The organism is Streptomyces sp. NPDC055749 (assembly GCF_053617235.1).
On sequence record NZ_JBSHFH010000018.1, the window covers coordinates 57,509 to 114,559 of the forward strand.

Annotated in this window: 50 protein-coding genes (2 of these 50 only partly in view); 21 read left to right on the forward strand and 29 right to left on the reverse strand. The window is 70.4% G+C overall.

All coding sequences use genetic code 11. The features are described 5' to 3' along the window. From rapZ to uvrA, 5 genes are all read right to left on the reverse strand, one after another. Positions 1 to 218 carry the start of an RNase adapter RapZ gene (rapZ, locus tag ACWGO0_RS16175; protein WP_453534245.1) on the reverse strand. The gene continues 769 nt to the left of window position 1, outside the view, so 218 of the gene's 987 nt are visible here — the first part of the coding sequence; it begins with the start codon at positions 216 to 218; the stop codon falls past the left edge of the window. Further along, positions 215 to 2,251 (reverse strand): excinuclease ABC subunit UvrC, encoded by a 2,037-nt coding sequence (gene uvrC, locus ACWGO0_RS16180; protein ID WP_453534248.1) that lies wholly within the window; start codon positions 2,249 to 2,251, stop codon positions 215 to 217. Before uvrC ends, rapZ begins: the two co-directional genes overlap by 4 nt. A 105-nt stretch (positions 2,252 to 2,356) precedes the next feature. Further along, complete coding sequence (locus ACWGO0_RS16185) at positions 2,357 to 2,614, reverse strand: hypothetical protein (protein WP_453534251.1); 258 nt, start codon at positions 2,612 to 2,614, stop codon at positions 2,357 to 2,359. Between the two features lie 129 nt (positions 2,615 to 2,743). Next, positions 2,744 to 3,172, reverse strand: a complete 429-nt coding sequence (locus ACWGO0_RS16190; RefSeq protein WP_453534254.1) for a Rieske (2Fe-2S) protein — start codon at positions 3,170 to 3,172, stop codon at positions 2,744 to 2,746. Between the two features lie 224 nt (positions 3,173 to 3,396). Beyond that, positions 3,397 to 6,450, reverse strand: a complete 3,054-nt coding sequence (gene uvrA / locus ACWGO0_RS16195) for an excinuclease ABC subunit UvrA (protein WP_453534257.1) — start codon at positions 6,448 to 6,450, stop codon at positions 3,397 to 3,399. Between the two features lie 176 nt (positions 6,451 to 6,626). Here uvrA and ACWGO0_RS16200 point away from each other — a divergent pair, with 176 nt between their 5' ends. Further along, entirely contained in the window at positions 6,627 to 7,313 is a 687-nt protein-coding gene (locus ACWGO0_RS16200) for a maleylpyruvate isomerase family mycothiol-dependent enzyme (protein WP_453534260.1), read from the forward strand. A gap of 10 nt (positions 7,314 to 7,323) precedes the next feature. After that, on the forward strand, positions 7,324 to 7,980 hold the full coding sequence (locus ACWGO0_RS16205) for an MBL fold metallo-hydrolase (RefSeq protein ID WP_453534262.1): 657 nt from the start codon (positions 7,324 to 7,326) through the stop codon (positions 7,978 to 7,980). Positions 7,981 to 8,094: 114 nt separating this feature from the next. Here the strand turns inward: ACWGO0_RS16205 and ACWGO0_RS16210 are convergent, their stop codons facing one another. The 5 genes from ACWGO0_RS16210 to ACWGO0_RS16230 all read right to left on the reverse strand — a co-directional run bounded on the left by ACWGO0_RS16210 (position 8,095) and on the right by ACWGO0_RS16230 (position 15,194). Continuing rightward, on the reverse strand, positions 8,095 to 9,114 hold the full coding sequence (locus ACWGO0_RS16210; protein WP_453534265.1) for a TerC family protein: 1,020 nt from the start codon (positions 9,112 to 9,114) through the stop codon (positions 8,095 to 8,097). Between the two features lie 225 nt (positions 9,115 to 9,339). Then, on the reverse strand, positions 9,340 to 11,298 hold the full coding sequence (locus tag ACWGO0_RS16215) for a TerD family protein (RefSeq protein ID WP_453534268.1): 1,959 nt from the start codon (positions 11,296 to 11,298) through the stop codon (positions 9,340 to 9,342). Positions 11,299 to 11,399: 101 nt separating this feature from the next. Further along, positions 11,400 to 12,014 (reverse strand): TerD family protein, encoded by a 615-nt coding sequence (locus ACWGO0_RS16220; protein WP_453534271.1) that lies wholly within the window; start codon positions 12,012 to 12,014, stop codon positions 11,400 to 11,402. 135 nt (positions 12,015 to 12,149) lie between these two features. Then, complete coding sequence (uvrB, locus tag ACWGO0_RS16225) at positions 12,150 to 14,279, reverse strand: excinuclease ABC subunit UvrB (RefSeq protein ID WP_453534274.1); 2,130 nt, start codon at positions 14,277 to 14,279, stop codon at positions 12,150 to 12,152. Positions 14,280 to 14,318: 39 nt separating this feature from the next. Beyond that, positions 14,319 to 15,194: an MHYT domain-containing protein gene (locus ACWGO0_RS16230; RefSeq protein ID WP_453534277.1), complete on the reverse strand. Its 876-nt coding sequence runs from the start codon at positions 15,192 to 15,194 to the stop codon at positions 14,319 to 14,321. Between the two features lie 216 nt (positions 15,195 to 15,410). Here ACWGO0_RS16230 and ACWGO0_RS16235 point away from each other — a divergent pair, with 216 nt between their 5' ends. The 3 genes from ACWGO0_RS16235 to ACWGO0_RS16245 all read left to right on the forward strand — a co-directional run bounded on the left by ACWGO0_RS16235 (position 15,411) and on the right by ACWGO0_RS16245 (position 18,306). After that, a complete protein-coding gene (locus tag ACWGO0_RS16235; protein ID WP_453534280.1) occupies positions 15,411 to 16,283 on the forward strand; it encodes a glycerophosphodiester phosphodiesterase in 873 nt (290 codons plus the stop codon). Between the two features lie 73 nt (positions 16,284 to 16,356). After that, positions 16,357 to 16,905, forward strand: coding sequence for a methylated-DNA--[protein]-cysteine S-methyltransferase (locus ACWGO0_RS16240; RefSeq protein WP_453534283.1), 549 nt, complete (start codon positions 16,357 to 16,359; stop codon positions 16,903 to 16,905). A 69-nt stretch (positions 16,906 to 16,974) separates the two neighbouring features. Continuing rightward, positions 16,975 to 18,306, forward strand: a complete 1,332-nt coding sequence (locus tag ACWGO0_RS16245; protein ID WP_453534286.1) for an MFS transporter — start codon at positions 16,975 to 16,977, stop codon at positions 18,304 to 18,306. A 4-nt stretch (positions 18,307 to 18,310) separates the two neighbouring features. On the opposite strand, the gene ACWGO0_RS16250 is transcribed toward ACWGO0_RS16245, so the two are convergent. After that, positions 18,311 to 18,673, reverse strand: a complete 363-nt coding sequence (locus ACWGO0_RS16250; protein ID WP_453534289.1) for a cupin domain-containing protein — start codon at positions 18,671 to 18,673, stop codon at positions 18,311 to 18,313. A 91-nt stretch (positions 18,674 to 18,764) separates the two neighbouring features. Between ACWGO0_RS16250 and ACWGO0_RS16255 the strand changes: the two genes are divergently transcribed. After that, a complete protein-coding gene (locus ACWGO0_RS16255; protein WP_453534291.1) occupies positions 18,765 to 19,721 on the forward strand; it encodes a pseudouridine-5'-phosphate glycosidase in 957 nt (318 codons plus the stop codon). Then, positions 19,718 to 20,611: a carbohydrate kinase family protein gene (locus ACWGO0_RS16260; RefSeq protein ID WP_453534294.1), complete on the forward strand. Its 894-nt coding sequence runs from the start codon at positions 19,718 to 19,720 to the stop codon at positions 20,609 to 20,611. The genes ACWGO0_RS16255 and ACWGO0_RS16260 overlap by 4 nt, the downstream gene beginning before the upstream one ends. Positions 20,612 to 20,614: 3 nt before the next feature. Here the strand turns inward: ACWGO0_RS16260 and ACWGO0_RS16265 are convergent, their stop codons facing one another. From ACWGO0_RS16265 to ACWGO0_RS16275, 3 genes are all read right to left on the reverse strand, one after another. Next, entirely contained in the window at positions 20,615 to 21,256 is a 642-nt protein-coding gene (locus ACWGO0_RS16265; protein WP_453534297.1) for a uridine kinase, read from the reverse strand. Positions 21,257 to 21,295: 39 nt separating this feature from the next. Beyond that, a complete protein-coding gene (locus tag ACWGO0_RS16270; protein WP_453534300.1) occupies positions 21,296 to 21,757 on the reverse strand; it encodes a cupin domain-containing protein in 462 nt (153 codons plus the stop codon). A 95-nt stretch (positions 21,758 to 21,852) separates the two neighbouring features. Then, a complete protein-coding gene (locus ACWGO0_RS16275) occupies positions 21,853 to 22,518 on the reverse strand; it encodes a winged helix-turn-helix transcriptional regulator (RefSeq protein ID WP_453534303.1) in 666 nt (221 codons plus the stop codon). A gap of 85 nt (positions 22,519 to 22,603) precedes the next feature. Between ACWGO0_RS16275 and ACWGO0_RS16280 the strand changes: the two genes are divergently transcribed. The 3 genes from ACWGO0_RS16280 to ACWGO0_RS16290 all read left to right on the forward strand — a co-directional run bounded on the left by ACWGO0_RS16280 (position 22,604) and on the right by ACWGO0_RS16290 (position 25,042). Beyond that, positions 22,604 to 23,815 carry a pyridoxal phosphate-dependent aminotransferase gene (locus ACWGO0_RS16280; RefSeq protein WP_453534306.1) on the forward strand — a complete coding sequence of 404 codons (1,212 nt, stop codon included), beginning with the start codon at positions 22,604 to 22,606 and terminating at the stop codon, positions 23,813 to 23,815. Next, the gene (locus tag ACWGO0_RS16285; protein WP_453534309.1) at positions 23,812 to 24,450 is read left to right on the forward strand and encodes a peptidase; all 639 of its coding nucleotides are present in this window, start codon (positions 23,812 to 23,814) and stop codon (positions 24,448 to 24,450) included. Before ACWGO0_RS16280 ends, ACWGO0_RS16285 begins: the two co-directional genes overlap by 4 nt. 112 nt (positions 24,451 to 24,562) lie before the next feature. Then, positions 24,563 to 25,042: a DUF3574 domain-containing protein gene (locus ACWGO0_RS16290; protein ID WP_453534312.1), complete on the forward strand. Its 480-nt coding sequence runs from the start codon at positions 24,563 to 24,565 to the stop codon at positions 25,040 to 25,042. A 23-nt stretch (positions 25,043 to 25,065) separates the two neighbouring features. Here ACWGO0_RS16290 and ACWGO0_RS16295 read toward each other — a convergent pair whose 3' ends face one another. From ACWGO0_RS16295 to ACWGO0_RS16305, 3 genes are all read right to left on the reverse strand, one after another. After that, on the reverse strand, positions 25,066 to 26,364 hold the full coding sequence (locus tag ACWGO0_RS16295) for an SWIM zinc finger family protein (protein ID WP_453534315.1): 1,299 nt from the start codon (positions 26,362 to 26,364) through the stop codon (positions 25,066 to 25,068). Further along, the gene (locus ACWGO0_RS16300) at positions 26,361 to 29,273 is read right to left on the reverse strand and encodes a DEAD/DEAH box helicase (protein ID WP_453534318.1); all 2,913 of its coding nucleotides are present in this window, start codon (positions 29,271 to 29,273) and stop codon (positions 26,361 to 26,363) included. The genes ACWGO0_RS16295 and ACWGO0_RS16300 overlap by 4 nt, the downstream gene beginning before the upstream one ends. Positions 29,274 to 29,443: 170 nt before the next feature. Next, positions 29,444 to 30,328, reverse strand: a complete 885-nt coding sequence (locus tag ACWGO0_RS16305; protein ID WP_453534321.1) for a slipin family protein — start codon at positions 30,326 to 30,328, stop codon at positions 29,444 to 29,446. A gap of 208 nt (positions 30,329 to 30,536) precedes the next feature. Between ACWGO0_RS16305 and ACWGO0_RS16310 the strand changes: the two genes are divergently transcribed. Next, entirely contained in the window at positions 30,537 to 30,890 is a 354-nt protein-coding gene (locus ACWGO0_RS16310) for a hypothetical protein (protein WP_453534324.1), read from the forward strand. A gap of 9 nt (positions 30,891 to 30,899) precedes the next feature. Here ACWGO0_RS16310 and ACWGO0_RS16315 read toward each other — a convergent pair whose 3' ends face one another. The 3 genes from ACWGO0_RS16315 to ACWGO0_RS16325 all read right to left on the reverse strand — a co-directional run bounded on the left by ACWGO0_RS16315 (position 30,900) and on the right by ACWGO0_RS16325 (position 33,657). Further along, positions 30,900 to 32,294 (reverse strand): alpha/beta fold hydrolase, encoded by a 1,395-nt coding sequence (locus ACWGO0_RS16315; RefSeq protein ID WP_453534327.1) that lies wholly within the window; start codon positions 32,292 to 32,294, stop codon positions 30,900 to 30,902. A 62-nt stretch (positions 32,295 to 32,356) separates the two neighbouring features. Next, positions 32,357 to 32,815: a DoxX family protein gene (locus ACWGO0_RS16320; RefSeq protein WP_453534330.1), complete on the reverse strand. Its 459-nt coding sequence runs from the start codon at positions 32,813 to 32,815 to the stop codon at positions 32,357 to 32,359. 143 nt (positions 32,816 to 32,958) lie between these two features. Continuing rightward, complete coding sequence (locus tag ACWGO0_RS16325) at positions 32,959 to 33,657, reverse strand: class I SAM-dependent methyltransferase (protein ID WP_453534333.1); 699 nt, start codon at positions 33,655 to 33,657, stop codon at positions 32,959 to 32,961. A 142-nt stretch (positions 33,658 to 33,799) separates the two neighbouring features. Here ACWGO0_RS16325 and ACWGO0_RS16330 point away from each other — a divergent pair, with 142 nt between their 5' ends. Further along, positions 33,800 to 34,078, forward strand: a complete 279-nt coding sequence (locus tag ACWGO0_RS16330) for a DUF6343 family protein (protein WP_453534336.1) — start codon at positions 33,800 to 33,802, stop codon at positions 34,076 to 34,078. Positions 34,079 to 34,099: 21 nt separating this feature from the next. On the opposite strand, the gene ACWGO0_RS16335 is transcribed toward ACWGO0_RS16330, so the two are convergent. The 3 genes from ACWGO0_RS16335 to ACWGO0_RS16345 form a co-directional block, all read right to left on the reverse strand. Further along, the gene (locus tag ACWGO0_RS16335) at positions 34,100 to 34,471 is read right to left on the reverse strand and encodes a tetratricopeptide repeat protein (RefSeq protein WP_453534339.1); all 372 of its coding nucleotides are present in this window, start codon (positions 34,469 to 34,471) and stop codon (positions 34,100 to 34,102) included. Between the two features lie 95 nt (positions 34,472 to 34,566). Then, positions 34,567 to 35,169 carry a dephospho-CoA kinase gene (coaE, locus tag ACWGO0_RS16340; protein ID WP_453534342.1) on the reverse strand — a complete coding sequence of 201 codons (603 nt, stop codon included), beginning with the start codon at positions 35,167 to 35,169 and terminating at the stop codon, positions 34,567 to 34,569. A 43-nt stretch (positions 35,170 to 35,212) separates the two neighbouring features. Beyond that, the gene (locus tag ACWGO0_RS16345; protein ID WP_453534345.1) at positions 35,213 to 36,151 is read right to left on the reverse strand and encodes a PAC2 family protein; all 939 of its coding nucleotides are present in this window, start codon (positions 36,149 to 36,151) and stop codon (positions 35,213 to 35,215) included. 275 nt (positions 36,152 to 36,426) lie between these two features. Between ACWGO0_RS16345 and ACWGO0_RS16350 the strand changes: the two genes are divergently transcribed. Continuing rightward, complete coding sequence (locus tag ACWGO0_RS16350; RefSeq protein WP_453534348.1) at positions 36,427 to 37,386, forward strand: right-handed parallel beta-helix repeat-containing protein; 960 nt, start codon at positions 36,427 to 36,429, stop codon at positions 37,384 to 37,386. A 96-nt stretch (positions 37,387 to 37,482) separates the two neighbouring features. On the opposite strand, the gene rpsA is transcribed toward ACWGO0_RS16350, so the two are convergent. Further along, positions 37,483 to 38,997, reverse strand: coding sequence for a 30S ribosomal protein S1 (rpsA, locus tag ACWGO0_RS16355; RefSeq protein ID WP_328909576.1), 1,515 nt, complete (start codon positions 38,995 to 38,997; stop codon positions 37,483 to 37,485). A gap of 398 nt (positions 38,998 to 39,395) precedes the next feature. Between rpsA and ACWGO0_RS16360 the strand changes: the two genes are divergently transcribed. Further along, entirely contained in the window at positions 39,396 to 40,211 is an 816-nt protein-coding gene (locus ACWGO0_RS16360) for a class I SAM-dependent methyltransferase (RefSeq protein WP_453534351.1), read from the forward strand. A 57-nt stretch (positions 40,212 to 40,268) separates the two neighbouring features. Next, complete coding sequence (hrpB, locus tag ACWGO0_RS16365; RefSeq protein WP_453534354.1) at positions 40,269 to 42,770, forward strand: ATP-dependent helicase HrpB; 2,502 nt, start codon at positions 40,269 to 40,271, stop codon at positions 42,768 to 42,770. Here hrpB and ACWGO0_RS16370 read toward each other — a convergent pair. The 3 genes from ACWGO0_RS16370 to ACWGO0_RS16380 form a co-directional block, all read right to left on the reverse strand. Next, positions 42,757 to 43,722, reverse strand: a complete 966-nt coding sequence (locus tag ACWGO0_RS16370; protein ID WP_453534357.1) for a DUF3068 domain-containing protein — start codon at positions 43,720 to 43,722, stop codon at positions 42,757 to 42,759. The genes hrpB and ACWGO0_RS16370 overlap by 14 nt on opposite strands. Before the next feature lie 43 nt (positions 43,723 to 43,765). Next, positions 43,766 to 43,903 (reverse strand): SPW_0924 family protein, encoded by a 138-nt coding sequence (locus ACWGO0_RS16375; RefSeq protein WP_453534360.1) that lies wholly within the window; start codon positions 43,901 to 43,903, stop codon positions 43,766 to 43,768. Positions 43,904 to 44,045: 142 nt separating this feature from the next. Next, complete coding sequence (locus ACWGO0_RS16380) at positions 44,046 to 45,755, reverse strand: lytic transglycosylase domain-containing protein (RefSeq protein ID WP_453534363.1); 1,710 nt, start codon at positions 45,753 to 45,755, stop codon at positions 44,046 to 44,048. Between the two features lie 197 nt (positions 45,756 to 45,952). Between ACWGO0_RS16380 and ACWGO0_RS16385 the strand changes: the two genes are divergently transcribed. Beyond that, the gene (locus ACWGO0_RS16385; protein ID WP_453534366.1) at positions 45,953 to 46,810 is read left to right on the forward strand and encodes a DUF4184 family protein; all 858 of its coding nucleotides are present in this window, start codon (positions 45,953 to 45,955) and stop codon (positions 46,808 to 46,810) included. On the opposite strand, the gene ACWGO0_RS16390 is transcribed toward ACWGO0_RS16385, so the two are convergent. Further along, positions 46,779 to 47,699 (reverse strand): serine hydrolase, encoded by a 921-nt coding sequence (locus ACWGO0_RS16390; RefSeq protein WP_453534369.1) that lies wholly within the window; start codon positions 47,697 to 47,699, stop codon positions 46,779 to 46,781. The genes ACWGO0_RS16385 and ACWGO0_RS16390 overlap by 32 nt on opposite strands. A 108-nt stretch (positions 47,700 to 47,807) precedes the next feature. Further along, positions 47,808 to 50,519, reverse strand: coding sequence for a DNA polymerase I (gene polA / locus ACWGO0_RS16395; RefSeq protein WP_453534372.1), 2,712 nt, complete (start codon positions 50,517 to 50,519; stop codon positions 47,808 to 47,810). A 147-nt stretch (positions 50,520 to 50,666) separates the two neighbouring features. On the opposite strand from polA, the gene ACWGO0_RS16400 reads away from it, so the two are divergent. The 5 genes from ACWGO0_RS16400 to ACWGO0_RS16420 form a co-directional block, all read left to right on the forward strand. Beyond that, a complete protein-coding gene (locus tag ACWGO0_RS16400; RefSeq protein ID WP_453534375.1) occupies positions 50,667 to 52,940 on the forward strand; it encodes an FdhF/YdeP family oxidoreductase in 2,274 nt (757 codons plus the stop codon). Between the two features lie 99 nt (positions 52,941 to 53,039). Further along, positions 53,040 to 53,510, forward strand: coding sequence for a PaaI family thioesterase (locus tag ACWGO0_RS16405; RefSeq protein WP_453534378.1), 471 nt, complete (start codon positions 53,040 to 53,042; stop codon positions 53,508 to 53,510). A 635-nt stretch (positions 53,511 to 54,145) separates the two neighbouring features. Beyond that, a complete protein-coding gene (locus ACWGO0_RS16410) occupies positions 54,146 to 55,354 on the forward strand; it encodes a branched-chain amino acid ABC transporter substrate-binding protein (protein ID WP_453534429.1) in 1,209 nt (402 codons plus the stop codon). A gap of 104 nt (positions 55,355 to 55,458) precedes the next feature. Beyond that, the gene (locus ACWGO0_RS16415; protein WP_453534381.1) at positions 55,459 to 56,388 is read left to right on the forward strand and encodes a branched-chain amino acid ABC transporter permease; all 930 of its coding nucleotides are present in this window, start codon (positions 55,459 to 55,461) and stop codon (positions 56,386 to 56,388) included. A gap of 5 nt (positions 56,389 to 56,393) precedes the next feature. Continuing rightward, positions 56,394 to 57,051 carry the start of a branched-chain amino acid ABC transporter permease gene (locus ACWGO0_RS16420; protein ID WP_453534384.1) on the forward strand. The gene runs 1,124 nt beyond the window's last position, so 658 of the gene's 1,782 nt are visible here — the first part of the coding sequence; the start codon lies at positions 56,394 to 56,396; its stop codon lies beyond the right edge, outside the window.

Here is a 57,051-nt window from a genome sequence, read left to right on the forward strand (position 1 = left end):
ACGACGAACCAGCCGAGGTCCTCCAGACACTTGGCGGCGGTGCTGCGCCCGGCGCCGGACATTCCGGAGATGATCACCAGTTCGGGAATGACCGGCGCGGTGGCCTCGCCCGTCTCGTCGGTGGTGCCCGTACTCACGTCTGCTGCTCCGTCTGCTCGGTCGGTGCTGTGGGGCTCGGGTTCGGTTTCGTGCGCGCGTTCGTTCTTGTGCTCAGTCATGACGTGCCCCCGTCGTCCTCTTCAATGATCTCTCCTGTGGCCGTGTTCACGGCGGGCGCGGCCGGGGCGGTCGAGGCGAGGGCGGCGGCCACTGATTCCGCCGTCCTGCGTCCTATCCCCGGGACCTCGCAGATCTCGTCGATTGTCGCCTGCCGCAGCTTCTTCACGGAGCCGAAATGCTTGATCAGAGCCTGTTTCCGGGTCTCGCCGAGGCCCGCGACGTCATCCAGTGGGCTGCTGCGGATGCGCTTGGCGCGCTTGGCGCGCTGGTAGGTGATGGCGAAGCGGTGGGCCTCGTCACGGATCCGCTGGAGAAGATAGAGACCCTCGCTGGAGCGGGGCATGACCACGGGGTCGTCGTCATCGGGCAGCCACACCTCTTCGAGGCGCTTGGCGAGGCCGCAGACGGCGATGTCGTCGATACCCAGCTCGTCCAGGGCCCGCTTGGCGGCGGCGACCTGGGGCTGCCCGCCGTCCACGACGACGAGCTGCGGCGGATAGGCGAACCGCTTGGGCCGGCCGTCGTCCTCCCGGGGCTCGCTCGCGGTGTCGTCGTCCAGGGCGGGTACGGATCCGGCCGGGGCCGGTACAGCCCCCGTGGCGGCGGGGGTCTCCTCCCACTCGCCCGTCCGCTCCTTGTCCTGGAGGTAGCGCTTGAAGCGGCGGCCGATCACCTCGTGCATCGACCGCACGTCGTCCTGGCCCTCGAAGCCCTTGATCTGGAAGCGGCGGTACTCGCTCTTGCGGGCGAGACCGTCCTCGAAGACCACCATGGACGCCACCACGTCGTCGCCCTGGAGATGCGAGATGTCGTAGCACTCGATGCGCAGCGGGGCCGTGTCCAGGCCGAGCGCCTCGGAGATCTCCTCCAGGGCGCGGGAACGGGTCGTCAGGTCGGACGCGCGCTTGGTCTTGTGCAGACCGAGGGCCTGCAGGGCGTTGCGCTGAACCGTGGCCATCAGGTCCTTCTTGTCGCCCCGCTGCGGGATGCGCAGGCTGACCTGCGAGCCCCGGCGGCCGGCGAGCCACTGGGCGACGGCCTCGGAGTCCTCGGGGAGTGCGGGGACCAGGACCTCCTTGGGCACCGAGTCGCCGGTCTCCTCCCCGTACAGCTGCTGGAGCGCGTGCTCGACGAGGCCCGCGGTGTCGACCGCCTCGACCTTGTCGGTGACCCAGCCGCGCTGGCCGCGAACCCGGCCGCCGCGGACGTGGAAGATCTGTACAGCCGCTTCGAGCTCGTCCTCGGCGACGGCGATCAGGTCGGCGTCGGTGGCGTCGGCGAGGACGACGGCGCTCTTCTCCATGGCCCGCCTGAGTGCCTCCACGTCGTCGCGGAGCCTGGCCGCCCGCTCGTACTCCATGTCCTCGGCCGCCAGCATCATGTCCTTCTCCAGGCGGCGGATGTACGTACCGGTCCGGCCTGCCATGAAGTCGCAGAAGTCCTCGGCGAGCTCGCGGTGCTCCTCGGGCGTGACCCGGCCGACGCAGGGCGCCGAGCACTTGCCGATGTAGCCGAGGAGGCAGGGGCGCCCTGTCCTCGCGGCGTTCTTGAAGACGCCCGCGGAGCACGTACGCACCGGGAAGACGCGGAGCATCAGGTCGACGGTCTCGCGGATGGCCCACGCGTGCCCGTACGGCCCGAAGTAGCGCACGCCCTTCTTCTTGGCTCCTCGCATCACCTGGACGCGGGGGAAGTCCTCGTTGAGGGTGACGGCGAGATACGGATAGCTCTTGTCGTCCCGGTACTTGACGTTGAACCGGGGGTCGAACTCCTTGATCCAGGAGTATTCGAGCTGGAGCGCCTCGACCTCCGTGGAGACGACCGTCCATTCGACGGAGGCGGCCGTGGTCACCATCGTGCGGGTGCGCGGGTGGAGATTGGCCAGGTCCTGGAAGTAGTTGGCCACGCGCTGGCGCAGGTTCTTGGCCTTCCCGACGTAGATCACCCGGCGGTGCTCGTCGCGGAATTTGTAGACCCCCGGGGAGTCGGGGATCTGTCCCGGCTTGGGGCGGTAGCTGGAGGGGTCTGCCATGTCTCACACCCTACTTGCGGGCAGTGACAACGCGGCCTCGCCGGCGGACGGACCGGCCAGCGCTCCGGGGGTGGGGTGTTCCCCGGAACGCGGACCGGTGGCGGGTCAGGCGCCGGTGGCGGGGGTCCCCCGGCGCCGGCGGTCGCGGCGGACCGCGGTGAAGGCCCAGGAGACCAGGACGAGCAGGGCCCCGGCTCCGGCGACGGACGAGGTGACCGTGAGCGCGGTGTCGTGGGTGCTCGCGACGGCGGCTGCCGCTGCCGGCCGGCCGGAGGCCACGTCAGTGCCGGGTGCGTAGCCGCCCGCCTTGCCGGAGCGGGCGTAGCCGGAGCCGGGGAGCTTGTCCCCGTACGCCTTCCGCACCCGGCTGCCGTAGGCGCTCAGCGTGGTGCCGCCGTCGCCGACCGCGCGGACCGCGTCCGCGTCCAGCGGCAGTACCCGGGCGCCTTTGTGGACGTACCAGGCGTCGACTGGGACTGGGAGTGAGCCGCGTCAGGCCTCGGGGCCCGCGACGAGGTTCCCGCCCTCGACCTTGACCGGGACGGCGGACAGCGGCACGGTCGCCGGGCCGTGCAGCGCCTTGCCTGTCGTGGTGTCGAAGCGGCTGCCGTGGCAGGGGCAGTGGCCCTCGGTGCCCTCGACCTTGTCCAGGACGCAGCCCCCGTGCGTGCACTGGGCGCTGAACGCCTTGTACTGGCCCTTCGCGGGGCAGCTCACGACGAGCCGCTGTTCCCGGTAGAGCTTGGCTCCGCCTACCGGGACCTCGTCCGCGGCGCCGAGGGCGACGGGGGCGGTGGGCGTGGGCGCCTCCGCGTGGCCGAGCTTCGATTCGGTCGAGCAGGCGGCCACTCCCAGCCCTGCGGCACCGGCGAGAGCGGCGCCCTTCAGCACGGTACGGCGGGCGGCGGGCAGGCCGGGCATGCGGTCTCCACGGGGTGAGGGGGCCAGAGAGCCGCCCCCAGGAGCACCCGAGGGGCCGGGGACCGGAGGCAGCAGCGACAGAACCGACGATACCGGCGGAGATCGGCGGCCCTGCGACCGGGCCGGTCCCGGCAGCGAGGACGGCCTGACGCGGAGGTGGCGGCCCCCGGGGTCGGGGGCCGCCACCTCATCACCTCTGCGGGACTGTCCCGGTCAGCCGGTGTTCACGCCTTCCGGGCGCCGGCCGCCTTCTTCGCGGCGGGCTTCTTCGCGGCGGCCTTCTTGGTCACGGCCTTCTTCGCGGCGGGCTGTGCCGCCGAGGTCTTGGCCGTGGCCGTCTTGCGGGCCGGGGTGGCCTTGGCGGCCACCGCCTGCTTGGCAGCCGTCTTCCGGGCGGGCTTACGGGCCGCCGGCACGGTGGCTTCGCTGATCCGGTCCGCTCCCAGGATGGTCTGGAGGAACTTCCCGGTGTGGCTGGCGGGCACCGACGCGATCTGCTCCGGGGTGCCTTCGGCGACCACGAGACCGCCGCCGTTACCCCCTTCGGGACCCATGTCGATGACCCAGTCCGCGGTCTTGACGACATCGAGGTTGTGCTCGATGACGATCACCGAGTTGCCCTTGTCGACCAGTCCCGAGAGCACCGTGATCAGCTTGCTGATGTCCTCGAAGTGCAGACCCGTGGTCGGCTCGTCCAGGACGTAGACCGTGCGGCCCGTGGAGCGCTTCTGGAGCTCGCTCGCCAGCTTCACACGCTGTGCTTCACCGCCGGAGAGCGTCGGCGCGGACTGGCCGAGCCTGACGTATCCGAGGCCGACCTCGTTGAGCGTACGCAGGTGGCGGGCGATCGTCGGGACGGCCTCGAAGAAGTCGAGCCCCTCCTCGATCGGCATGTCCAGTACCTCGGCGATGGACTTGCCCTTGTAGTGGACTTCCAGCGTCTCCCGGTTGTAGCGCGCTCCGTGGCAGACCTCGCACGGGACGTACACGTCGGGCAGGAAGTTCATCTCGATCTTGATGGTGCCGTCACCGGAGCAGTTCTCGCAGCGGCCGCCCTTGACGTTGAAGGAGAAGCGGCCCGGCAGATAGCCGCGCACCTTCGCCTCCATCGTCTCGGCGAAGAGCCGGCGGACATGGTCGAAGACTCCGGTGTACGTGGCCGGGTTGGACCGCGGCGTACGGCCGATCGGCGACTGGTCGACGTGCACCACCTTGTCGACGAGGTCGTCGCCGTCGACGCGGGTGTGCCGGCCGGGCACCGACTTGGCGCCGTTCAGCTCGCGCGCCAGGTGTGTGTAGAGGATGTCGTTGACCAGGGTCGACTTGCCCGATCCGGAGACACCGGTGACCGCGGTGAGCACACCGAGGGGGAAGGAGACGTCGATGTCCTGGAGGTTGTTCTCCCGGGCGCCGTGCACCGTGAGCTGCCGCGTCGGGTCGACCGGGCGCCGGATGTCGGGCATCGCGATGGCGCGCTTGCCGGCCAGATACTGACCGGTGATCGACTCCTCGTTGGCCAGCAGGTCCTTGAGCGAGCCGGAGTGGACGACCTTGCCGCCGTGCTCACCGGCGCCGGGGCCGATGTCGACGACCCAGTCCGCGACCTTGATGGTGTCCTCGTCGTGCTCGACGACGATGAGCGTGTTGCCCATGTCGCGGAGCCTGACGAGGGTCTCGATCAGCCGGTGGTTGTCCCGCTGGTGGAGTCCGATGGACGGCTCGTCCAGTACGTACAGGACGCCCACCAGACCGGAGCCGATCTGGGTGGCCAGGCGGATGCGCTGGGCCTCGCCACCGGAGAGGGTGCCCGCGGCCCGGTTGAGCGAGAGGTAGTCCAGGCCGACGTCCACGAGGAACTTCAGCCGCTCGTTGACCTCCTTGAGCACCCGCTCGGCGATCTTCTTGTCGCGGGCGTTCAGCCTGAGCCTGCCGAGGAATTCGGCGCACTCGCTGATCGACATGGCGGCGACCTCGGCGATGGACTTCTCCATCACCGTCACCGCGAGGACGAGGGGCTTGAGCCGCGTGCCCTCACAGGTCGGGCAGGGCACCTCGCGCATATAGCCCTCGAAGCGCTCCCGGCTGGAGTCGCTCTCGGCCTCGGAGTGCCGGCGCTTCACGAACTGAACGGCGCCCTCGAAGGCGGGGGTCGTGTACGCGCGCTCGCGGCCGTACCGGTTGCGGTAGCGCACCTCGGTCTGGATCTTGTGGCCGAACAGCAGGGCCTTCTTGGCGCGCTGGGGCAGTCCGGCCCAGGGGATGTCCGTACGGAATCCGAGGGCCTCGGCGAGGGCGTTGATCTGCCGCCCGAAGTACTCCTTGGTGTGCCCGTGCGACCAGGGGTGGATCGCGCCCTCGTCGAGGGACTTGTCCTCGTCCGGGACGATCAGCTCCGGGTCGACCTCCATGCGCGTACCGATGCCCGTGCAGTCGGGGCAGGCGCCGAAGGGCGAGTTGAAGGAGAAGGAGCGGGGCTCCAGCTCCTCGAAGGAGAGGTCGTCGTACGGGCAGTAGAGGTGCTCGGAGTACATCCGCTCACGCTCGGGGTCGTCCTCGGGGAGGTCGACGAAGTCCAGGACGACCATGCCGCCGGAGAGGCCGAGCGCGGTCTCCACGGAGTCGGTCAGCCGGCGCTTGGCGCTGTCCTTGACCGTGAGGCGGTCGATGACCACCTCGATGGTGTGCTTCTCCTGCTTCTTCAGCGTGGGCGGCTCGGAGAGCTGGATGGTCTCCCCGTCGACCCTGGCCCGGCTGTAGCCCTTGGTCTGCAGATCGGAGAAGAGGTCGACGAACTCGCCCTTCCGCTCGCGCACCAGCGGCGAGAGCACCTGGAAGCGGCTGCCCTCGGGCAGCCCGAGCACCTTGTCGACGATGGCCTGCGGCGACTGGCGCGCGATGGGGCGCCGGCACTCGGGACAGTGCGGCTTGCCGATACGGGCGAAGAGCAGCCGGAGGTAGTCGTAGACCTCGGTGATGGTGCCGACCGTCGAGCGCGGGTTGCGCGAGGTCGACTTCTGGTCGATGGAGACGGCCGGTGAGAGACCCTCGATGAAGTCGACATCCGGCTTGTCCATCTGGCCGAGGAACTGCCGGGCGTACGAGGAGAGCGACTCGACGTAGCGTCGCTGGCCCTCGGCGAAGATCGTGTCGAACGCGAGGGACGACTTGCCCGACCCGGAGAGCCCGGTGAAGACGATGAGGGAATCGCGGGGGAGGTCGAGCGAGACGTTCTTGAGGTTGTGCTCGCGCGCGCCACGGACGATGAGACGGTCGGCCACGCCGGTCCGCACCTTTCTTGAGAGAAGCGGGGGAACTGAGCCCCTGTCCCAGGGTATGGGGGGCGCCACAGCGATGTAGAAAGCTTTTCGACTCCGAGCGTATAGCACGCACATTCGATTTACGGCCGTGCTCGGACTCCTTCACCCGATCGAGTGGCGGAGCTAGGCTCGGCGTCATGATTGATCATGTGCGCGACCTGGGCGCTGTACGCGAGGCAACCGATCGACTGCTCAGCGCAACGGGCAAATTGGACAATGTTTCACTCGCCGAGCCGTCACGGCTCCCGGACTGGAGCCGTGGACACGTACTGGCCCACCTGTCACGTAACGCCGACGCGCTCGTAAATGTTCTCCAGGGCCGGCCGATGTACGCGAGCAGCGAAACCCGGGACGCGGACATCGCGCGTGACGCTTCCCGTCCGCTCGACGAACAGGTGGCCGATCTCAAGGAGAGCGCGGCCCGTTTCCTGGAAGCGGCAGCCGGCACCGCCGACTGGGCCCGCACCGTCACCCTGCGCAACGGTGTGACGGACACCGCGTCCCGCATCCCCTTTCGGCGCCTGATCGAGGTCGAACTCCACCATGTCGACCTGGGGATCGGCTACGAGCTGGAAGACCTGTCGGAGGACTTCGTGACCCGGGAGAACGACTTCCTGGCGAAGCGGTTCACCGGCCACTCCGACGTCGTGGCGGCGACGGTCGTCGCCGGGGGCCACACGTGGACCACGGGCGGCGGCGCCGAAGGCGGGCCCGTCACGGTCCGGGGGACGGCTCCCGAGGTCCTGGGCTGGCTCTCGGGGCGCCGTGACGGCTCCGCGCTGAGCACGGAAGGGGGCCCCCTTCCCGTACTGCCCCCGCTATAGGCTGAGTCGTATGACGTACAGCGGAGCGGTCAGGGTCGGCGGACCCGCGGATGTGCACGAGCTCGCCGACCTCATGATCTCGAAGGTCGCGGTCGGCCCGATGAACAACAACGCCTATCTGCTGCGCTGCCGGGCCACCGGCGAGCAGCTCCTGATCGACGCGGCCTCCGAGCCCGCGACATTGCTGCGGCTGATCGGTGACGACGGCATCGCGTCCGTCGTCACCACCCACCAGCACGGCGATCACTGGCAGGCGCTCGCCGAGGTCGTGGCGGCCACCGGGGCGCGTACCTACGCGGGGCGGTACGACGCCGAGGGCATCCCGGTCCCGACCGATGTCCTCGTCGAGGACAACGACACGATCCGGGTGGGCCGCGTCTCGCTGATCGCCCGCCACCTCGTCGGACACACCCCGGGCTCCATCGCCCTGGTCTACGACGACCCGCACGGGGCTCCGCACCTGTTCACCGGGGACTGTCTCTTCCCCGGCGGACTCGGCAATACGCGCAAGGACCCGGAGGCGTTCGCGAGCCTGCTCCACGACGTGGAGACCAAGCTCTTCGGGCCGCTGCCGGACGAGACGTGGGTCTACCCGGGACACGGGCACGACACCGCACTCGGCGACGAGCGGCCTCACCTCTCCGAGTGGCGCGAGCGCGGCTGGTGAGCGTTTCCGGCTCCTGAACACCACACCGGCCGGGGTGGGCGGAATCCTCCGCTCACCCCGGCCGGTGCCGGTTCTTCTTCTACTTCTTCTTGCACGCCACGGGTGTCACCCCGCTCAGGCGTCGATGCTCTTGGTCTCCTCGTCGGCCGGTCCGGCCGCCTTCGGGGACGCCGCCTCGGCCTCCTCCGCCGCCGCCTGCTTCTTGTTGGCGATGAGGCTGGTGATCGTGGTGACCACCAGGACGCCGCAGATGAAGGTCAGCGAGAACGGGATGGAGATCTCGGGGACATGCACCCCGGACTCGTGGAGCGCGTGCAGCACCAGCTTGACGCCGATGAAGCCGAGGATCACCGACAGGCCGTAGCTGAGGTGGACCAGCTTCTTCAGCAGACCGCCGATGAGGAAGTACAGCTGACGCAGACCCATCAGGGCGAAGGCGTTGGCGGTGAAGACGATGTACGGGTCCTGGGTCAGACCGAAGATCGCCGGGATGGAGTCCAGCGCGAACAGCACGTCGGTGGTGCCGATGGCGAGCATGACCACCATCAGCGGGGTCAGGACGCGCTTGCCGTTCTTCTCGATGAAGAGCTTGGTGCCGTGGTACTTGTCGGCCACACCGAAGCGGCGCTCGACCGACTTGAGCAGCCGGTTCTCCTCGAACTCCTCGTCCTCCTCGTCGGCCCGCGCTTCCTGGATGAGCTTCCAGGCGGTGTAGATGAGGAACGCGCCGAAGATGTAGAAGATCCACGAGAAGTTGGCGATGACCGCGGCACCGGCCGCGATGAAGATCGCCCGCAGGACCAGGGCGATCAGCACGCCGATGAGGAGCACTCGCTGCTGGAGATGCGAGGGCACCGAGAACTTCGCCATGATCAGGACGAAGACGAAGAGGTTGTCGACACTCAGCGACTTCTCGGTGATGAATCCGGCGAAGAACTCGCCGGACGCCTGGCTCTCGCCGAACACGAGCAGGCCGAGTCCGAAGAGGACGGCCAGCGCGATCCAGACGATCGTCCAGATTCCGGCTTCCTTGGTCGACACGTCATGGGGCTTGCGCCCGATGAAGAAGTCGACGGCGATCAAAGCACTCAGACCAAGAATGGTCAGTGCCCAAAGGGTCCATGAAACGTCCACTGCGCCTCCGGCAGTTCGCTACGGCTACTGATCAGCGTCGTCGCTGCCGGAGGTCTCTTCCACCGGGTCGCGCGGGGTGCGCGGCCGGCCGACGCCCCGGGACCGGTCACAGTCCGTACTGACGGGAACGTCGCGTATGGGAGTACTCCCCTCCGTTCGTAGAACAGTACAGGAAACCCCAAGAGAAGGTAAAGAAAAGGGTAAAGGCGTCTCTAGAAGGCCAGGTCAGAGGCGTCGCGCCTCGGCGACCCTGGCGAGCACCTGTTCCAGTACCCGGCTGCCCGCGGGCAGTGCCGGCGGTTCGTACGTCCAGGCGTGGCCGACCCAGGGATCGGCCAGATGGTCGTCGGATACGGGCGTGATCCGCAGAAGCGAACGCCACAGCGGGTCCAGCACCGGGCCGTACGCCGATGCGTCCTCCCGGTCGGCCACCATCAGCAGATGGACGCCAACGGAGGGGCCTTCGTCCGCGAGGTAGCGCAGCTGGGTGACGGCCCGGTCGTCGAAGCCGTGCGGGAAGTCGTTGACGATGAGCAGCTGCTCGCCGGTGTCCAGATCCGGCGGGAGCGAGTCCGCGGCACCCGCCCGGATCGCCATCTGGACGAGGTCGACGCGCCGTGTGAGGTGGGCGAGGACCGAGGTCACCCCCCCGGGCCCTGCGGCGGGCTGCCCGGCCAGGACACCGGCGCCGACCAGGGGCGCGAGCGCCGCTGCGCCCGAGCCCGCCGGGTCGATGACATGCACGGAGAACTCACCGGCCGGATAGACGGCGAGCATGCGCGCCGCGTGCATGACCGCTGTCTCCATGGCGAGCCTGCGCAGCTGGTCCGAATCCATCAGCGTCGCCGCCTCGGATGCCGTACGCCCGCTGTCGACCCAGATGCCACGCTCCAGCGGCAGCCGTACGAGCAGGGGGATGCGCAGCTCGGCGGCCTCGGGCAGATGGAGGTCGCCGATGCGCAGGGCCATCGGCATCTCCATCGGGATCCGGTGGGCGTGCCAGACGGGGTTGGCCCAGCCCGCGTACGCGGCGGGGAGTGCGGGTTCGACGACGGCGGCCTCGGCGGCGAGCTGGGCGAGGTCCCTGTCGAGGGCTTCGCGGGCCCGGGAGGTCAGTTCGTCGCGCTTGGCGCGGGCGGCCTCGCGGGCCCGGTCGCCCGCTCCGCCGATCCGGCTGCGCGGGTCGGATAGGGCACGGTCGAGCTCCTGGTCCATGCGGGACTCCGCGAAGTCGACCGCGCTGCGGTACGCCGCGGTGGCGCGGGCCAGATCCTCGAACATGCCCCAGACCTGGTTGTAGAGGCGCTCGTCCATGGACCAGCCGGTGGCGTCGCCCGCGACCGGCGGAGCCGGTGATCCCGGCGGCGCGGGCGGTGCGGCGGGCGGGGGCGGCGGGGGTGCGGTCGCCCGGCGGGGGTGCGCGTAGTTGATGGGGCCGCCCGCCGGGGGCGTGGCGGCCGGGCCCGTCGTGGCCGGGTCGGGCAGCGGTTCGGGGGTCACCGGCGTGGCGGGGGCCGGGGGCCGCTGGTCGGCCGAGGCCGGTCCGTGGCCCGCCGGTCCGTGGCCCGCCGGTCCGTGGCGGACGCGGTCGCCACCGGGGGTACGGGGCGGTGGCGGGGCCACCGAGCGGGCCATGCCCCGGGCGACCGCTTCCTGTATCGAACCGGCCAGCTCCGCGGCCCGGTCCACTCCCTGGTCGGCGAGCATCTCGGCCAGTCCTGCCGCGTACCCCTGGCCGACGGCGCGGACCTTCCAGACGTCCTGGCGGCGGTAGATCTCCAGAGCGGCGACGGCTGATTCGGCGTCAAGACCGGTCAGGGTGAAGGTGGCGATCTCGGTGCCGTCGAGGCCGGTGACCGCGACGAAGGGCGCGGCGACCGCGCCGAACCGCACAGGGCCGCCCGCCCCGACGGGAAGGGCCAGCAGCACGGTGACGCGGTGCACGGAGCCGGGCAGCGCGTCGAGGTCCACGGCGAGCCGGTGATCGGCGGCGGCCTGCCTGGACACTTCGAGGCCGGGCAGCTGAGGCGATCCGGGGTGGGCGATCCACTCGATTCCGTGCACCGTGCCCTGTTCGTCTCCGAGGGTGGCACCGGCCACGACAGGTGAACCCGCCGATACCCGGATCTCCAGACGGGTCTGGGGCAAGGTGTGGTTCTGCCCCCGGACCAGCTCGGCCGTCATTGCCCTGTCCCCTCGACGATGCGTCGTTCTCGTGGTGCAGCTCCCGGCGGCGGATGCCTCCGGGAGCTGCTCGTACCGATGCGTGCCAGGTCCTGCGGCGCCTACAGGTGCGGCAGGATCGAGGGCATCAGGTCCTGGAAGGTACGGCCGTTGGCCGGGTTTCCGAGGGCGGTCATCTGCCACCCGCTGCCCGCGCGGTGCACCTTCGCCATGATCTGGGCGGTGTACTGCCCGCCGCCGTCGAGCGTGTAGCGCGCGAGCTCCTGGCCGTTGGTCTCGTCGACGATGCGGCAGAAGGCGTTCTGCACCTCCTGGAACGTCTGGCCGGTGAACGAGTTCACCGTGAAGACGATCTGGTCGATGTGGACCGGGACCCGCTGGAGGTCGACGAGGATCGCCTCGTCGTCCCCGCCCGAGCCGGCGCCGCCGACGAGGTTGTCACCGGTGTGCTTGACCGAACCGTCGTCGCTCACCAGGTGACGGAAGAACACGACGTCGACGGGCTGCTTGTCGGCGAACAGCACCGCCGAGGCATCCAGGTCGATCTCCCGGGTCCGTGAGCCGAACAGGCCGCGGCGCGGAGCCGCCTGCCAGCCGAGCCCCATCCGCACCGCGGTGAGGGCTCCCCCGCCCCGCTTCTCCAGGCTGATGGCCTGCCCCTTGGTCAGATTGACGCCAGGGCCCCCGGGCGTATTGCCCTTGGATACGTCCACCACGCGCTGTCCCCTCTCAGAGTGTCCCCGCAACCAACTGTGTGTGCGGTTGCCCCGCACCCTACGCAGTCGCACTGACAGCGCAGGAGAGCCGGTCGTCTTTTGTGTCGGTCCTGCAACACAGCGGATGCTCTGCCGTCAGGCGAGCCCCGCCTCCCTCATCTGCCGCAGTTCCTTCTTCAGTTCGCCCACCTCGTCGCGGAGCCGTGCGGCCACCTCGAACTGGAGATCCGCGGCGGCGGCCCGCATCCGGTCCGTCATCTCCTCGATGATCCCGGCGAGTTCCGTCGCGGGCCGGTCGGTGACGACCGTGCCGTCCGGCTTCCCCCGGCCGGCCGCGACACCCTTGGCCGCCTTGCCGCCGAGTGCGGGAACGGGTGCCTTGGCGCCCTTCGCCTGGCGGTAGCCGGAGCCGAGGAGCTGCTCGGTGTCGACCTCCTCGCGGGCGATGGTCGCGACGATGTCGTTGATCTTCTTGCGCAGCGGCTGCGGGTCGATGCCGCGCTCGGTGTTGTAGGCGATCTGCTTCTCACGGCGGCGGTTGGTCTCGTCGATGGCCTGCGCCATGGCCGGGGTGATCTTGTCCGCGTACATATGGACCTGGCCCGACACGTTGCGCGCCGCGCGCCCGATGGTCTGGATCAGCGAGGTGCCGGAGCGCAGGAAGCCCTGCTTGTCGGCGTCGAGGATGGCCACCAGTGACACCTCGGGCAGGTCGAGGCCCTCGCGCAGGAGGTTGATGCCGACCAGGACGTCGTACTCACCGGAGCGCAGCTCGCGCAGGAGCTCGATGCGGCGCAGGGTGTCGACGTCGCTGTGGAGGTAGCGGACCTGGATCCCGAGCTCCAGGAAGTAGTCGGTGAGGTCCTCGGACATCTTCTTGGTCAGGGTGGTGACCAGGACCCGCTCGTCCCGCTCGGTGCGCTTGCGGATCTCGTGCACCAGGTCGTCGATCTGGCCCTCGGTGGGCTTGACGACGATCTCCGGGTCGACGAGGCCGGTCGGGCGGATGATCTGCTCCACGAAGCCGTCGCCGCGCGAGAGCTCGTACTTCCCGGGGGTGGCGGAGAGGTAGACGGTCTGGTCGATCCGGCCGAGGAACTCCTCCCACTTCAGCGGGCGGTTGTCGAGTGCGGAGGGCAGCCGGAAGCCGTGGTCGACGAGGGTCCGCTTGCGGGAGGCGTCGCCCTCGTACATCGCGCCGATCTGGGGCACGGTGACATGCGATTCGTCGAGGACCAGGAGGAAGTCCTCGGGGAAGTAGTCGATGAGGGTGTTGGGCGCGGTGCCGGGTGAGCGGTCGTCGAAGTGCATCGAGTAGTTCTCGATACCGGAGCAGGTGCCGATCTGGCGGAGCATCTCGATGTCGTAGGTGGTGCGCATGCGGAGCCGCTGGGCCTCCAGCATCTTGCCCTGCTTGTCCAGCTCGGCGAGGCGCTGTTCGAGCTCCTTCTCGATGCCTCCGACCGCCTTCTCCATGCGCTCGGGTCCCGCGACGTAGTGGCTGGCGGGGAAGACGTGGAGCGACCGGTCCTCGCTGATGACCTCACCGGTCAGCGGGTGGAGGGTGGACAGCGCCTCGATCTCGTCACCGAACATCTCGATGCGGACGGCGAGCTCCTCGTAGACCGGGAAGATCTCGATGGTGTCGCCCCGCACCCGGAAGGTGCCCCGGGCGAACGCCAGGTCGTTCCGGGTGTACTGGATCTCGACGAAGCGGCGGAGCAGCTGGTCGCGGTCGATCTCGTCGCCGACCTTGAGCTGGACCATCCGGTCCACGTACTCCTGGGGCGTGCCGAGGCCGTAGATGCAGGAGACGGAGGCCACCACGATGACGTCACGCCGGGTGAGCAGTGAGTTCGTCGCGGAGTGGCGCAGCCGCTCGACCTCCTCGTTGATCGAGGAGTCCTTCTCGATGTAGGTGTCCGACTGCGGTACGTACGCCTCGGGCTGGTAGTAGTCGTAGTACGAGACGAAGTACTCGACGGCGTTGTTCGGCAGGAGCTCGCGGAACTCGTTGGCGAGCTGGGCCGCGAGTGTCTTGTTCGGTGCCATGACCAGGGTGGGGCGCTGCAGCTTCTCGATCATCCAGGCGGTGGTCGCCGACTTGCCGGTGCCGGTCGCGCCGAGCAGGACGACATCCTTCTCACCTGCGCGGATGCGTCGCTCCAGCTCCGCGATGGCCGCGGGCTGGTCGCCGCTGGGCTGGTAGGGACTGACGACCTCGAAAGGCGCCACCGAACGTTCGATCTTCGAAACGGGCCGCATGGAACCACCGTACGACCCAGCACTGACAACGGGGTCGGATCACCGGTTCCGGGGCGGCCGTGAGCCGCGTCCCGCGGGTGCCCGGTGCTGCGAGTGGTCGCGCTGGGCGGGGATGCCGGGCCGCCGGTCCGTCCCGCGGGCGGCGCTCCCGGGCCGGTACCCGTCGTCGTCCGGGGTGCCCATGACCACCAGGGGGTCGAACATCACGATCACTCCGGCGAGCACCAGGAAGCAGAACGGGCCGACGAGCATCGGGATGAGCAGCGTGGCGGGGCCCTCGCCACCCGGCATCGCGCCGGCCCCGGCTGCGGGGTGCAGATGCACGCTGAGGGCGGCCATGCCGGTGTAGTGCATGCCGCTCACCGCGACGCCCATCACCACGCTCGCGCCGAGACTGGGGAGGAAGCCGTGGATGGACACGGCCGCCCAGAGTGCTGTCGTCGCCGCCACCACGGCGATGACGACGGAGAGGGACACGGTGACCGTGTCGTACTCGAACTGCCCCTGGAGGCGCATTCCGGCCATTCCGAGGTAGTGCATGGACGCGACACCGAGGCCCATGATGATGCCGCCGGTGATCAGTGCCATGCGGGTCGCTCCGCGGTAGCCGACAATGAAAATGCCGATACCGACCATCACGATCGCCAGGGCCAGGCTGGCGAACGTTATGGGCCTGTCGTAGCTGACCGGTGCTTCCTGGACCGTGAAGCCCATCATCGCGACGAAGTGCATCGTCCATATGCCGGAGCCTATGGAGGTGGCGCCCAACGCCAGCCATCCGGCCTTGAAGGAGTGCTCGGTCCGCAGCGACCGGGTCGTGCAGCGCAGCCCCAGGGCGGCGCCGAGGCACGCCATGAGGAACGCCACGACCGGGGTCACGAGGCCGTAGCTGAATCCGTCAATTGTGCCCTGCATGCTGGTAAGCCCTTCACGGAAGCCCGGGTTCGGGTGGTGCCCCAAAGGGCGAGGCCCGGCAGGCAAACATAGGAATCGCATGTTATCGGCATGGAATCCCGCCTGTGATCCGGTACCGCAGGTTCCGTTCACGTAGTGGCCATCGCCGCCCTGTTCTCCGTTGGTGGTCGGCTGCCAGGCTCGATGTGCCCGCATCTCTGACCGCGAGGAGAACCCGTGTCCGTTCGCACCGTAACCGTCTCGACGACCGTCGCCGCTCTGCTCGGCGCCGGTCTGCTCATGGCCGCTTCCCAGACCCAGGCCGCGGGTACGCACGACGCCCCGGTCGTCTTCGCGCACCGCGGCGCCTCGGCGTATGCCCCGGAGAACACCCTGGCCGCCATCGACGCCGCGGACGACCTGGACATCGACTGGGTCGAGAACGATGTGCAGCGCACCCGGGACGGTGTCCTGGTCGTCATGCACGACACGACCCTCAAGCGGACCACGGACGTCGAGGAGCTCTTCCCCGACCGCGCGCCCTGGGCGGTCAAGGACTTCACGGCCGCCGAGATCGCGAAGCTCGACGCGGGCAGCTGGTTCGGAGCGAAGTACGCGGGAGCCCGGGTCCCGACGCTGAAGCAGTACGTGGAGCGGGTCGAGCGCAACGACCAGAAGCTGCTCCTGGAGATCAAGGCCCCGGAGACCTACCCCGGCATCGAGCGGGACACCCTTCAGGTCCTGCGCAACGAGGGCTGGCTCAATGGCCGGCACGTCCAGAGCAAGCTGATCATCCAGAGCTTCGGCGCGGACAGCGTGAAGCGGGTCCACGCGCAGCGCCCCGATGTCATCACCGGCTTCCTCGGCACCCCGGCGGTGGCCGATCTGCCCTCGTACGCGGCGTTCACCGACCAGATCAACCCCTCCCACGGCACGCTCACGGCCGACTACGTGGCCGCCGTGCAGGCGCTGAAGGGTGCGCACGGCAAGCCGCTCCAGGTGAACACCTGGACGGTCAACGACGCGGCGACCGCGGCCAAGGTCGCCGGCTTCGGCGTCGACGGCATCATCACCAACAACCCCGACGTGGTGCGGGACGCCACCAGCTGACGAGGCGGCGGGCAGCGGTGCCGGAGCACCGTACGACCGTGCGTTGTCAGTGCCCGGTCGTACGGTGGTCGGTATGAAGAGCACCGAGCAGGATGTGCAGTGGTCGGCGGTCGGGAGCGACATCGGACCGCTGCTCCTTGTCGCGACCGGCACAGGGCTGGTGAGCGTGATCTTCCATGCCCGTCCCGCGGTGCGGGAGAAGGCACTCGGGCAGCTGGGGACGCGGCTCGGCTCGGTGCCGGTGGAGGCTCCGCCCGGCTCCCCCAGGCTCTCCGAGCCGATACGCCAGCTCGCGGCGTACTTCGCGGGTGAGCGAAAAGAGTTCACGCTGGATCTGGACTGGTCGCTGACGTCCGGCTTCAACCGTGAGGTGCTCCGGGAGCTCGCGTCCGGCGTGCCGTACGGGACCGTCGTCGGGTACGGGGATCTGGCGGGACGGGTGGGTCAGCCGGGGGCCGCTCAGGCCGTGGGGGCCGCCATGGGGTCCAATCCGCTGCCTGTCGTGGTGCCGTGCCACCGGGTCGTGGAGAGCGACGGCGGGCTCGGGGGGTTCGGCGGCGGTCTGGAGACCAAGCGGCAACTGCTGGCGCTCGAAGGCGTCCTGCCGCAGCCGTTGTTCTAGGCCCTCGCTCCTGGACGAGTGCCGCGGAAGTCGTTTTCGTACCCGCGTACGAGCTGGCACACTGCGCCAGTGAAGAAGGCTCTCTCCGCACCCACGGTCACGGTTGCCGATCTGCCTGCCCTGCAGCGCAGGACGTCCGCCGTCCTCATCGCCAGCCAGATACTCGGCGGCCTCGGCGTGCCCATCGGCATCGCCCTGGCCCCGGTCCTCGCGACGGAGGTGAGCGGCTCCGAGGCCCTGTCCGGTCTCGCCCCCACCGCATCGGTGGCCGGCACCGCCCTGCTCTCGCTGCCGCTGGCCGCGCTGATGACGTCCCGGGGCCGCCGCCCCGGCCTCGTCCTCGCCTACCTGATCGGCGCGGTCGGCGCGGCTCTCGTGGTCCTCGCCACCGTCGTCGACAACTTTCCGCTGCTGCTCCTCGGCATGGCCGGCTTCGGTGCGGGCTCCTCGGCCAATCTTCAGGCCAGATTCGCCGCGGCCGACCTGGCGGAGCCGGACCGGCGCGGCCGGGCGATCTCCACCGTCATCTGGGCCACCACGATCGGCTCGGTACTCGGCCCCAATATCGCGGCGCCCGCGGGCCGTGCCTTCCAGGACACCGCCATCCCCGAGACGGCGGGACCGTTCGTGTGGGCGGCGGCCATCTTCCTGCTCACTGGCCTCGTCGTCGCGGTGCTCCTGCGCCCCGACCCGCTGCTCACCGCGCGGGCGCTGGCCCCCGCGGGCACCCAGACCGCGGCGAACCGCTCGCTGCGCGCGGGCGTCGCCGCGGTGCGTTCCTCGCCGATGGCCAGGCTGGCGCTGGTGACCGTGGCCGTGTCGCACACCGCCATGGTCTCGATCATGGTGATGACCCCGGTCCACCTCGGCCATCACGGGGCGGGCATCCAGCTGATCGGTCTGGTCATCAGCGGTCACATCGCGGGCATGTACGCGTTCTCGCCCGTGATGGGCTGGCTGGCCGACCGGTTCGGCCGGCTCTCCGTCATCGGTCTCGCGGTCGGCCTGCTCTCGTGCGCCGCGCTGCTCGCCGGCACGGCGGGCCCCAGCCACGGACGGACGGCGGCGGGTCTGTTCGTGCTCGGGCTCGGCTGGTCGGCCGGCCTGGTGGCCGGTTCCGCGCTGCTCACCGACTCGGTGCCGCAGCCCGCCCGCGCCGCCGTGCAGGGTCTGTCGGACCTGACCATGAACACGGCGGCGGGCATCGGCGGCGCGGTGGCCGGAGTGATCGTCTCCCGGTGGAGCTACAGCTGGCTGAACGTGGTCGGTGCCTGTCTGCTGCTGCCGATGGCCGCGCTGGCCCTGCGGCGGGCGCTCACGAGGCCCTCCGCAGTGGCTGAAGATGCCTCGGACGGTCCCGCCGACGCGTCCGTCTCCGCCCTCGCCCCGGACAAGACCTGAGCCTTCAGAGGCTGATGTGGTACGCCTTGCGCAGCGTCTCGTGGACGGTCCAGGTCGTACGGTCGCCCTCCCGCAGCACACAGGCGTCTCCGGGCCCGATCTCCAGCGTCTCGCCGCCCTCGACCGCGACGGTCGCCCGCCCGCTCACCACCACGAACAGTTCGTTGGCCTCGGTGTCGGTGACCACACCGGGCGTGATCTGCCAGATGCCGCGCACCTGCTTGCCGTCGGCGGACTCCCACAGCACCTTCCCGCTCACCACCGGGTCGCCCGAGAGGATCTGCGCGGGGTCGAGGGGATCCGGTTCGAGTTCGGCGTCCGGGATGTGCACGGCGAAGGAGGCGGGAGCTTGATCATGTGTCGTCATGGCCGGTCACCCTAGCGAGCGGCCCCCGGCCGTCCGCCGCCAGGGGACACCGAAGGGTTTGCGGCCACCCCGCGCGCGACAGGGATGGGGGATGCCACAGAACACACCGGAGCACACACCCGAGGACGGCGCCCGAGCTTATGAACCGGCGCTCTCCGCCGAGGTCCGAGACGCTGTCGCCGCCCACCGCCCCGTCGTCGCCCTGGAGTCGACGATCATCGCGCACGGTCTGCCGCGCCCCCGCAACCTCCGGGTCGCCCTGGAGCTGGAGGAGCTCGTACGCTCCGCGGGGGCCGTCCCCGCCACGATCGCCGTACTGGACGGCCGGGCCCATGTGGGCCTGGACAAAACCCAGTTGGAACGGGTCGCGGGCGACCCGGAGATGCGGAAGCTGGGACACCGTGACCTCGCGCCCGCGCTGGCGACGGGCGCGAGCGGGGCGACGACCGTGTCCGCGACGGCGTTCCTGGCGGCCCGGGCGGGTCTGCGGGTGTTCGCGACCGGGGGGCTCGGCGGCGTACACCGGGAGTGGACCGAGACCCAGGACGAATCGGCGGATCTGCGGCTGCTCGCGCGCACCGGCATCACCGTGGTGTGCGCCGGGGTGAAGTCGATCCTGGACGTTCCGGCCACGCTCCAGCGCCTGGAGACACTCGGGGTCGGTGTGCTCGGCTTCCGTACCACGCACTTTCCCGGTTTCTATCTGAGCAGTTCGGGCGAGCCCGTCGACTGGACGGTGGACACACCCCAGGAGGTGGCGGAGGTGATGGCGGCGCGGGACGCGCTCGGCGGGCCACAGGCCGCGCTGATCGTCGCCAACCCCGTACCGCAGGAGGACCAGTTGGACCCCGCCGTCCATGACCGGGTGCTGGCCGACGCGCTGGCCGCGTGCAAGGAGCGCGGCGTCGTGGGGCAGGCCGTCACCCCGTTCCTGCTCGACCATCTGATGCGGCACACCGAGGGCGCGTCCCTGGAGGCCAACTTGGCCGCCGTACGAGGAAATGTGGCTCTGGCCGCCCGTATCGCGGCGGCGGTGGCGGCGCGGTGAGCGAGGGCGGCCTGCTCGTCGTCGGGGACGTGGTCACGGATGTGGTGGTGCGGCACGGACCGGCACCGGCCCGGGGTACGGACACGGTGGCGCGGATCAGGACGCTGCCCGGCGGCGCCGGGGCCAACGTGGCGTGCTGGGCGCTGCGTTCGGGGTGCCGTGACGTGCGCCTGCTGGCGCGGGTGGGCGCCGATTCCGCGGCCTGGCACCGAGAGATCCTGGAGCGGGCCGGGGTACGGGCGGTGCTGTCCGTGGACGAGGAGGCGCCCACCGGCACCGTGGTCGCGCTCGTCGACGGCAGCGCCGAGCGCACCTTCCTCACCGACAGCGGCGCGGTGCTGCGCCTCGCCCCCTGCGACTGGTCGCCGTCGCTGCTCGACAGCGTCGGCCACCTCCATCTCTCCGGCTACCTCCTCTTCGCCCCGACCAGCCGGGCCACCGCCCTGCTCGCGCTGCGGGAGGCGCGGCGGCGGGGCGTCCCGGTGAGCGTGGACCCGGCCTCCACCGGCTTCCTCACCGAGTTCGGCGTCGACCGGTTCCTGGCCGCCGTCGAGGGTGTGGACGTACTGCTGCCGAACGCGGACGAGGCGTGCGCGCTGACCGGGCTGCCGGAACCGGCCGACGCGGCGGCCAAGTTGAGCCGCCACGTCCCCCTGGTCGTGGTCACGCTCGGAGGCCGGGGCGCCCTGCTGGCCACCGCCGGAACGGTGACCGCGCGCATCAGCGCCGTACCGGTCCCTGAGCCGGTCGACTCGACGGGCGCGGGCGACGCCTTCACCGGAGGCTTCCTCGCCGCGCGCCTCGCCGGGGCACAGGACGCGGAGGCGGCGGAGGCCGCGTGCCGGGCGGGAGCGGAAGCGGTCACGACGGTCGGGGGACGCCCGGCGTAATCATCAAGCCTCCGGCGGCGACCACGCAGGGTGCAGCGGATCGTCGGTCCGAACGACCGCGTCCGCGCGGTCGGCGGGCGTCACCTCGGCCTCGTACCGCGCGAACGCGGGCAGGGTCCACCGCTCGCTCTCCTCGGTGCGCCGGCGCAGCGCCCCGGGCGAGAGCCGCAGATGGACGCTCAGGTCGAACGGGAACCAGCGCCCGAGCAGGAACGGGCCGTGTACGACGACCACCCCGCCCTCCGGCAGGAGCTGGTAGGGGCTCCTGGTCGCCCGGTCCTTCACCGGGTCCCAGAGGTCGGGCAGCACCCGCCCGCTGCCGCCCGCCTCCAGCGGTCCGAACACCTCGCGCCACAGGGCTCCCGTGTCGAACCAGCCGTCGAGGTACGAGTCGGGGTCCTCCTTGCCGTACTCGTACCGAAGGCTGGCCGGGCGCAGGAAGCCGCTGGTGGGGACGGGCAGCACCGACCGGCCCCGGACCCGCAGCGCCGCCGCGACGCGTTCGGCGAGCTCGCCGGGGCGGGCGGCCGGGGCGCCGTCGACGGCGATCTTGAGCCAGGGGCCGCCGTCGGAGGGCTTCAGCGCGTCGGCGTGTACGGCGAGGGCTTCGGCCAGCCGGTCCCAGGTGATCGGTTCAAGTCGCACGCGTCCATCATCCCCCGGCCGCCGCACGGCCGGCGGGTCTCACCCGCAGTCCACCGCCTCGGCGTCGTCGGAGAGCGCGCGACCCTCCGGGAGCAGATAGGTCACCCACAGCACGACCGGTTCGGTCCCGTTGTTCCGCCCGATGTGCCGGTGTCCGGGCCCTGCCGGCTCGATGAACGAGGTGCCGGCGGGAGTCACTTCGACCGAGCAGTCGCTGAGCGTACGGGTCAGGGTGCCCGACTGGACCACGACGATCAGCTGACCGGCGTGGGTGTGCCAGCCGGTGGAGCCGCCCGGCTCGATGGTGATCTTCCGGAAGGTCACATCGGCACGGCCTTTCGGGCTCGCCACCTTCAGTTCGCCCGTCGACGTGCCCTTGGCGACGACCGTGCCACTCACCCCGCTGCCCGGTGTCGCGGTCGCCGCCGTCGGCACGAAGCCGAGCGCCACCACACATCCGACGACGGGCACAGCCCTGTGCAAACCTCCACGTGTCCCCATGTGCGACTCCCTACTCTCCGCGTTTGGCCGAATCGCCTACGTTACGCGGGAGTTGAGTGGCGGGAAACCTTCGGTGCAGGGTCGTTCGGTACGAGTCATTCACCACGGATCTCGGCGGCGAGCGGACTGTCGCCGCACACCTCGATCCGGCCGTCCTTGACCGCCTCCGCGAGCGTCGCCTCGCCGCGCCCGAACTCCAGGCACAGGGCGGCGTCGAGCACGATGCGGACGTCGGGGCGGTCGGCGGGACCGAAGCCGTACACCTCCGCCGCCGGTGCTCCCCCGCCGGTGCGGACGTGGAACTCACCCTCTTCGAGGGCGACTTCGACCACACCCGCATGGGTCAGGCCGTCCATGGCGCGCAACAGCGGCAGGGCGAACCAGTGCGCACGCACCGCGTCCGTCGGATGGCGTGTGTCCAGGGCGTGCGCCCCCCACACCGAGAGGGCCGTCAGGACGGGCAGCAGCTCATGGCCGCGTTCGGTCAGCTCGTACACCGAAGCGGGGGCCGGTGGCGGCAGCCTGCGGCGCAGGGCAAGGCCGCTCTGCTCCATGTCCTTGAGCCGGGAGGCCAGGACATCCGTGCTGACGCCCGGCAGGTCGGCGTGCAGATCCGTGTACCGGCGCGGGCCGCCGAGCAGTTCACGGACGATCAGCAGCGTCCACCGGTCGCCGACGGAGTCGAGGGCCCGTGCGGCTCCGCAGAACTGGTCGTAACTCCGGCGGCGGGCCGGTCGTGCCGGCTGTTGCTGACGTGGCATGTGACGCAGTCTAGGCATGTTGTTGGACTTTCCAAGCTCGAACTTGGTAAAACCAAGTATCGCAATCGCGTCGGGGAGGCACCGCATGGAGTTCCGGCAGTCCAGCAAGCTCAACGAGGTCTGTTACGAGATCCGGGGTCCGGTCATCGAGCACGCCAACGCCCTGGAGGAAGCGGGGCACAGCGTGCTCCGGCTGAACACGGGCAACCCGGCACTCTTCGGCTTCGAAGCGCCCGAGGAGATCGTCCAGGACATGATCCGGATGCTCCCGCAGGCCCATGGCTACACCGACTCGCGGGGCATCCTGTCGGCGCGGCGGGCCGTGGCGCAGCGCTATCAGGCGATGGGCCTGACCGAGGTCGGTGTCGACGACATCTTTCTCGGCAACGGGGTCTCCGAGCTCATCTCCATGGCCGTACAGGCGCTGTTGGAGGACGGGGACGAGGTCCTGATCCCGAGCCCCGATTTTCCGCTGTGGACGGCGGTGACCACGCTCGCGGGCGGCAAGGCCGTGCACTACACGTGCGACGAGGCATCGGACTGGAACCCCGACCTAGCCGACATGGCATCGAAGATCACCGACCGCACCCGGGCCGTCGTGATCATCAACCCGAACAACCCGACAGGCGCTGTCTACCCGCGCGAGATCCTCGAAGGCATCCTCGACCTGGCCCGCAGGCACGGCCTGATGGTGTTCGCCGACGAGATCTACGACCAGATCCTCTACGACGACGCCGAACACCACAGTGTGGCGGTCCTCGCCCCCGATCTGGTCTGCCTCACGTTCAGCGGGCTGTCGAAGACCTACCGGGTCGCGGGGTTCCGCTCGGGCTGGATGGTCGTGTCGGGCCCGCAGCAGCACGCCCGTAACTACCTGGAGGGGCTGATGACGCTCGCCTCCATGCGGCTGTGCCCCAACGCGCCCGCGCAGTACGCCATTCAGGCCGCGCTCGGCGGCCGGCAGTCGATCAGGGAACTCGTCGCCCCGGGAGGCCGGCTGCACGAGCAGCGCAACCGGGCCTGGGAGAAGCTCAACGAGATCCCCGGGGTGTCGTGCGTCAAGCCGAAGGGCGCGCTCTACGCGTTCCCGCGCATCGACCCCAAGGTGCACAACATCGTCGACGACGAGAAGTTCGTCCTCGATCTGCTGCTGCGGGAGAAGATCCAGGTGGTGCAGGGCACCGGCTTCAACTGGCCGCGCCCCGACCACTTCCGGATTCTGACCCTCCCGCACGTCGACGACCTGGATGCCGCGATCAGCCGCATCGGCCGCTTCCTGGACGGATACCGCCAGTGACCTGCACTTTCTGCCGGACTCCCGTCCACACCCAGTTCGCCACCGCGGACCTGGTGGGGCCGATCGTCGAGGGCGGACTCGATCCCGCCGAGGACCCGGGCTGGGCCCTCTCGGGTGCCGGGTCGCCCGCCGAGTACGCGCGCTGGGCAGGTCACCTGTGCGGTGTGACCTGCCTGCGCATGGCACTCGGCAGTGAGGCGCCCTCCCTGTTCGCCCTCCGGGACGGGGCGCTCAAGTACGGCGCGTACACGGAGGATCCGGACGGCGCCATCCGGGGCTTGATCTACGCACCGTTCGCGGAGTATGTGCGCGAGGTGCACGGACTCGACGCGACGGTGCACCGTCATCTCGCGGTGGACGAGATCCCCGCTCTGCTGGACGAGGGCCGGACCGTGGTGGCCTCGGTGCACTACGGGATCCGGCATCCGGAACGACCCGCTCCGGGGCGGGGCGGACATCTGGTGCTGCTGACCTCCCGTACGGCCGACGGACTGGGCGTCCACTTCCACAACCCGTCGGGGACGACGGCCGGGACGCGGGCGGCGGAGCTGCCACTGCCGGTCTTCGAGCGCTTCTTCGCCGGCCGCGGCGTATCCCTGCGCCACGGACAGGCCCTGGCTCACCGTTACGAGTGATTCGCGCGGGATATCGATGTCCTGACGCGCCCCTTCGGGGACGGCTTGCCAGAGTGAACCGTCCCCCGAAGGCGCGTCGCGTGCCGTCGGACTCCGAAGCCGAGGAATCCTCTTGCCGCACTCCACCCGTTCTCGTCGGCGCACCACCATCAAGGCGGCGGTGGCGACCTGCGCCGTCCTGGCCATGGGGGCTCCGGTCGCCCACTCCGCGCTCGGCGGCGAATCCGCTCCGGCCGCCCACTCCGCAGCAGCCACGCGGGGGAAGGCGTTCATCGAGACACGTCTGTTCTTCGGTACGGAACGCCCCGACGGCGGACCGGATGTGACCGATCAGCAGTTCCTGGCCTTCGTCGACCGGCAGGTCACGCCGAGCTTCCCCGACGGCCTCACCATCCAGGACGGCCGGGGCCAGTGGCGGGACTCCCACGGGGTGATCGAGCGGGAGCGCAGTTACGAACTGATCCTGCTCTACCCCGCGTCGGAGGCACGCGTGCGCGACCCGCAGATCGAGCGGATCCGCGACGCGTACGAGAAGGAGTACGCCCAGGATTCGGTGGCCCGCCTGGAGGAACCGACCCGCGCCGACTTCTGACCCGCGGACACGCCCCGCCGCGGTCAGCCGCCGAGCAGCGCGGTGAGCGCGCCCACCGGGTCGCGGTCCGGGACGGCGCGGGGCCACCAGTCGTCCTCGCCCGGGTCCGACTCGTAGCCGTACCAGCGGCCGTCGTGGCCGAAGCGGAGCTGGAGCGTGCCCAGCGGGTGCGTGAGGTGGTTGCGCGAGGGCTGGAAGCGCGGGAAGTCGGCCGCCGCCAGGGCGGGGCGGGCCCGGTCGAAGGGGCCCGCCGGGGGGTCCCAGGGGGTCTCCAGGACCGCCAGGCCCTCGGCGCCGCCCTGACGCCAGGCGGCGACGGCGCGTGCCAGGTCGGTGGTGGTGCGGCCGGTCGCGTAGGCCAGCTCGCGGTAGAGGGCCCGGGTGGTGGCGGTGAGTCCGGCGGTGGGGCGGGCCGCGGCCAGACGGACCGCGTCCTGCCAGGTGGTGAGACCCGCGAGGGGATCGGCGCCGGTGGTGAGCAGTCTGTGGGCACGGGCTGCCGAGTCCGTGGCGAGGTGGTCCAGCGAGAGCGGGTCACGCGCGCCGGGCAGGTCGGGGTAGGAGGGGGGCTGGCCGGGATACGGCGGGACCGGGAGGGGCGCGGGCAGCGGCGGCAGGAATCGGTCGGCCACGGCCTCACGGGCCGGGACCGAGGGGGTCCGGGCCGCGGCGGGCCGTTCGCGGGCCGAGTGCTCGGCGTTGCGGCGGCCCAGCTCGTCGAGGAGTTCCCGCTCACCTCTGCCGCGCATCAGCAGGAGGACGAACGGGTCGGTGTCGAGGAGCCGGGCCGTCTGGAAGCAGAGCGCGGCCACGTGCTTGCAGGGCCAGCCGTGGTCGGGACAGGAACAGTCCGGGTCGAGATCGCCCGCGGTCGGCAGCAGCCGGATACCGGTCTCCCCCGCCGTCTCGACCAGGGAGTGCGGCATCTCCTTGTCGAGCAGCGCGGAGAGGTGCCCGGGCCGGGCGGCGACGGCGTCGAGGAAGGTGTCCCAGTCGGTGTCGGAGAACGTGCGCAGGCGCAGCTCCGCGCGGTACGGGCGGGGGCGGCTGCCGTGGACGTAGGCGATGACCCGGCCCGGAGTGACGGTGATCGCGGCGACGTGGCCGCCGTCCGCGTACGTACGGCCGCGGGCGAGCCGTCCCTCGTCCATCGAGAGGGACTCCAGGGCGTCCACCCAGGCGCGGCCCCACCAGCTGTCCGCGAACGGCCCCTCGTCGTCGCGGGTGCGGGCCGGCACCGCTTCGAAGGTCCGCCGCAGATCGTCGGGGCCGGGGCGTGCGGCCGGGCGGGGGGTCGGGCGAGGTGTGGGGCGGGGGCTCATGCGGGCCTCCGGAGGGAGACGAGGTCGGCCAGGTCGCGGTCGCTGAGTTCGGTCAGGGCCGTCTCGCCGGTGCCGAGGACCGCGTCCGCCAGGGCCCGCTTGGACTCCAGCAGTTCACCGATACGGTCCTCGACCGTGCCCTCCGCGATCAGCCGGTGCACCTGCACCGGCTGGGTCTGGCCGATGCGGTACGCACGGTCGGTGGCCTGTTCCTCGACGGCCGGGTTCCACCAGCGGTCGTAGTGGATGACATGGGCGGCCCGGGTCAGATTCAGTCCGGTGCCTGCCGCCTTGAGGGAGAGCAGGAAGACCGGCACCTCGGCGGACTGGAAGCGGTCCACCATCCGCTCCCGCTCGGGCACCGGCGTACCCCCGTGGAGCAGTTGGGAGGGGATGGCCCGGGAGGCGAGGTGTGCGGAGAGGAGCCGGGCCATCGTCACGTACTGGGTGAAGATCAGGACGGAGCCGTCCTCGGACAGGATGGTGTCGAGCAGTTCGTCGAGCAGGGCGAGCTTGCCCGAGCGGCCGGTGAGCCGGGTCGGCTCCTCCTTGAGGTACTGCGCGGGGTGGTTGCAGATCTGCTTGAGCGAGGACAGCAGCTTCATGATCAGTCCGCGGCGGGCGATGCCTTCCGATGCCTCGATGTGGGCCATCGTCTCGCGCACCGCGGCCTCGTAGAGCGTGACCTGCTCCCGGGTGAGGAAGACGGCGTGGTCGGTCTCCGTCTTGGGCGGCAGTTCGGGCGCGATGCCGGGGTCGGACTTCTTGCGGCGCAGGAGGAAGGGGCGGACCAGCCGGGAGAGCCGCTCGACCGCTTCCTCGTTGCCGAGTCCGGCCGCCGTCCCGGTGTTCTCCACGATGCGGGCGTGCCGGGCGCGGAATGCCTTGAGCGGGCCGAGCAGCCCCGGGGTCGTCCAGTCGAGGAGCGCCCAGAGCTCCGAGAGGTTGTTCTCCACGGGGGTGCCCGTGAGGGCGACGCGGGCGGGGGCGGGGATGGTGCGCAGCGCCTTGGCCGTGGAGGAGTGCGGGTTCTTCACGTGCTGTGCCTCGTCGGCGACGACCAGACCCCAGGTGTGCGCGGCGAGCTGGGCCGCGCTCGATCGCATCGTGCCGTACGTCGTGAGGACGAAGCCGCCGTCGGGGTCGGCCAGCGTCCTGTCGGTGCCGTGGAAGCGGCGGACGGGGACACCGGGCGCGAAGCGGTTGATCTCGCGGTGCCAGTTGCCCAGGAGGGAGGCAGGGCAGATGACCAGCGTGGGCGCGGGGTGGGCACGGTGCAGGTGGAGCGCGATGACGGTGATCGTCTTGCCGAGTCCCATGTCGTCGGCGAGGCAGCCGCCGAGGCCCAGTGCGGTCATCCGGTCCAGCCAGGCGAGCCCGCGCAGCTGGTAGTCGCGCAGGGTCGCGTCGAGGCCGGGCGGCGGCGGGACGGTGGCGTCGTCGGAGACGATGCGCGCACGGAGTGCGGCGAGGGCGCCGACGGGAACCGCCTCGACCTGCTCCCCGTCGACCTCGGCACTGCCGGTCAGGGCTACGGCCAGGGCGTCCACCGGGTCGAGCAGGCCCAACTCCCGCTTGCGCGCCTTGCGTACGAGCGCGGGGTCGACCACCACCCACTGGTCGCGCAGCCGCACCACGGGCCGGTGGGCCTCGGCCAGTGTGTCCATCTCGGCCTCGGTGAGCTGTTCGTCGCCCAGCGAGAGCTGCCAGTTGAAGGAGAAGAGCTGCTCGGCGTCGAAGAACGAGGTGCCGTCGGTGGCCGAGCCAGGAGCGGTCCGGACAACGGCCGCCGCGGTGAGCGAGCGGGCCAGTTCCCGTGGCCAGTGGACGGTGACGCCCGCACCCGCCAGCCGCGCCCCCGCGTCGCTCAGGAGCTCGTAGAGCTCGTCCTCGGTGAGGGCGAGTACATCGGGGACCGGCTGGTCGAGCAGTCGTTCCAGTGGTGCCCAGACGCGGGCGGCGCGGCGCAGCGCGAGCACCGCGTCGATCCTGGCGCGCGGGCCGAACGGCTCTCCTCCCCCGCCGTTCCACAGGGCCGCCGCGTCGATGACATACGTCGGGTCGGCCAGGCTGTGGACCTGTGTGATGGCCGCGGCGGCGTGGCGCGCGGGGGCCGCGTCACCGGATTCACTGTCGTGGTCCCCGCCGTTGCCGTAGGTGCCGGCGGTGTCGAACAGCTCGTACGCCGACAGGTCGAGCCGGAGCGAGACACGCACGCCCGCGTCGAGCCCCGCGGCCACCTCGACGGCCCAGGCGCGCGCACCGGGCAGGTGCTGTGCCTCGCGGGCGGCGAAGGGGGCCCCCATCGCGTACGCCGCGGCCGGTGTACGGGGCAGGGTGTCGGCGACGGCGTCGAGGAAGGACCCGATCAGGGCTGCGGGTTCGGGCACCTGGAGCGGCGTACGGTCCGGGAGGGGGACCGCGTGCCCCTCGGGCGGCATGGCGGCGGCGACGGCTCTGAGGTGGGCCACGTCCTCGGCGTCCCGCGGCCCGGCGCGCCAGGCGTCGTGGTCGTCGGCCGTCAGTCCGGGCAGGAGTCTGCCGCGCGCCACCAGGTTGAGGGCGTGCAGCGCGGCGGCGCCCCAGCACCGGGTGGCGGGGTGGGCGGAGGCGAGATACCGGGCGCGGACGAGCAGAGGGACGGCGTCGGCAAGGGACAGCAGCACCGCGGGCACCGTGTGCCGACGGACGCCGTCCGTGCCCTGTCGCCGTACGACGGTGAGCTCGGTAGTCGTGTGCTCCAGACCTTCGATGCCGTCCAAACCGCCGAAGGGCGCGGACCCGCCCTGCTCGGCGTCGTCCCAGAAGGCGATCCGGCCGTCCCTGGGCAGGGCCGCGGGGAGGAACACGGCGGCTCGGCGCAGCAGACGGTCGGTGGCCGGGCTCTGTTCGTCCTGCCTGCCCCGCACGCTCCACCGGTCCTGTTGATCCCTCTGGTTGCGCACCCTGATGCCGCCCCCCTCCTGCCTCGATTCGCGACCTTCTCCCATGACTGGCGAGTCTAGGCGGGTGGTCTGACAGGGAGCCCCGCCCCACCGTCACCGCAGGTCAGGGGCAGGGTGGGGTAGGGCGGGGCAGATCAGTGGCGGGTGAGCGGCTTGGCGTCGGACGCCGTCGGCGCGGGGGCGGCGGCAGGTGGCTGCTGCGGCCACACGGGCGGCTGGGGCTTCTCGGCGAGCGCCTCCTGCACGAGCTGCTGCTGCGGCGGCGCGGCCCGCTCCAGGAAGCGGAGGAGCTCGACGGGGAACGGCAGGACAAGGGTGGAGTTCTTCTCCGCGGCGACCGCGACCACGGTCTGCAGCAGACGCAGTTGCAGCGCCGCCGGCTGGCCGGCCATCTCCTTGGCCGCCTCGGCGAGCTTCTTCGACGCCTGCAGTTCCGCATCGGCGTTGATGACCCTCGCGCGCCGCTCCCGGTCCGCCTCCGCCTGTCGCGCCATGGAGCGCTTCATCGTCTCCGGAAGCGACACGTCCTTGATCTCGACCCGGTCGATCTGCACGCCCCAGCCCACCGCCGGACTGTCGAGCATCAGCTCCAGGCCCTGATTCAGCTTCTCCCGGTTCGACAGCAGATCGTCCAGATCGCTCTTGCCGATGATCGACCGCAACGACGTCTGCGCCATCTGCGACACCGCGAACCGGTAGTCCTCCACCTCGATGACCGCCATCGCCGGGTCGACGACCTTGAAGTAGATGACCGCGTCCACCCTGACCGTCACGTTGTCCCGGGTGATGCCGTCCTGCGCGGGCACGGGCATCGTCACGATCTGCATATTGACCTTACGCAAGCGGTCCACACCGGGAACGATCATCGTGAAGCCCGGTCTGCGCACCTCACGGCTGAGCCTGCCGAGCCGAAGGACGACGCCCCGCTCGTACTGCCTGACGACCCGTGCGGCGGCCATGGCGTACACCGCGGAGACCGACGCCACGCTCACTGCTGCGATCACTAGCTCCTGGACCATCACGGCCCCCTGACAGCCGACGTTGCGGGAAAGAGCGCTATTACCACGATATGCCCACTATGTACACCGATCGAACCTCCGGCCGGACAACTGTCGCCCGGCCGGCCGCGCACCGGATGCCGGAGCGGCGGGGAGCGGGCAAGGTGGCCAGCGCCAGCATGTCTCCGTGACGTAAAGATGCGCCGGACGAGCAGACGAGGACCCGCCCATGTCCGTGACCTTGCCCGATCACCACCGTCGACGCCGTCTCGGCATCGCAGCCGGAGCAGCGCTCCTCATCCTGACCGTCTCGGGCTGCTCCGGTCTGGGGCGCACCGCCGTCGGACCCGTCACGTACACCACCGAGCGGCACGCCGTGATCGCCGTGCACAGCCCGAGCGTGAAGGGCTGTCACCGCCTGCCGCTGGGTGCCCACGAAGTCCACAACGGCACGCTCGTCGACATCGTGCTGTACCGCGACCGCAACTGCCGGGGCGGCGATACGACGTACGTCGCGACCACGCTCACCAATGTCATCGCCCCCGGCAATCCGCCCTGGCGCAGCTACACCATCGTCCACTGACCGGCCGCACTACCGCAGCAGGAACTCCTGGGCCGCCTTCGCTCCCGCGTCGGACCGGCTCTGGGTGGAGTGCCCCGCCCCGTCGATGACCGCCAGCCGGGCGCGGGGCTGTTCTGCGGCCACCTGCCGGGCCCAGGCGGGCGGCGTCGACAGGTCGCGGTCGCCGGACAGCAGCAGGACCGGCATGGACAGCTTCCGGTCCGGTACGGAGCCGCCGGGGCGCGAGACGGGCCAGGGGAGGCAGGTCTGCGGAATGCCCTGCTCGCCCGCGGTCCTGGCCTCGAAGGGCCAGACGGTACCCGGCTCGATCCGCCGCACCGCGCGGTCGAGTGCGGCCTCCCGGCCGGCGGGCGGGGCGGTCGAATCGCCCCAGGGCCACGCGGTGTCCGCGCACAGCGTCGCGGCGTGCAGCCCGGAGCTGAAGTCCTCGGGCGGAACCCCCTCGGAGCCGTAGAAGCTCTCCACCAGCTTCTTCAGCGGGTCGGGGTCACCGGTCGCGGAGGTGTGGATGGCGTCCAGGACGCCGAGATCCGGGTTGGTGAGCTTCGGATCGATGATGCTCGCGATGACGAGCAGATTGAAGACACCGGTTCCGTTGCCGTCGCGGCGTACGACCTTGGCGACGTCCTCGGCCGGGTCGTAGCCGCAGGACTGCTCCTCGCACGCGGTACGCAGCACCTTCGCGGCATGGCCGAGCGACGCCTCGTACAGGGCGCCCGCCCCGTCCAGCGGCACCACCGAGTCGAGTACGAGCCTCTCGACGCGCCCGGGATGGGTGAGGGCGTACCGGCCGGCGGTGAAGGTCCCGTACGAGACTCCGTCGACGGCCCCCCACGACCGGACCGAGAGCGCGGTGCGGAGATCCTCCAGGTCGGCGACGGTGTCGGAGGTGGTGTAGAAGTTCCGCTTCTCGCCGAGCCGGCGGGCGCAGTCCCGTACCGCCCCCGCGGTCGGGGCGACGGTGTCGCTGCTGCCGACCTCGCTCTGCAGCGCGGGACAGTCGACGGCCGTACCCCCGGTGCCTCGTTGGTCGATCATCACCAGGCGGTACTCGCCGAGCGCCTTCGGGAGCCGCTTGCGGATCGTGGGGGCGATGGACACCCCCGGCTGGCCCGGCCCTCCGGTGAGGAAGAGCAGGGTGCCGCGCGGCGCGTCGGGGCTGCCCGCGGTGAGCACCTGGAGTTTCAGGGTGCCGTCCACCTTGCCCGTACGGTCCAGCGGCACCGTCAGATCGGCGCAGGTGGCGTCGGCCTGACCGGGGCACGGCCGCGGGTCGCTCAGTGCGGGGCGCGAACCGGAGCGGGCGGACGGCGGGGCGGAACCCTCCGGGGCCGCGCCCGCGCAGGAGGCCACGGTGAGGGCTGTCGCCAGGGCTGCGCAGGCGCGGGAAAGGCGGTGGGCCATGGATGGTTCCCCCGTGGAGTCGGTCGCGCGCGAGGAGCGGAAGGACGTCCGCTCCACCGTACTTACGCGCGCCTGCCCAGCAACGCAAGCAGCCGCGTCGTCCGGTGGTGCCGGTTACGGGCGATCAGCGCGAACACGACGACGAGCACCGCGGGCATGACAGCGTTCGGCGGGTCGAGGAGCGTCAGCTGCACGACCGAGGCGCCGGCCGACAGCGCGGCCAGCGCGATCGCGGCCACCCCGGACAGCAACGGGATCAGCAGGGCGACCGCGCCTGCCATCTCCAGGCCACCGATCACGTACATCGCACCGCTGCCCCAGCCCATCCGGGCGAAGGACTCCACCGCCGACTCATGGGCGATGAGCTTGGCGAACGCGCTGAACGCGAAGAAGAGCGCGAGGAGGAACCGCGCCCCGGTCAGGACGACGGCGCCCTTGCCGCTCTTCGGCCCGGCGGCGGTGACTGCGGCGGGCGTGGCTGCGGCGGGCGTGGCTGCGGCACTACGAGCGGTCGTGGACATGACAGAGATCTCCCCGGGGGTGTGTTCTGTGAGGAAGCCGGGCTCTTCGCCGCTTCGCTTCCGTTGCGCTTACAGAGAGGTAGACCGGGCCGGGGTCCGGAACTCATCGCCCTTCCGGACCCCGATCCGCATTGATTTCCGGGCTACTTGGGACGCGCGCGCACCCAAACGCCGTCCTCGGTGAGATACCGGTCCACTGTCAGACCGGCCGCGTCGAGATGGCTCTCGAACTCCTCCACGGAGAGCTCGCGCGACCTGAAGGTCTGAGTCCACCGCGCGTCGTCGAAGTGGTACTCGGCGCGCACCGAACGCACCCCGTCCCCGACCGGTTCGGCGGAGACGATCCGTATGGTGCAGCCCGCTTCCACGTCCACGCGCTCGCGCGGCAGATCGGTGCCGTAGTCGGCGCCCTCCCGCTGGATGAGGACGACCCCGCCGTCCCGGACGTGCCTCCGACAGGTCCGCAACAGTCCGTCCCTGACCCGGTGATCGCTCGAATGCACCAGGAACGACGCGAGCATCACCACGTCGAAGGTCTCCCCGGCGAGGTCCAGCGACTCGATGGGGCTCTGTACGGTGCGGGCTCCGCGGACGCGCTCCAGCATCTGCGGCGATTCGTCCACGGCGGTCACCCGGAACCCGCGCTCGACCAGTGGGTGCGTCACCCGGCCCGTCCCGCAGCCGAGTTCCAGAATGCTCGCTCCGGCGGGGACGGCCGCCTGGATCACGTCGGGTTCGTCGCCGACCGACAGCCGGGAGTAGAGCTCGACCGCGCAGCCGTCCGGGGTGATGGCGCCGGGCCCCGTCCCTGAGTGCCCCTCACGTATCAGTTCTCCGCTCATGCCCGGCAGAACGTACGGGCTCGGACCGCCGTTCCCCGCCCGGCCGGTCCGCCGGTACGCCGAGGGCCCGGCCGGTCACCCTCCGTGGCCGCCCTTTTCTCCTTCGGCCCGGAGGTCCATGCTGGGAGGTGAGGCGATCGTCATGCGTACCGGCAGTGAACCCGCGACCGCGCGCAGCCCCCTGCGGATGCGGCTGGCTCTGGCCCTGTTCGGCCTGGCCTGGGCGGTCTTCGGCCTGGCCGCCTTCACTCTGACCGGCCGTCCCGGCTGGGCCACGGCGTGCGGTGTTCTGCTGGTGCTGACGCTCACGGACGTCGGCATCCTCGTCCACCACATCCGCCAGGGACCGCACTACCAGCCAGGGCGCGACATCCCGCCGTACGAACCCGATCGCGGCGGGCGCGGCCGGTTCAGCCACTGAACCGCACGCTCCGGACCGCCGTCAGGAGGGCCGCTCGTCGAACCGCGCGGCCTTCAGATACTCCGGCTTCGGGTCGAGCGCGGCGGCGAGGCGGAAGTGCCGGGTCGCCTGACCGGGGCGGCCGGCCCGCTGGAAGGTGCGGGCCAGGGCGAAGTGCGCGAAGGCGTTGTCCGGTTCACGCTCCAGTACGAGCTCGAATTCCAGCTCGGCCGGGCGGAGTTGGGCTGCGGCGAAGAAGGCACGGGCCCGCAGCAGGCGGGCCGCCGTGTTCTCCGGATGGGCGGCGATCACCGAGTCGAGCAGCTTGACCGCACCCCGTGGATCGCGTGCCGCCAGCAGTTGCTCGGCCGCACGGAAATCGATGACATGGGTTTCCGGGTTCGTCTCGGGCACGGTCGCATCCTTCCCCTCGCTCGCCGGTTTCCAACGTCCCGCCGGGTCACGGTATTCCGTGCGGACCTTGCGGGGCAGGGGCCGGTACGGAGAAGTCAGCGGGCCGCCGCTCGCTCCACCAGCTCCGCCCAGACCTCGCGGACCTGCGGCTCCAGCTTCTCCAGCGGACCGTCGTTGTCGATGATCAGGTCCGCGACGGCCCTGCGCTGCTCACGCGTGGCCTGCGCAGCCATCCGGGCGCGGGCATCGGACTCCGTCATCCCACGCAGCCGCACGAGCCGGTCGAGCTGCGTCCCGGGGGTGGCGTCCACGACCACGACCAGGTCGTACAGCGGTGCGAGGCCGTTCTCGGTGAGGAGCGGGACGTCGTGGACGACGACGGAACCGGGGCCCGCGGCACGCTCCAGCTCGGCGGAGCGCACACCGACCAGCGGGTGCACGATCGCGTTGAGCGCGGCGAGACGGCCGGCGTCGGCGAAGACGATCGCGCCGAGAGCCGGCCGGTCCAGGGTGCCGTCGGCGCTCAGGACTCCGGTGCCGAAGGCCTCCACGACGGCCGCGAGCCCGGGGGTACCGGGCTCTACGACCTCGCGGGCGATCCTGTCGGCGTCGATCAGCACGGCGCCGTGGCCGACGAGCAGCCGCGACACTTCACTCTTGCCGGCGCCGATCCCGCCGGTCAGGCCCACTTTCAGCATGGACGGCAGCCTAGTGCCCGCCCGCCGTACCGTCATGGCCCGGTCAGGCGTCGCCCTCGCGCTCGGCGAGGAACCTTTCGAATTCGAGGCCGATCTCGTCCGCGGACGGCAGATCGACGGGTTCCGCCACCAGGTTGCCCCGGGTCTCGGCGCCCGCGACCGCGTCGTACTGGTGCTCAAGGCCCTCGACGAGCGTGACGAGCTCCTCGTCACCCTGGCCGATCTGCCGGTCGATTTCGGTCTGCGTACGGTGCGCCTCGGTGCGCAGCGTGTGCGCGACACTCGGCAGGACCAGGCCGGTCGCGCCGGTGATCGCCTCCAGCGCGGTGAGCGCGGCGTCCGGGTACGAGGAGCGGGCCACGTAGTGCGGCACGTGGGCGGCGACGCCCAGCACGTCGTGTCCCGACTCCATCAGGCGGTACTCGACGAGCGCCTCCGCCGAGCCGGGCACCTGTGCCTCGTCGAACGGGCTGCGGTGTCCGGGCATCAGGTCCGTGCGGTTGCCGTGCGGGGTGATGCCGACCGGGCGGGTGTGCGGGACGCCCATGGGGATGCCGTGGAAGTTGACCGCGAGACGCACACCGAGCCGCTCGACGATCTGCTCCACGGCAACGGCGAACCGCTCCCATTCGACATCCGGTTCGGGCCCGGACAGCAGCAGGAAGGGCGCCCCCGTCGCGTCCTGCACGACTCGGACGTCCAGGGTCGGGGCTTCGAACGACGCCCAGCGGTCACGCCGGAACGTCAGCAGCGGGCGCCGTGCGCGGTAGTCGACGAGCCGGTCGTGGTCGAAGCGCGCCACTATCTGGTGCGGCAGCGTTTCGAGCAGACCGTCGACAATCTGCTCGCCGGTCTCACCCGCGTCGATGTATCCGTCGAAGTGGTAGAGCATGACCAGGCCGGCCGACTCCTGGGCGAGCGCCATATCGACGACGGCCAGGCCCTTCGGCTCCCATTCATACAAACTCTGCGGATCAAGCACGGTTACCGCTCCTCCTCGTGTTCCCCAGGAAGAACGCCACAGCGGGCATGGGCATTCCCGCCCCCACGCCCCGTTCACGGCCGGATCGGGCCGGAACTCGGTTGCGCAGCGCGGCGATCGGACACCGGCGGCCTCCGGGCACGAGGCCCGCGAGCATTGGTCCAGACCTTGACATGACCACAACCGCTCCCTACCGTCACTGGGCAGCACGTTCAGACACTCGCCCTGCATTCATGTACGAGAACGTCTCGAATCCTCGACGGGAAGGCACCCCCATGCGCACCCGCACCCCCCTCACCACCCTGCTGGTCACCGCTCTCGCCACCGGCGGACTGGCTCTGGCCACGGCCGGGCCCGCGGAGGCCGCCGTCATCGATGTGACCACGGCGGCCCAGCTCAAGTCGGCGCTCCTCGCCGCGGCTCCCGGCGACACGATCCGGCTCGCCGACGGCACGTACACCGGCAACTTCAAGGCGACCACCCCGGGCACATCCGCCGCACGCATCACCCTCACCGGCTCCAGCAGGGCGGTCCTCACGGCGGGCGGCGGCTACGGGCTGCACCTCAACGGCGCCTCGTACTGGACCGTCAAGGGCGTCACCGTCACCGGCGGACAGAAGGGCATCATGACCGACGCCGCGAACAGCGTCGTCATCGACTCGGTGACCGTGCACGACCTGGACATGGAGGGCGTCCACTTCCGCAAGTCCAGCCGGAACGGGATTCTCCGGAACTCCCGCATCTACGACACCGGGCACGACGGCCGCGGCATGGGCGAGGGCGTGTACGTCGGCTCGGCGGGCGACCTCACCGACCGCAGCGACCAGGCACAGATCCTGAACAACGTGATCGGCCCCGGGGTCGGCGGCGAGAACATCGACATCAAGGAAGGCACCACCGGAGCCAGGATCATCGGCAACACCTTCGACGGCAGCGGTCTGACCGGCGCCAACTACGACGACTCATGGGTCGACGTGAAGGGCAACAACGTCCTGGTCGAGGGCAACAAGGGCTCCCGTACGACCAACAACGGCTACGAGACGCACACCCAGCAGAGCGGCTGGGGCTGCGGCACCGTCTTCCGCGGCAACACCTCCGACCTCACCGGCGCCGGCGGCGACAAGCAGCTCGCCGTCAACGTCACCAACAGCTCGTCGAGCTGCCGGACCACGGTGTACAGCAGCAACACCGTCACCGGCGGCAAGGGACTGACGAACATCCCCGTCACGCCCTGACCCACCGGAGACGCGAGTGAGGCCCGCCCCCCCGAAGGGAGCGGGCCTCACTTACTGCTCTACAGCTACTGCCGATGAGCGACCGGGGTCAGAGCTTCAGCTCTGGCCGCCCGCCAGCTTCTCGCGCAGCGCGGCCAGTGCCTCGTCCGACGCCAGGGCGCCGGAGTTGTCATCGGACTCCGAGGAGTACGAGCCGCCGCCACCGCTGCCGCCCGAGGCAGCCGGAGCGCTGCCGGCCGGGGCAGCAGCGCCCTCGGCAGCAGCGGCCTCGTCGGCCTCGCGGGACTTGATGACCTGGGCCTGGTGCTGCTCGAAGCGCTGCTGCGCCTCGGCGTACTGGGTCTCCCAGACCTCGCGCTGAGCCTCGAAGCCCTCGAGCCAGTCGTTGGTCTCGGGGTCGAAGCCCTCGGGGTAGATGTAGTTGCCCTGGTCGTCGTACGACGCGGCCATGCCGTACAGCGTCGGGTCGAACTCGACCGAGGCCGGGTCGCCACCGAAGGACTCGTTGGCCTGCTTCAGCGAGAGGCTGATGCGACGACGCTCGAGGTCGATGTCGATGACCTTGACGAAGATCTCGTCGTTGACCTGGACGACCTGCTCCGGGATCTCCACGTGGCGCTCGGCCAGCTCGGAGATGTGGACCAGACCCTCGATGCCCTCGTCGACGCGCACGAACGCACCGAACGGAACGAGCTTCGTGACCTTACCCGGGACGACCTGACCGATCTGGTGCGTCCGGGCGAACTGCTGCCACGGGTCTTCCTGCGTCGCCTTGAGCGACAGGGAGACGCGCTCGCGGTCCATGTCGACGTCGAGGACCTCGACGGTGACTTCCTGGCCGACCTCGACAACCTCGGAGGGGTGGTCGATGTGCTTCCAGGACAGCTCGGAGACGTGCACGAGACCGTCGACGCCACCCAGGTCCACGAAGGCACCGAAGTTGACGATCGAGGAAACGACGCCGGAGCGGACCTGACCCTTCTGCAGGGTCGTGAGGAACGTCTGGCGAACCTCGGACTGGGTCTGCTCGAGCCAGGCGCGGCGGGACAGGACCACGTTGTTGCGGTTCTTGTCCAGCTCGATGATCTTGGCCTCGAGCTCCTTGCCCACGTAGGGCTGGAGGTCGCGGACACGACGCATCTCGACGAGGGAAGCCGGCAGGAAGCCACGGAGGCCGATGTCGAGGATGAGACCACCCTTGACGACCTCGATGACGGTACCGGTGACGATGCCGTCTTCTTCCTTGATCTTCTCGATGGTGCCCCAGGCACGCTCGTACTGAGCGCGCTTCTTCGAGAGGATCAGGCGGCCTTCCTTGTCCTCCTTCTGGAGAACCAGGGCCTCGATCTCGTCGCCGACCTTGACGACCTCGTTCGGGTCGACGTCGTGCTTGATCGAGAGCTCGCGGCTCGGGATGACACCTTCGGTCTTGTAACCGATGTCGAGGAGAACCTCGTCCCGGTCAACCTTGACGATGACTCCGTCAACGATGTCGCCATCGTTGAAGTACTTGATCGTCTCGTCGATCGCCGCGAGGAACGCGTCCGCGTCGCCGATGTCGTTGACCGCAACCTGCGGAGTGGTGGCGGTGGTCTCGGTGCTGCTCGTCATGTGGGAAAGGGCTCCGGTACGGACAGTGAGTCGTAGGTACTGCTACGCCGTAAGCCCGTATCGCCATCTGAAGAAGCCGGACAGCCTGGAAAGCGACCAACCCGTTGTAGCGGGCGCCGCCTCGACAACCGAGGGGACATGCAACAGACGCGAGCGCGGCCTGCTAGGTCTGAGGCGCGCAGGCTCGCAGCGCAACTTGTAGCATACGGGGGCAGCCGGACAGGGTCAATGCGCGAAGGCGCACACCCGGGGCACAACGGCCCATTCCCGGCACAACTCATGTTCCCCGAGGCCACATCGGCCACGGCAATGTGTCGCACGCGCGCGTCCGTACCCACAGGTACCCCCAGGTACGTACCGCGTGCGGCGGGTGAAGGCAAACTACAACGACGGGCACGATGAGCCAAGAGACCTACGACGCCGAGCCTGAGGCAACGCGCCGGAACGCCGGAGAATCGGAAAGCAGCCGGGCAAGTCGCGGCTGGTGGGACCGGAACGCCGACGAGTACCAGAGCGACCACGGGGCCTTCCTCGGGGACGACCGTTTCGTCTGGGGCCCGGAGGGACTCGACGAGGCCGACGCGGCGCTGCTGGGACCCGCCGCCGCCCTGGACGGCCTTGACGTCCTGGAGATCGGCGCCGGCGCCGCCCAGTGCTCGCGCTGGCTGGCCGCCCAGGGCGCGCGTCCGGTGGCCCTGGACCTCTCGCACCGCCAGCTCCAGCACGCGCTGCGCATCGGAGAGGGCATCCCGCTGGTCGAGGCGGACGCGGGGAAGCTGCCGTTCCGGGACGGCTCATTCGACCTGGCCTGCTCGGCCTACGGCGCGGTGCCGTTCGTCGCCGATCCCGTGCAGGTGTTCCGGGAGGTGCGCCGGGTGCTGCGGCCCGGCGGCCGGTGGGTGTTCTCGGTGACCCATCCGATCCGCTGGGCGTTCCCCGACGAGCCGGGGCCCGAGGGGCTGTCGGTCGCCGCCTCCTACTTCGACCGTGTCCCCTATGTCGAGCAGGACGAACAGGGCGACGCCGTGTACGTCGAGCACCACAGGACGCTCGGTGACCGGGTGCGCGACGTGGTGGCGAGCGGCTTCCGGCTGGTCGACCTCGTCGAGCCGGAGTGGCCCGTGTGGAACAACCAGGAGTGGGGCGGCTGGTCCCCGCTGCGCGGCAACCTCATCCCCGGGACAGCGATCTTCGTCTGCGAACGGGACCGGTAGCGGGACCGGCAGGGACAGGCGTACGGGGCTGTCGGTGCGGCGTACGAGACTGGGGGCGTGATCCGTACCGACGCGCTGGACCAGTTGCCCGTACGCACCGCTGTGCCCGCCCTGGAGCGGGCGCTCGACGAGCGGGGCGTCGCCGTGCTCTGCGCGCCGCCCGGGACCGGCAAGACGACCCTCGTACCGCTCGTTCTGGCCGGGCTGACCGGCACAGGTCCTGTCCGGCGGGTCGTGGTCGCCGAGCCGCGGCGGATCGCGGCGCGCGCTGCGGCACGGCGGATGGCCTGGCTGCTCGGGGAGCAGCCGGGCGGGCGCGTGGGGTTCACGGTGCGCGGGGAGCGCGTGGTGGGGCGGGACACGGTGGTGGAGGTCGTCACCACCGGGGTGCTGCTCCAGCGGCTCCAGCGCGACCAGGAGCTCGCCGGGATCGATGTCGTGATCATCGACGAGTGCCACGAGCGGCACCTGGACGCCGATACGGTCGCCGCGTTCCTGCTCGACGTACGGGCCGCGCTGCGGCCGGATCTGCGGCTGGTGGCCGCGTCGGCGACGACGGACGCGGAGGGCTGGGCGCGGCTTCTGGGCGATGCCCCGGTCGTGGAGGCGCACGGTGTGTCGCATCCCGTGGAGGTGGTCTGGGCGCCGCCGGCCAGGCCCGTGAAACCGCCGCACGGGATGAGGGTCGATCCGGCGCTGCTGACGCATGTCGCTTCGGTGGTGCGCCGGGCGCTCGCGGAGCGGGACGGGGACGTGCTGTGTTTCCTGCCCGGTGTCGGTGAGATCGGGCGCGTGGCGGGGCAGCTCGCCGGGGTGGGCGCCGAGGTGCTTCAGGTGCACGGGCGGGCTCCGGCGGCGGTGCAGGACGCGGTGCTCGCGGGTTCCTCCGACGGCCGGCGTGTGGTGCTGGCGACCTCGGTCGCGGAGTCGTCGCTGACGGTGCCGGGGGTGCGGGTCGTCGTCGACTCGGGGCTGGCCCGTGAGCCCCGTACCGACCATGCGCGGGGTCTGAGCGCGCTGACGACCGTCCGGGCCTCGCAGGCCGCGGGCCGGCAGCGGGCGGGCCGGGCCGGGCGTGAGGCGCCGGGGGCGGTGTACCGGTGCTGGGAGCAGGCGGAGGACGGGCGGCTCGCGCGGTTCCCTTCGCCGGAGATCAAGGTCGCCGACCTCGCGGCGTTCGCGTTGCAGGCGGCGTGCTGGGGCGATCCGGACGCCTCCGGGCTCGCGCTGCTCGATCCGCCGCCCGCCGGGGCGATGGGCGCGGCCCGGGAAGTGCTGACGGCGGTGGGCGCCGTGGACACGGCGGGTCGGGTGACGGAAAGGGGCGTACGGATGTCCCGGCTCGGTCTGCACCCCCGGCTGGCGCGGGCGCTGCTGGACGGCGCGGCCGAGGTGGGCGGGCGGCGGGCGGCCGAGGTGGTGGCGCTGCTCAGCGAGGAGCCGCCCCGGGAGTACGGGGACGATCTGGCGGCGGCGCTGCGTACCGCGCGACGGGGGCAGGACGGCTATGCGGCGCGGTGGCGGCAGGAGGTGCGGCGGCTGTCCTCCTCGCTGGGGACGCTCAAGGGGGAGGGCCAGGGATCCGACGACGCGGCGGCCGGGCTGGTGGCGGCTCTGGCGTTTCCGGAGCGGGTGGCACGGGCGCGGGGTGAGGGAGCGTTCCTGATGGCGTCGGGGACAGGGGCGGAGCTCCGGGACGGTTCGCGGCTGCGCAGCGCGCCCTGGCTGGCGGTCGCGGTCGCCGACCGGCCGGCGCACTCGGCGTCCGCGCGGGTGCGGCTGGCCGCGGTCGTCGACGAGGACACGGCGCGGCTCGCGGCGGGGCATCTGCGGTTCTCGGGCGAGGAGGTGCGCTGGGTGGACGGTGATGTCGTGGCCCGTTCCGTGGAGCGGCTCGGGGCCGTCGAGCTGTCGGTGCGCGCGCTGAAGCAGCCGAAGCCGGAGCTGGTGCGCGGGGCGTTGCTGGAGGGGCTGCGGCGCGAGGGCACCTCGCTGCTGCGGTGGAGCCGGGACAGCGAGCAGCTGCGGTCGCGGCTCGCCTTTCTGTACCGGGAGCTGGGGGCGCCGTGGCCGGACGTGTCGGACGATGCCCTGCTGGCCCGTACCGAGGAGTGGCTGGAGCCCGAGCTCTCGCGGGCGCGGCGCCGTTCGGATCTGGCGCGGATCGACGCCGGGCAGGCCGTACGGCGGCTGCTGCCGTGGGCGACGGGCGAGGCGGCCCGGCTCGACGAGCTGGCACCGGAGCGCATCGAGGTGCCGAGCGGGTCGCGTATCCGTGTGGAGTACGGCGGGGCGCAGCCCGTACTGGCGGTGAAGCTCCAGGAGCTGTTCGGGCTGCGGGAGACGCCCCGGGTGGCCGGGGTGCCCGTCCTGTTCCATCTGCTCTCCCCCGCCGGGCGCCCGGCGGCGGTGACGGCGGATCTGGCGTCGTTCTGGCGGGAGGGCTACAAGGCGGTGCGGGCGGAGCTGCGCGGCCGGTATCCGAAGCATCCGTGGCCCGAGGACCCGACGACGGTGGAGGCCACCCGCTTCACCACGGCACGGCTCAGGCGGGACTAGGAGGTGCGCCGGGGCGGCGCGAGCGTGCCTCCAGCCAGAGGGCGAGCGCGAGGAGTCCGGCGGCGAGGAACAGGAAGCCCCAGGGCAGGTACGAGGTCAGCAGGAGGATCAGGACGCGCTGGGACTTGACCAGGTCGACGGTGTCGACGATGTAGTCCTCGCGCATCTTCACATGGCCGGCGAACGCCGTGACGGTGTCCTGCGACATGCCCATCTTCTTGGCGTTGCGCAGCTCCTCCTTGTGGATCTCCTCGCCGTTGACGGGGGCTCCGGTGACCGGGTCGACCCAGAACATCCGCTTGGTGGAGTACCAGCGGGTCATGCCCGTCTGGGCGACCTGCTCCGCCGTGATCTTGATGGGCATCTTCTTCGGCATGGGGACCTGGGTCCACGGGATGGTCTGCTCGAAGTAGTAGACCTCCATGCCGCGGAATGTGCGGGTGCCCTTGTAGTGGATGGGCGAGGTCGTGCGGCTCTGGGAGTCGAAGTACTCGTAGTCGCGTTTCTCGGTGAGGAAGGGCCACTTGAACTGGATGCCCTCGCGGCGGACGGGTTCGCCGTCGACCGTTTCGCCGGTGGCGTGGACGGGGTCCTGGCTGTGGGCGTCGAAGATGTAGCGCTCGGGGATCTGGGAGACCATCTTGCCGTCGGGGCCCTGGATGTAGGAGAGCGAGTCCCAGACGACGACGTCCCGTCCGGCGCTGCGCTCGATCTTCTCGGACTCCTCCACATTGCCCTTGAGGGTCTGCACGATGGTGACCTTCTCGACCGTCTCGGCCTTGAGGGTGCTGTAGTTCAGGAGGGTCGCCGGCTTCGCCTCCAGGACCATCTCCTGGTACTGGCTCGGCGGGACCTTCGCCAGCCGGGGAAAGGCGTACCAGCGCAGCAGCGGTGACATGGCGGCGAAGAAGACGGCGAAGGCCAGAAGTACGAGGCCGGCTCGGCGGCGCATGGTGGTGTCCTCCCTCTGTGTGCTGCCCGCGGGTGCTCCGGCGCTACTTCTTGGGGCCCGGGACGGTGGTCAGCAGGGGTTTGGGCGAGGTCTCGCCGGGTGGTGCTCCGATGGTGGTGACGGTGAACACGAGCGCGAGGGCTGCGGCCAGTCCTGCGGCGGCGGCGACTAGGGCACGCATGCTCGGCCTCCCGGGAGCGCGGATCTGATGGGGCGTCAGGGTCGGGGCACCGTAGCAACAGAGGCGCGAGATGAGAACACGCAGAACCGCCCCTCTGCCCGTGAGGGCGAAGGGGCGGCTGTGTGGAGCGGGGGTGAGGCGGTCAGGACACCGTGAGCACGATGTCGAGCGTGCCACCGCCCTCGGTGGTGAGGCGCAGCTTGTATGTGCCCGCGGTGCCGTCCGCGAAGAACTCCGGCAGCGTCAGGAGGCCGTCCGCGCCTGTCCTGAGCCCCGAGAGGGTGCGTACGGCGGTGCCGTCGGCGGCCTTGAAGTAGGGGCCCTTGTCGTTCTCGGCAGGCTGCTCGGCGTCGGTGATCATCGTGGCGGTGACGGCGACACCCGCGGCCGCGGCGCCCTTGTAGGTCGCCTTGACCTGGACGTCGTCGAACTTGGCACCCGAGGCGGCCGTCACGGCCGCGTCCCCGGTCCGGGCGATGGCGTCCGCCTGGCGGGCGCTGACGGTCGCGCCGTAGGTGAGCGTGCGCGGGTTGGTGGTGCCGGCGACGGCCGTCACCTTGAACTCACCGGTCTTCTCGCCCGCCTGGAGCACCGGGGAGGAGACCGTGCCGTCGGCCCCGGTGCGGAAGGTGACGCGGGTCAGCCCTCCGGCGAAGCGGGTGTCGGTGTCACCGGTGATGGTGAAGGTCACGGACGCCTTGGCGAGCGGGGCACCGAGGGTGTTCCTCGCCTTCACCTTGATCCGCTCGGCGAACGCTTCGCCCGCCGTGGCGGTCAGCGGGCCGGTGCCCGCGTTCTCCAGGCTGCCGAGCCTCTGGGACGGCGTGGGCGTGGGGCTGGGGGTGACAGGCGGCGTGGTGGGCGGTGTGGTGGTGGGCGGCTTCGGCTTCGGGGTCTCCGAGCCGCCGGACGCCGGGGGCTTCGGGCTCGGGCTCTTGCCTCCGCCCGGGGTGCCGGTGGCGCCCGGGGTGGGCGTCGGCGTCGGCGTGGGACTCGCCGAACCGCCGCCGCCACTGCCGCTTCCGCTGCGGGGACCGGTCGGCAGGACGCCCGTGCCGTCGGGAACCTCGTGGGTGCCGCGCTTGTAGTAGTCGAACCAGGAGCGCACCGTCCGCAGGTACTCCCGCGAGTGGTTGTAGCTCAGCACAGCCCGGTCGAGGTCGGCCCCGACCGCCAGGTTCCGGGTGCCGGCGCAGAGGTAGCGCCCGGCGGCGAGCGCCGCGTCGTAGATGTTGTTGGGGTCCTCGCGGCCGTCGCCGTTGCCGTCCTGGCCCCAGGTGGCCCACGTCTGCGGGATGAACTGCATGGGGCCGACCGCGCGGTCGTGGGTGGCGTCGCCGTCGTAGGCCCCGTCGTCGGAGTCCTTGATCAGCGCGAAGCCCTGGCCGTTGAGGGCCGGGCCGAGGATCGGGGAGAAGGTGGTGCCGTTCGCGTCGACACGGCCGCCGCGGGCCTGCCCGGACTCGACCTTGCCGATCGCGGCGAGGAGCTGCCACGGCAGTCGGCAGGCGGCGTCACTGCCGGCGACGGTCTGCTCGGCCTTCTTGTACGCGGCCAGGATAGAGGCGGGTATACCGGCTTCCGCGCTGCCGGTGACCGGCAGATTCACCGATGTACCGGGCTTGTTGGGCGTGGTCAGGGGCGGCAGGTCCGTGTAGTACGGCGAGTTGCCCGTGGCCGCGCTGTCGCCGGACGGTGAGGCACCGGCCGACTGCTGGTCGCCGCTTCCCGCGTTCCCGGCCAGTGGTGGTGCGTCGGGGCCCTGAGAGGCGGTGAGGGCTGCCACGGCAGCCGCGGCCACCGCGGTGGTGGTGGCCCCCCTGCGCAGTCGGCGGCCGAATTGCGCTGCCATACGTTCTGGTCCCTCCCCGTCGACGGCTGTTCGCGCTCCCCAGCGCGAGGACTCAGGCGACCCTACGGCAACTCCTGCCGCCCGAACACCGTGCGTTGACCGGTTCTTACGGTTTTCTCACGTTCCCGACAGCAAGTTGTACGGCATACCCTGGGAGGGGTACAGAGGCCCCCTCCGACTCGCCCATACTTGCCGCCATGCCGTTCACGCTCAGTCATGCCGCCGCCGTGCTGCCAGGAATCCGCAGGACGGGCACCGCACGCGGTCCGCTTGTCGCCTCGGCCCTCGTCGCGGGTTCGTTCGCTCCGGATATGACCTATTTCGCGGATACCGCGATTCCCGGGGCGATGGAATTCGGCCAAGTGACGCACGCCGTATGGGGCGTGTTCACCGTGGACGTACTGATCGCGGCCCTGCTGGTGGCGTTGTGGCTGTTCCTGCGCGAGCCGCTGGTGGCCCTGCTGCCCGCGCGATGGCAGGGGCGGGTCCACACGTTCCTGCGGGGGCAGCGGCGGGAACCCGGTCCGCTCCGGCCCCTGGAGGTGCTCCGGTTCTGGCTGTCCGCGGCCATCGGAGCGGCCACCCATGTCGGATGGGACGCGTTCACCCACCACGACCGGTGGGGCACGGAGCTCGTCCCGGCGCTCAACACGAGCGTGGGCGGCTTCCCCTCCTACCAGTTCCTGCAGTACGGCAGCTCGGCCGTGGCACTGACGGTGCTCGTGTGGTTCACCGTGTCGGGGCTGCGGCGGACCGAGGCGGTCCCGGCGCCGCCGTCCGTGCCCGTCCTCGGCCGGCGGGAGCGCTGGTACGCGGGCGCGCTGCTGGCGGTCTGCGTGCTCCTCGGCGTCATCCACCGCTGCGCACGCTGGTACGCCTACTTCGGGCACATCTCCTCGCCCCTCGACATCATCCCGACCGCGTGCTTCGGCGCCGGGGCCGGGCTGGCGGTGGGGCTCGTGCTGTACGGGGCGTGGATCAGGCTGCGGAGCGGCGGGCGCACCGGGGAGGCGAGCCCCGGCCTTACGGAACACTCCCGTCCGGGATCTCGCTGATCTCGCTCTCCGGGGTGTAGCCACGCACGGCGGCCTTGCTGTCGCCCAGGCTGCGGTGGACAGCGGTCGCGATGCGTTCCAGGGTCCGTACGCCGTACTTCTGCGAGGCGTTGTCGTGACTCAGCAAGGCCATCCGGTAGTCGCGTCCGGCGCCGGTGAACGTACCGATGCTGTGCACCCGCCAGCCGTGCGTGGCCCGTGGCAGCCAGCCGTTCTTGAGATGAATCGTCACGTCGTCCGGAGCGCCCGCCGACACACCCCAGTCCTGCCCCGCGATCACCTCGTTCATCAGCTCCATCGCATAGGGGCGCCGGGAGACCGCGTCGAGCACCTTGAGCTGGTCGCGGGCGCTCGTACGTGTCAGGCCCCAGTAGCCGTCGCGCCCGAGGACGGTGTCCTCCGTACCGGCCCGGCGCAGCACCGCGTTCAGCCGGTCGCGGCCCAGGCTGCGCCAGAGCGACGATGCGGAGGCGTTGTCGGAACGGGTGATCATCGCGCGGGCGAGCCGTGCCTCCTCGGCGGTCAGGCCCCGGCCCTCGCTCTGGTTGGCCCGGTACAGCAGGCCCTCCAGGATGACGACCTTCGCGATGCTCGCGGCGTCGTACTGCAGGGAGGAGGACAGCCGGCAGGTCAGCCCCCGGCCGGGGGCGCTGACGGCGATGGAGACGGTGCCCGTACGCCCCTGGAGGGCGGCGCGTACGTCCGTGGCGATACGGGTGGCGAGTTCGGGGTAACTCGATGAACCGCACTCGGTGGCCGCCGACCACCCGCCCTTGGGCGCCGGTCGGGCCCACGCGTCGGCGGGGCCCGTTCCGGCGAGGACCGCCGCGAGCACGGCCCATCCACAGATGCGCGGGACGGGGCGCGCACGTTGCGACATGAGGAGCATGCGGACCAGTGTGAGCAGAGCGACCGGTGCGCGGCGCCGTGTGCTGGGCCATCCGGCCCAGCACCCCCGGGGTGCCGCTCACGTGCTGCTCAGGTGCCGGGGTGTCCGTCAGTGCGCGGCGGACTCCCAGTCCGTGCCCACGCCGACCGAGACGTCCAGTGGTGCGCGCAGTTCCACCGCGGTCGACATCTCGTGGCGAAGGATCTGCTCGACCCGCTCGCGCTCGCCCTTCGCGATCTCCAGGACGATTTCGTCGTGGACCTGGAGCAGCATCCGCGACTCCAGCTTCGCTTCGGTCAGGGCCCGGTCCACCTGCAGCATCGCGACCTTGACGATGTCGGCGGCCGTCCCCTGGATGGGGGCGTTGAGCGCCATTCGCTCGGCCGTCTCCCGGCGCTGACGGTTGTCGCTGTTCAGGTCGGGGAGGTAGCGGCGGCGGCCGAAGACCGTCTCCGTGTAACCGGTGGCCCTCGCCTCCTCGACGACTCGGTGCAGATAGTCGCGGACTCCGCCGAACCGCTCGAAGTAGGTGTCCATCAGACCGCGTGCCTCGCCGGCCTCGATGTTCAGCTGCTGGGAGAGGCCGAACGCGGAGAGCCCGTAGGCCAGTCCGTACGACATTGCCTTGATCTTGCGGCGCATCTCGGGGTCGACGGCCGACTTGTCGACGCCGAAGACCTGTGAGGCGACCGTGGTGTGCAGGTCCTCCCCCGAGGTGAACGCCTCGATCAGGCCCGCGTCCTCCGAGAGGTGGGCCATCACGCGCAGTTCGATCTGGCTGTAGTCGGCCGTCATCAGCGACTCGAAGCCCTCGCCGACGACGAATCCGCGGCGGATCGCCCGGCCCTCGTCCGTGCGGACCGGGATGTTCTGGAGGTTCGGGTCCGTGGAGGAGAGGCGGCCGGTCGCCGCGACGGTCTGGTTGAACGTGGTGTGGATACGGCCGTCCGCCGCGATCGTCTTGACCAGGCCCTCGACCGTGACCCTCAGCTTCGCCTGCTCGCGGTGGCGGAGCATGATGACCGGCAGTTCGTGCTCGGTCTGGGCCGCGAGCCAGGCCAGGGCGTCGGCGTCCGTGGTGTAACCGGTCTTCGTCTTCTTCGTCTTGGGCAGGCCCAGCTCGCCGAAGAGGACTTCCTGGAGCTGCTTGGGCGATCCGAGGTTGAACTCGCGGCCCACCGCGGCGTGCGCTTCCTTGACCGCCTGCTGCACGGCACCGGCGAACTGCTGCTCCATGCCTTCCAGATGGGCGCGGTCGGCGGCGATGCCGTGCCGCTCGAGACGGGCCAGCAGGATCGAGGTGGGCAGCTCCATGTCGTGGAGCAGCTCGGCGGCGCCGACCTCCTTCAGCCGCGTCGTGAACGCGTCACCGAGATCGAGGATCGCGCGGGCCTTCGCCATCAGGGCGTCGGCCTCCGCCTGGTCGTCCGCGCCGAAGGCCAGCTGCCCGTCGCCCGCGGCGGCGGGGGCGAGCTCACGGCCCAGATACTCCACGGCCAGCGCGTCCAGCGCGAAGGAGCGGCGGCCAGGCTTGACCAGGTAGGCGGCGAGCGCGGTGTCCATCGCGACGCCGTGGATCTGCCAGCCCTGTTCGGGGAAGACCCGCATGGCGCTCTTGGCGTTGTGCATGACCTTCGGCCGCTCCGGGTCGGCGATCCAGGCGGCGAACGCCTGCTCGTCGGCCTCGTCCAGCTGCGCGGGGTCGATCCAGGCGGCGGCCCCGTCGGCGGCGGCGAGCGCGATCTCCGTGACGGTGCCCGTGCCCAGGGCCCAGGTGTCCACCGTGGCGACGCCGAGCGGCTGTCCGCCGTGAGCCGCGAGCCAGGGCGCCACCGCTCCCGCGCCCAGCACCGCACCGTCCAGCTCGATGCCCGCGGCGGGCGCCGGGGTCTCGTCCTCGACGGCGCCGGGGTCGACGGCCAGCAGCCGCTCCCGCAGGCTCGGGTTACGGATCTCCAGGACGTCCAGCACTCCGGTGACCGCCGTGCGGTCGTACGGAGCGCGCTCCAGGTCCTGCGGGGTCTTCGGCAGCGCCACGTCGCGGACCATCTCGGTCAGCCGGCGGTTCAGCTTCACCGCGTCCAGGTGGTCGCGGAAATTCTGGCCCGCCTTGCCCTTGACCTCATCGGCGCGCGCCACCAGGTCGTCGAACGAACCGAACTGGTTGATCCACTTCGCGGCCGTCTTCTCGCCGACGCCCGGGATGCCCGGAAGGTTGTCCGAGGGGTCACCGCGCAGCGCCGCGAAGTCGGGGTACTGCTGCGGCGTGAGCCCGTACTTCTCCTCGACCTTGGCCGGGGTGAAGCGCGTGAGCTCGGAGACGCCCTTGGTCGGGTACAGCACGGTGACGTTGTCCGTGATCAGCTGGAACGAGTCACGGTCGCCGGTGACGATCAGCACCTCGAAGCCGGCCGCCTCGGCCTGGGTGGCCAGCGTCGCGATGACGTCGTCGGCCTCGAAGCCGTCGATCGCGAACCGGTCCGCACTCATCGCGTCGAGGAGCTCGCCGATCAGCTCGACCTGCCCCTTGAACTCGTCGGGGGTCTTGGAGCGGTTCGCCTTGTACTCAGGGAACTCCTGCGAGCGCCAGGTCTTGCGGGACACGTCGAACGCCACCGCGAAGTGCGTGGGCGCCTCGTCGCGCAGGGTGTTCGCCAGCATCGACGCGAAGCCGTACACGGCGTTCGTCGGCTGTCCCGTCCCTGTCGTGAAATTCTCCGCGGGCAGCGCAAAGAACGCCCGGTACGCCAGGGAGTGCCCGTCCATCAGGAGCAGGCGCGGTCGGTTGTCTGCCGTCTTCTTCGATGCCGTCTCAGCCACGCCCCCGATCCTGCCACGGCCCACTGACAATCCGGACCGGACGCGGCGTCCCACCGCCCGGTGCCAGGTGCGCTGTCGGTGGTGCGTGACAGGATCGTGAGCAGGAACACGTACACGCAGAACAGCGCAGGCTCAAAGGGGAGCACCATGGCCACCAGGCCCCCGACCGGTGACCCGGTCCAGGACGCGCCGCAGGTCGAAGCGGTCCAGCACGCGGCGGCCGGGCCGGCCGCCGTCGCGCACACGCTGCGCATCGCCCAGCAGCAGATGGGGGTCCGGCGCGCGGCGCAGACCCTCCTCAAGGTCAACCAGAAGGACGGCTTCGACTGCCCCGGCTGCGCCTGGCCCGAGGGCGACAAGCGGCACACCGCCGAGTTCTGCGAGAACGGGGCGAAGGCCGTCGCCGAGGAAGCGACCCTGCGCCGTGTCACCCCCGAGTTCTTCGCCGCGCACCCGGTCGCGGAACTGGCCACCCGCAGCGGCTACTGGCTGGGACAGCAGGGCCGGATCACGCAGCCGATGTATCTGGCAGAAGGCGCCGAGCGGTACGAGGCGGTCTCCTGGGACAGCGCCTTCGAGATCATCGCCGGGGAACTGAAAGCGCTCGGCTCCCCCGACGAGGCGCTCTTCTACACCTCGGGCCGCACGAGCAACGAGGCCGCGTTCCTGCTCCAGCTCTTCGCCCGGGAGTTCGGCACCAACAACCTCCCGGACTGCTCGAACATGTGCCACGAGTCGTCCGGCTCCGCGCTCACCGAGACGATCGGGATCGGCAAGGGCAGTGTCTCGCTGGAGGACCTCCACCACGCCGATCTGATCATCGTCGCCGGACAGAATCCGGGGACGAACCATCCACGGATGCTCTCCGCTCTCGAGCAGGCCAAATCGGCGGGCGCGAAGATCATTTCGGTGAATCCGCTGCCCGAGGCCGGACTCGAGCACTTCAAGAACCCGCAGACCCCGCTCGGCATGTTCAGGGGCGTCGCGCTCACCGACCTGTTCCTCCAGATCCGCATCGGCGGCGACCAGGCCCTCTTCCGGCTCCTCAACAAGATGATCCTGGAGGCGGAAGGCGCCGTCGACGAGACATTCGTGACAGAACACACCCACGGGTACGAGGAGTTCAGGGAGGCCGCCCGCACCGCCGACTGGGAAAGCACCCTGACGGCCACCGGGCTCGACCGCGCCGCGATCGAAGAGGCCCTGGCCATGGTCCTCGCATCGAAGCGCACCATCGTCTGTTGGGCCATGGGCCTGACCCAGCACAAGCACTCCGTGCCGACCATCCGCGAAGTCGTCAACTTCCTTCTGCTGCGCGGGAACATCGGCAGGCCGGGCGCCGGAGTGTGTCCCGTGCGCGGGCACTCCAACGTCCAGGGCGACCGCACCATGGGCATCTTCGAGCGGCCATCGACCGCCTTCCTCGATGCCCTCGACAAGGAATTCGGGATCACATCCCCGCGCCACCACGGCTACGACGTCGTGCGCTCCATCGAGGCCCTGCGCGACGGGGACGCCAAGGTCTTCTTCGCCATGGGCGGCAACTTCGTCGCGGCGACACCCGACACCGCCGTCACCGAGGCCGCCATGCGCCGCGCCCGCCTCACCGTCCACGTATCGACCAAGCTCAACCGCTCGCACGCGGTCACCGGCACCCGCGCGCTGATCCTGCCCACCCTGGGACGTACCGACAAGGACACCCAGGCGAGCGGCAAACAGTTCGTGACGGTCGAGGACTCCATGGGCATGGTCCACTCCTCCCGCGGCAACCTCACCCCCGCGAGCCCCCACCTGCTCTCCGAACCGGCGATCGTCGCCCGGCTGGCCCGCGCCGTCCTCGGCGCCGGATCCGCCACGAACTGGGAGGAGTTCGAGAAGGACTACGGCACGATCCGGGACCGAATCTCCCGCGTCGTCCCCGGCTTCGAGGACTTCAACGCCCGCATCGCCGCGCCCGGCGGCTTCACCCTCCCGCACGCCCCGCGCGACGAACGCCGCTTCCCCACCGCCACCGGCAAGGCCAACTTCACCGCGGCCCCCGTCGAGTACCCCGAACTGCCCGAAGGCCGGCTGCTGTTGCAGACCATGCGCTCGCACGACCAGTACAACACCACGATCTACGGCCTCGACGACCGCTACCGCGGCATCAAGGGCGGCCGTCGCATCGTCATGGTCAACCCCGAGGACGCCGAGGCCCTGGGCCTCACCGACGGCGGATACACCGACCTCGTCAGCGAGTGGAAGGACGGCGTCGAGCGACGCGCACCGGGCTTCCGCGTCGTCCACTACCCGACCGCACGCGGCTGTGCCGCCGCCTACTACCCCGAGACGAATGTCCTCGTCCCGCTCGACGCCACCGCGGACACCAGCAACACCCCGGCCAGCAAGTCGGTCGTCATCCGCTTCGAGAACATGCGGTGACGGCCCTCACGGCGGCCACCCACTAAGCGTTCGCTCAGCGGTCTGATAAGAACAGTGCACACAGCAATGAGTCAGCGCAGACGATCGGAGCCGGACCCCATGGGCGAGCACATCGCACCCAAGTTCCCCCAGGAGATCATCGACGAGTACGCCGCGCTCGGCGTCGACCTCCCCGCACTGTTCTCCGCCGGACACCTCGGCGAGCGCATGGGCGTCACCATCGTCGAGGCCTCCGCGGACCGTGTCGTGGGCACGATGCCCGTCGAGGGCAACACCCAGCCCTACGGACTGCTGCACGGCGGCGCCTCCGCCGTCCTCGCCGAGACCCTCGGCTCGGTCGGCACCATGCTGCACGGCGGCGCCACCAAGCTCGCCGTCGGCGTCGACCTGAACTGCACCCATCACCGGGGCGTGCGCAGCGGACTCGTGACCGGTGTCGCCACCCCCGTACACCGTGGCCGCACCACCGCCACGTACGAGATCGTCATCACCGACGAACAGGACAAGCGGGTCTGTACCGCCCGCCTCACCTGCCTGCTCCGCGACGCCCCGAAGCCCGCCGTCGGCTAGTCGGCGACAGTCCGAAGGACCCCCTGCCCGGCCCGGATGCGCACCGCATTCCGGACCGGGCAGACCCATATCCGAAGCTTTTCCGGCGCGTTGACCGACACGCTCGGTCAACACCCTTGACGTCGACGCCGGTTCCATGAGGCACTCAGCAACCGCACCGACCAGGGCAGCGACCGACTGGGCGATTCGAACACTTCTCCCAGATGTAACACTGCGTAACAAGTGTGGGATACACGAAAATAAAGCGCCGCCGACCCCCGAGCACACGGGGGCAGCTCCGCCGCGCCCTTCGTGCCCCTTTTCGTGCGACAACACCAGGACAGCACCAAGATCGCCTCAAGCCCCTTAGCGGAGCTGCGCGTTCTCAGCATGCGAGATATTTCCGGCCCGGGGAAAAGCCGCACATGTCCACACAGTCACCTCAAGCCTTCCTCAAGGCATAACAAGACAGTCACATCATGAGCCGAGCCGTCCCGCACCCCCTCACCTGCCCTTAGAGTCACGGCCAGTCACCGCGCCGCCGGGCGTGTCTGCTGAACGGCCCTGTACCAACCAAGGACTGCCCGGCGACCGACACGGCACCTCAAGCAGAGGAGGCCGCGCCAGGGAAAGGACTTTTCGTGCGACACCGTTCTTTGCTCATACTCACTGCCGTGCTCACCACAGGAGCACTCACACTCACCGCCTGCGGGTCGCGCGACGACGACAAGAAGAGCAGCGGCGGGAGCGAGACCCAGACCGTCGTCATCGGCGTCGACGCCCCCCTGACCGGCGACCTCTCCGCCCTCGGCCTCGGCATCAAGAACTCCGCCGACCTCGCCGTCAAGACGGCGAACACCGACAAGACGGTCCCGGGCATCAAGTTCGAGCTCAAGGCGCTCGACGACCAGGCACAGCCCTCCGTGGGCCAGCAGAACGCCGTCACGTTCATCGGCGACAAGACGGTCCTCGGTGTCGTCGGCCCGCTGAACTCCGGCGTCGCCCAGTCGATGCAGAAGCCGCTCAACGACGCCAACCTCACCCAGGTGTCCCCGGCCAACACCGGCACGGAGCTGACCCAGGGCAACGACTGGAAGACCGGCGACAAGAAGCGCCCCTTCAAGACGTACTTCCGTACCGCCACCACGGACGCGATCCAGGGTGCCTTCGCGGCGAACTACCTCTTCAAGACCGCGAAGATCAAGGACGTCTACCTCATCGACGACCAGAAGCCCTACGGCGCCGGTCTCGCCGCCTCCTTCAAGGCGACCTTCACCGAGCTCGGCGGCAAGATCGTCGGCACGGACAAGGTCAACCCCGACGACCGTGACTTCAACTCCGTCGTCACCAAGGTCAAGAGCTCCAAGGCCGAGGCCGTCTACTACGGCGGCGAGTACCCCGCCGGCGCGCCCCTGAGCCAGCAGCTCAAGGACAGCGTCAAGATCCCGCTCATGGGCGGCGACGGCATGTACAGCGCCGACTTCATCTCCCTGAACAAGAAGTCCCAGGGCGACATCGCCACCTCGGTCGGCAAGCCCGTCGAGGAGCTCGACTCCGCCAAGAAGTTCATCGCGGACTACAAGACGGCCGGCTACAAGGACGCCTACGAGGCGTACGGCGGCGGCACCTACGACGCCACCTGGTCGATCATCGAGGCCGTCAAGGCCGTAGTCGCCGAGAACGACGGCAAGCTCCCCGACGACGCCCGCGTCAAGGTCCTCGAGGCCATGGCCAAGGTCCAGTTCGAGGGCGTCACCGGCCCGGTCTCGTTCGACGAGTTCGGCGACACCACCAACACCATGATGACCGCCTACCAGGTCGACGGCGGCAAGTGGGTCTCCAAGCTCAGCGAGGCCGTCAAGTAAGTCCGGCAAGGACTCCCGGTCACACATAGCAACCAGACCGCGCGGGAGCGCTACGAGCGCTCCCGCGCGGTGCCATATCCGAACCACTCCACGGAGGCCCTGCGGTGAACGAACTGCCGCAACAGCTGGCCAATGGACTCATCCTCGGCGCGATGTACGGTCTCATCGCGATCGGTTACACGATGGTCTACGGAATCATCCAGCTCATCAACTTCGCACACGGCGAGATCTTCATGATCGGGGGCTTCGGAGCCCTCACGGTCTACCTCGGGCTTCCGTCCGGAGTCTCTCTCCTCACTGCGATACCCCTCATGATCGCCGGCGGAATCATATGTTCCGTCGCGATCAGCGTGGCCGCCGAACGCTTCGCCTACCGGCCCCTGCGGACAGCGCCACGCCTCGCCCCCCTCATCACCGCCATCGGACTCTCCCTCGCTCTCCAGCAGGCAGTGTGGATGTGGTACCCGGACGCCACGAAGGACCGTTCCTTCCCCCAGTTCAAGGGCGAAGCGTTCGAAATCTTCGGCGCCAACATCCAACGCGGTGATCTCTTCGTCCTCATCGCAGCCCCCGTGTGCATGATCGCCCTGGGCCTCTTCGTCTCCAAGACGCGCTCCGGCCGGGGCATGCAGGCCACCTCGCAGGACCCCGATACCGCAAAGCTCATGGGTATCAACACCGACCGCATCATCGTCATGGCCTTCGCCATCGGTGCCGCGTTCGCCGCCGTCGCCGCCGTCGCCTACGGGCTCAAGAACGGCCAGATCGGCTTCCGCATGGGCTTCATCATGGGCCTCAAGGCGTTCACCGCGGCCGTGCTCGGCGGCATCGGCAACATCTACGGCGCCATGCTCGGCGGAGTCGTACTCGGCGTCGCCGAATCACTCGCCACCGGCTACATGAGCGAGGTTCCCGGCATGGAGCTCTTCGGCGGCGGTGCGTGGAAGGACGTGTGGGCCTTCGTCCTCCTCATCCTCGTCCTGCTCATCAGGCCCCAGGGCCTGCTGGGCGAACGCGTCGCGGACAGGGCGTGATACCGATGACCACCCACACCGCTCCCGCCTTCCTGCCGCTGCCCACCGCAGCGGCCCGCGCCCTCACCACCGCGGGCGCCGCAGTCGCCCTCGTCGGCACCTTCCTCGCATGGACCTGGACCGACGAGTTCCCCGGCGACCTCACGGTCACCGGCTACCCCGGCGGCCTCCAGGTCCTCGCCCTCATCAGCGCTGCGTTCACCCTGGTCTTCACCCTCTCCGGGTACGGCATCAAGGGCCTGCGCTGGCTCACCCCGGGCGGTACCAACAGCCCCACGAGGCTGTTCGCCCTCGGCACCCTCGGCGTCACCGGCTACACCATCGGCGCCATCACGGTGAAGCTCGGCGGAATCGTCAACCTCGAACCCGGAGCCTGGGTCAGCTTCGCCGGCGCACTCATCGCCGTCGTCGCCGCACTCGGACTCCCGAGCGACCAGCCCGCCGACAGCCACACCACACTCAATACGCTGGACCGCTTCACCGACAGCCTCCGCGCGCCCGCCCCGGGCCGTGCCAAGGAACTCCCGGCCTGGGCCGAGATCCTGATCATCGCCGGAGCCTTCGGTGTCGCGCTCCACGTATTCACGTACGGCATCGACACCGAGTACGCCGAACTCTTCATCGGCTTCATCATCACCGTCGGTTTCGGCTTCAGCGCCCTCG

Coding starts and splice junctions, on each gene's coding strand:
- uvrC (WP_453534248.1), bottom strand. CDS start 2,251: ATGGCAGACCCCTCCAGCTACCGCCCCAAGCCGGGACAGATCCCCGAC.
- ACWGO0_RS16190 (WP_453534254.1), bottom strand. CDS start 3,172: ATGCCCGGCCTGCCCGCCGCCCGCCGTACCGTGCTGAAGGGCGCCGCT.
- ACWGO0_RS16200 (WP_453534260.1), top strand. CDS start 6,627: ATGATTGATCATGTGCGCGACCTGGGCGCTGTACGCGAGGCAACCGAT.
- ACWGO0_RS16205 (WP_453534262.1), top strand. CDS start 7,324: ATGACGTACAGCGGAGCGGTCAGGGTCGGCGGACCCGCGGATGTGCAC.
- ACWGO0_RS16215 (WP_453534268.1), bottom strand. CDS start 11,298: ATGACGGCCGAGCTGGTCCGGGGGCAGAACCACACCTTGCCCCAGACC.
- uvrB (WP_453534274.1), bottom strand. CDS start 14,279: ATGCGGCCCGTTTCGAAGATCGAACGTTCGGTGGCGCCTTTCGAGGTC.
- ACWGO0_RS16230 (WP_453534277.1), bottom strand. CDS start 15,194: ATGCAGGGCACAATTGACGGATTCAGCTACGGCCTCGTGACCCCGGTC.
- ACWGO0_RS16240 (WP_453534283.1), top strand. CDS start 16,357: ATGAAGAGCACCGAGCAGGATGTGCAGTGGTCGGCGGTCGGGAGCGAC.
- ACWGO0_RS16250 (WP_453534289.1), bottom strand. CDS start 18,673: ATGACGACACATGATCAAGCTCCCGCCTCCTTCGCCGTGCACATCCCG.
- ACWGO0_RS16255 (WP_453534291.1), top strand. CDS start 18,765: ATGCCACAGAACACACCGGAGCACACACCCGAGGACGGCGCCCGAGCT.
- ACWGO0_RS16270 (WP_453534300.1), bottom strand. CDS start 21,757: ATGGGGACACGTGGAGGTTTGCACAGGGCTGTGCCCGTCGTCGGATGT.
- ACWGO0_RS16275 (WP_453534303.1), bottom strand. CDS start 22,518: ATGCCACGTCAGCAACAGCCGGCACGACCGGCCCGCCGCCGGAGTTAC.
- ACWGO0_RS16280 (WP_453534306.1), top strand. CDS start 22,604: ATGGAGTTCCGGCAGTCCAGCAAGCTCAACGAGGTCTGTTACGAGATC.
- ACWGO0_RS16295 (WP_453534315.1), bottom strand. CDS start 26,364: ATGAGCCCCCGCCCCACACCTCGCCCGACCCCCCGCCCGGCCGCACGC.
- ACWGO0_RS16305 (WP_453534321.1), bottom strand. CDS start 30,328: ATGGTCCAGGAGCTAGTGATCGCAGCAGTGAGCGTGGCGTCGGTCTCC.
- ACWGO0_RS16310 (WP_453534324.1), top strand. CDS start 30,537: ATGTCCGTGACCTTGCCCGATCACCACCGTCGACGCCGTCTCGGCATC.
- ACWGO0_RS16315 (WP_453534327.1), bottom strand. CDS start 32,294: ATGGCCCACCGCCTTTCCCGCGCCTGCGCAGCCCTGGCGACAGCCCTC.
- ACWGO0_RS16320 (WP_453534330.1), bottom strand. CDS start 32,815: ATGTCCACGACCGCTCGTAGTGCCGCAGCCACGCCCGCCGCAGCCACG.
- ACWGO0_RS16325 (WP_453534333.1), bottom strand. CDS start 33,657: ATGAGCGGAGAACTGATACGTGAGGGGCACTCAGGGACGGGGCCCGGC.
- ACWGO0_RS16330 (WP_453534336.1), top strand. CDS start 33,800: ATGCGTACCGGCAGTGAACCCGCGACCGCGCGCAGCCCCCTGCGGATG.
- coaE (WP_453534342.1), bottom strand. CDS start 35,169: ATGCTGAAAGTGGGCCTGACCGGCGGGATCGGCGCCGGCAAGAGTGAA.
- ACWGO0_RS16350 (WP_453534348.1), top strand. CDS start 36,427: ATGCGCACCCGCACCCCCCTCACCACCCTGCTGGTCACCGCTCTCGCC.
- rpsA (WP_328909576.1), bottom strand. CDS start 38,997: ATGACGAGCAGCACCGAGACCACCGCCACCACTCCGCAGGTTGCGGTC.
- ACWGO0_RS16360 (WP_453534351.1), top strand. CDS start 39,396: ATGAGCCAAGAGACCTACGACGCCGAGCCTGAGGCAACGCGCCGGAAC.
- ACWGO0_RS16370 (WP_453534357.1), bottom strand. CDS start 43,722: ATGCGCCGCCGAGCCGGCCTCGTACTTCTGGCCTTCGCCGTCTTCTTC.
- ACWGO0_RS16375 (WP_453534360.1), bottom strand. CDS start 43,903: ATGCGTGCCCTAGTCGCCGCCGCCGCAGGACTGGCCGCAGCCCTCGCG.
- ACWGO0_RS16380 (WP_453534363.1), bottom strand. CDS start 45,755: ATGGCAGCGCAATTCGGCCGCCGACTGCGCAGGGGGGCCACCACCACC.
- ACWGO0_RS16385 (WP_453534366.1), top strand. CDS start 45,953: ATGCCGTTCACGCTCAGTCATGCCGCCGCCGTGCTGCCAGGAATCCGC.
- ACWGO0_RS16390 (WP_453534369.1), bottom strand. CDS start 47,699: ATGCTCCTCATGTCGCAACGTGCGCGCCCCGTCCCGCGCATCTGTGGA.
- ACWGO0_RS16400 (WP_453534375.1), top strand. CDS start 50,667: ATGGCCACCAGGCCCCCGACCGGTGACCCGGTCCAGGACGCGCCGCAG.
- ACWGO0_RS16405 (WP_453534378.1), top strand. CDS start 53,040: ATGGGCGAGCACATCGCACCCAAGTTCCCCCAGGAGATCATCGACGAG.